Here is a 57,671-nt window from a genome sequence, read left to right as displayed (position 1 = left end):
AGACTGTTTGGGAAAAGCTCAATGATCCGGCGGTGCTGAAGGAATGCATCCCGGGCTGCCAGGCCCTCGAGAAAACCAGCGACACCTCGTTTTCGGCGACCGCGAAAATCAAGGTCGGCCCCGTCAGCGCCACCTTCAAAGGCAATGTGGAACTCACCGATCTCGACCCGCCGAACGGCTATAAGATCAGCGGCCAGGGCGAGGGCGGCGTCGCCGGTTTCGCCAAGGGTGGCGCGCGCGTGGCGCTGACCGACGCCCCCGGCGGCGGCACGATCCTGGGATATGACGTGGAGGCCAATGTGGGCGGCAAGCTCGCCCAACTCGGCGGGCGGCTGATCGACGGTGTCGCCAAGAAGAACGCCGATTCCTTTTTCGCCAAATTCGCCGAGGTCGTGGCCCGCGGCTAAATTCCCCGTCCCGTCAGTCCATTGGCCGTCTTGACCGCAGCGGGCTGGCGGAACAGAGTATTTGGAATTATTCGCAATATCAGGGGCGCACCGGGGGTGCGCCGGGGTTAGTCGCAATAATGAGGGCGCACCAGGGGTGTGCCCTGCCGGGCGTGCCGCCGGTTCGTGTTTTCAGGAGGAAAGAATGCCAAAGGTTTCCATGACGGTGAACGGCAAGGCCGTATCCGGCAACGTCGATTCCCGCACGCTGCTGGTGCAGTTCCTGCGCGAAACCCTGCGTCTCACGGGTACCCATGTCGGCTGCGACACCAGCCAGTGCGGCTGCTGCGTCGTCCACGTCAACGGATCGGCGATCAAGTCCTGCACCACGCTGGCGCTGTCGCATGAGGGTTCCACCGTGACGACGATCGAGGGCCTCGCCCAGGACGGCAAGCTGCACCCGATGCAGGAAGCTTTCCGCGAAAATCACGGCCTGCAATGTGGTTTCTGTACGCCGGGCATGATCATGACCGCCGTCGACATCGTCCATCGCAAGGGCAATAAGCTCGACGAACAGACCATCCGGCACGAGCTCGAAGGCAATATCTGCCGTTGCACCGGCTATCACAACATCGTCAAAGCGGTGGCCGCCGGCGCCGAAGCCATGGCGAAGTAAGAACGGCCGAAACGGCAGGGAGGGAGTACGGACCGGCGCTGTGCGCGCCGATCCGCGGAACGATCGACCGGGACAGGATATGCCGCCCCGGTCGGGCATCAGCACTTCGTTTCCGGGAGCCAGCCAATGAGTGCAACGGGTATCGGAGCCTCCGTCCGCCGCAAGGAGGACCTGCGTTTCATCACCGGTCGTGGTCAGTATACCGACGACGTCAACCGGCCGGGGCAGGGCTATGCGTTCTTCGTGCGCTCGCCGCACGCCCATGCGAACATCCGCAAGATCGACAGCAACGCGGCGGCGAAAATGCCGGGCGTGCTGGCCATCCTGACCGGTGACGATATCGCCGCCGACAAGGTCGGCGGGCTCATCTGCGGCTGGATGATCCACTCCAAGGACGGTTCGCCGATGAAGGCGGGCGCCCATCCCGCGCTCGCCCAGGGCAAGGTGCGCTATGTCGGCGACCATGTCGCCGTGGTCATCGCCGAGAGCCTGGCGGAAGCCCGCGACGCGGCCGAAAAGGTCGAGGTCGATTACGAGGTGCTGCCGGCGGTCGTCGATATGAATGCCGCCACCAAGAAGGGCGCGCCGGTCATTCATGACGTGGCCGATAACAATACCGTCTACAACTGGCATCTCGGCGACAAGGCGGCGACGGACGCCGCCTTCGCCAAGGCCAAACACGTCACCAAGCTCGACATCGTCAACAACCGGCTCGTGCCCAATCCGATGGAAACGCGCGCCGCCGTCGGCGACTACGAGCCGGGCACCGAATCCTTCACGCTCTATACGACGAGCCAGAATCCGCATGTGGCGCGGCTCGTCATTTCCGCTTTCATTGGCGTGGCGCCGGAGAACAAGCTGCGCGTCATCGCGCCTGACGTCGGCGGCGGTTTCGGCTCGAAGATTTTCATCTATGCGGAAGAAGTGGTCTGCGTCTGGGCGGCGAAGAAAGTCGGCCGGCCGGTGAAATGGACCGCCGATCGTACCGAGGCTTTCCTCTGCGATGCGCACGGCCGTGATCATCTGACCCATGCGGAACTCGCCATTGACGAGAGCGGCCGCATTACCGGCCTGCGCGTGCACACGCTCGCCAATCTCGGCGCTTATCTGTCGACCTTCTCGTCGTCGGTGCCGACCTATCTCTATGCGCCGCTGCTATCGGGCCAATACGACATTCCCGCCATCTATGCGGAGGTCGACGGCATCTACACCAATACGGCACCGGTCGATGCCTATCGCGGTGCCGGCCGTCCGGAAGCGACCTATGTGGTCGAGCGATTGGTTGAAGTCGCGGCGCGCGAAACCCACGTCGATCCGGCGAAATTCCGCCAGAAGAATTTCATCACCAAATTCCCGCATCAGACGCCGGTGATCATGGCCTATGACGCGGGCAATTATGACGCCTCGCTGCAGAAGGCGATGGAGATGGCCGATTACAAAAACATCGGCAAGCGCAAGGCCGAGTCCGAACGGCACGGCAAGCTGCGGGGCATCGGCATTTCCGCTTACATCGAAGCCTGCGGCATCGCGCCGTCGGCGGCTGTCGGTTCGCTCGGTGCCGGCGTTGGCCTTTGGGAATCCGCCGAAGTGCGCGTCAACCCGATCGGCACCGTGGAAATTCTCACCGGCTCGCACTCGCACGGCCAGGGCCACGAGACGACCTTCGCACAGTTGGTCTCCGATCGCTTGGGCATCCCGCTCGATGCGGTGTCGATCGTCCACGGCGATACCGACAAAGTGCAGATGGGCATGGGCACCTATGGCTCGCGCTCGGGCGCCGTCGGCATGAGCGCCATCGTCAAGGCGCTCGAGAAGATCGAGGCGAAGGCCAAGAAAGTCGCGGGCTTCTGCATGGAAGCTTCCGAGAAGGACATCGAGTTCAAGGACGGCAAGTTCACCGTGCGCGGCACCGACAAGTCGATGGACTTCGGCGCCGTCGCCTTGCAGGCCTATATCGCCCACAAGTTCAACGGTCAGGAATTGGAGCCGGGCCTGAAGGAAAGCGCCTTCTGGGATCCGACTAATTTCACCTTTCCGGCCGGCGTGCATATCTGCGAAGTCGAGATCGACCCCGAGACGGGCATCACCCATATCGAGCGTTGGAGCGCGGTCGACGACTTCGGCAATGTCATCAATCCGATGATCGTCGAGGGTCAGGTGCATGGCGGCATTGCCCAAGGCATCGGCCAGGCGATGTGCGAAAACGCCGTCTACGATGCCAAGGGCCAGCTCGTCACCGCGAGCTTCATGGACTATTGCATGCCGCGCGCCGACGATCTGCCCTCCTATCAGGTCGGCATGACGCAGACGCCATGCCCGTCCAACCCGCTGGGGATCAAGGGCTGCGGTGAGGCGGGTGCGATCGCCGCGCCGCCGGCGCTGATCAATGCCATCACCGATGCCCTGGGCACTGAAAACGTGCCCATGCCGGCGACGCCGCAGGCGGTCTGGCGGTTGGCGCAAAAATCGATTACCCGAAAGGCTGCGCAATAGGCGGCCCGAACTTGCCGCGCCGAAAGGCCGGCCCACCCTTCAAGGGAGACGAGTATGTACGCATTCAACTACAGCCGGGCTGAAACCGGACGCAAAGCGGTCAACCTGATCAGCAAGAACGAGGATGCCAAATTCCTCGCCGGCGGGCAGACCTTGCTGCCGACGATGAAGCAGCGGCTGGCTTCGCCTGGCGCGCTGATCGATCTGTCGGGTGCCGCCGACCTCAAGGGCATCGAGATGAAGGGCCGCAATCTGGTCATCGGCGCGATGACGCGGCATTTCGATGTGGCCACTTCGGAGCTGGTCAAGGAAAAGATCCCGGCGCTTGCCGATCTCGCCGGCATGATCGGCGATCCGGCGGTGCGCAATCGCGGCACGATGGGTGGCTCGGTCGCCAACAACGATCCGGCGGCGGATTATCCGTCCGCCTGTCTGGCGCTGAACGCGACCATCATCACCAACAAGCGCAAGATCCCGGCCGATGAATTCTTCACCGGTCTGTTCGAGACGGCGCTGGAAGAGGGCGAGCTGATCACCAAGATCTCGTTCCCGGTCCCCAACAAGGCGGCCTACGAGAAGTTCCGCAATCCGGCCTCGCGCTATGCCATCGTCGGCGTCTTCGTCGCCAAGAAAGGCAAGGATGTGCGCGTGGCGGTGACGGGTGCGGGCTCGAACGGCGTGTTCCGTCCGTCCAATTTCGAGGCGGCGCTGACGGCGAAGTTCCATGTGAAGTCGCTGGAAGGCGTCAGCGCCAAGGCCGAAGGGCTCAATTCCGACATTCATGCCGATGCGGCCTATCGCGCCCATTTGATCGGCGTGATGGCGCGTCGCGCCGTCGCCAAGGCGAACGCGAAATAAGGGATGGATCGGCCGCCCCCGGGGCGCTAAATTAAGACACGTGCGATGGCCGGGCCTGTCCCGGCCATCGGCATTTCCACAAGCCCGTTTCTCGCCGTGCCCCACGGCGCACTCGTTAAGACACCATCAGCAAGACGCCATGGCCAAATCAGCGAAAACCACCGCGCGTGACCCGCGCCAACTTCCCGCTTCGATCGATGACACGCTCGCGCTTCTCACCGGGGCCGATTATGTTTCCGACCGGTCCTTGGCGACGGTGCTGTTTCTGTCGCTGAAAATGGGCCGGCCCTTGTTCCTCGAAGGAGAGGCTGGCGTCGGCAAGACCGAGATCGCCAAAGTGCTGGCATCTTCACTCGGCCGCCGGCTGATCCGCCTGCAATGCTACGAGGGGCTCGATATCGCCTCGGCGGTCTATGAATGGAATTACGCGGCGCAGATGATGGCGATCCGCCTGGCGGAAGCTTCCGGCGAGACCGATCGGGCGCGGCTCGAGGGTGACGTGTTCTCCGAGCGCTATCTGGTCAAGCGGCCGCTGTTGCAGGCTTTGGAGCCGGCCGCCGAAGGCCCGCCCGTCTTGCTGATCGACGAACTCGATCGCACCGATGAGGCTTTCGAAGCGTTCCTGCTCGAAGTGCTGTCGGACTTTCAGATCACCATTCCCGAACTCGGCACGGTGAAGGCGGAAGCGCCTCCCATCGTCGTCATCACCTCGAACCGCACGCGCGAAATCCATGACGCGCTGAAGCGGCGCTGTCTCTATCACTGGGTCGGCTATCCCGATGCCGAACGCGAGTTGAAGATCGTGCGCGCGAAAGTGCCTGATGCACCGGCGAAACTGAGCAAGGAAATCGTCGGCTTCGTGCAGCACCTGCGCAAGCAGGATCTGTTCAAACAGCCAGGCGTTGCCGAAACCCTCGATTGGGCGAGCGCTCTGTCGGAACTCGATACGACGGCGCTTGACCCCCGCGTGGTCAACGACACCCTCGGCGTGCTGCTGAAATACCAGGACGATATCGAGAAAATGGGCGGCCAGACCGAGCAGCTTCTGGCCGACATGCGCACGGAAATGCGGGTTTAGCCGATCTCTTAAGGTTGAGTTTCCGGCTTTTTCGCCCTGTGCCGAAGCGCACACCGAGGCCGTCCCTGCCATGCGATGTCACGCCATCACATGGTTTTGGAGGGTTTCATGCGTTTCTCTCGCTCGATCATCGCTGCCGCTCTTGTCGTCGCTGGCTTCGCCGCTCCGGCTTTCGCCCAGGACGAGTCATCCGCTTCTTTTTTCCGCAATGACGCGCGGGTGCGTGTTGCCGCCCTTGGCGAACAACTGGCGCTCGGCCGCGAAACGCCGCGTACGACCCGCGAAGTCATGGCCGATCCCACGGGTGCGCGGCCGGGCACGATCACGGTCGATACGGAAAACCGCTATCTTTACCTGTCGCTCGCCGACGGCCGGGCCCTGCGCTACGGCATCGGCGTTGGCCGCCCGGGCTTCGAGTGGAAGGGCGCGGCCCATGTCGGCCGCAAGGCGGAATGGCCGTCATGGGTGCCGCCTGCAGCCATGCTCAAGCGTCGCCCCGACCTGCCGAAATTCATGGAAGGCGGCATCGACAATCCGCTCGGCGCCCGCGCCATGTATCTCTACAGCGGCAAGCGCGACCTGATGTACCGGATCCACGGCACCAATGAGCCCTCGACCATCGGTCAGGCGGTCTCCTCGGGCTGTATCCGGATGCTCAACGAGGACGTGACCGACCTCTACAGCCGCATTTCGGTGGGGGCCTCGGTGGTCGTGCTCTGACCCTGACTTTTCCGGTCAACTTGTGGACATGGCCCGGCCCGCGCCGGGCCTTTGCCGTTTTAACGCCATTTCCGCTTGCCAGGAGCGCTTCCCGCTTCTTAAAACCTCGGCGGAGAGCCAAATGACCGCAGCGCCAAACCAAGCCATCACCGCCGCCATCCTCGTCATCGGCGACGAAATCCTGTCCGGCCGGACCAAGGATGCCAATATCGGCTATATCGCCGATTACATGACCCTGATCGGGGTCGACCTCAAGGAAGTCCGGGTCGTGCCGGATGAAGAGGCCGAGATCGTCGCCGCGGTCAATGCGCTGCGCACGCGCTACACCTATCTCTTCACCACGGGCGGCATCGGTCCGACCCATGACGACATCACCGCCGACAGCGTCGCCAAGGCCTTTGGCGTGCCGATCGATGTCGATCAGCGCGCCGTCGATATGCTGCTGACGCGGCTCAAGCGCGAGGATTTGAACGAGGCGCGGCTGCGCATGTGCCGCATTCCGCAAGGCGCGGAACTGGTCGCCAATGCGGTGTCGGCGGCGCCGGGCTTTCGCATGGGCAATGTCTTCGTGATGGCTGGCGTGCCGCGCATCATGCAGGCGATGCTCGACGTCATCGGACCGACCTTGCAGACCGGCGCCAAAATGCTGTCGGAGACTTTGGAAGCGGGACTGCCCGAGGGCGCTTATGGCTCGGCGCTCGGCGAGATCCAGAAGCGCTTTCCGCAGACGTCCATCGGCTCCTATCCGCATTTCAACACGTCGGGTGGCGGCTTCAGCAACCAGATCGTCGTGCGCAGCAAGGATCCGGCCCTTCTGGCCGAGGCGGTTGCCGCCGTGCGGCTGATGATTGAAGAATTGAAAGCCGCGCGCGGCCTTTAGGATATCGACGATGAGCGAAGCACAAAAAGCCTTTCCTGTATCCTGGGATCAGTTTCATCGCGATGCGCGGGCGCTGGCTTGGCGGCTGAACGGTGCTGGCCCGTTCGATGCCATCGTCTGCGTCACCCGCGGCGGATTGGTGCCGGCGGCCGTGGTGGCGCGCGAGCTGAACATTCGCACCATCGAGACGGTCTGCATCTCAAGCTATTCGCACGAGAACAAGCAGGGCTCGTTGCAAGTCATCAAATCCATCGCCAAGGAAGTTGTTGGTGATGCGGAAGGTGCGCGCGTGCTTGTCATCGACGATCTGGTCGATACGGGCGCCACCGCGAAACTGGTGCGCGACATGCTGCCGAAAGCGCATTTCGCCACGGTTTATGCCAAGCCGCAGGGCCGGCCGATGGTCGACACCTTCATCACCGAAGTGTCGCAGGACACCTGGATTTTCTTCCCTTGGGATACGGGCCTCGCGTTCCAGCCGCCGATCAACAAGGTAGGGGCTTAAACGCTTCCATTATTGCAACGACGGCTTAGGCAGTCGCTTCATTCCAGCTTGATGTTCGCCGCCTTGACGATGGCGCCATATTTCTCGATTTCGCTGGCGAGAAAGCTTTTGAACGCCGCCGGTGTGTCGCCATTCACCGCCTGAACGCTGAGGTCGGCGAGGCGCGCGCGCATGGCCGGATCGGCGAGCAGGCTGTTGGTCTCGCGGTTGAGGCGTTCGACGATCGCGGGATCAGTGCGCGCCGGCGCGAACAGGCCGAACCAGGTCGAGACATCGACCTTCTTCAGATCGGGATGATCGGCCATTGGTTTCAATTCCGGCGTCAACGGCGATGCTTCCCTGCTGGTGATGCCGAAGGACTTGATTTGATCCGAACGCAGCGGCGGTAAAGCCGTCACCAATGTCAGGACGGCAAGATCGATATGGCCGGCGGCGAGATCGGTGATGACCTGGCTGCCGACGCGATAGGGCAGGTGCGTCATCGGCGCCTTGCCTTCGAGGCTGATCAATTCACCGGCGAGATGTAGCGACGAGCCGACGCCCGAGGTGGCGAAACTATATTTGCCGGGATTGGCGCGCAGCAGTTTCAGAAGTTCGTCGGTCGTCGACGCTGGAAAATCCTTGCGCGCCAGAACGGCGATGGGTGAGGTGCCGATGAGGGCGACCGGCTGGAAGTCGTTCAGCCCGTCATATTGCACGACATTCGGCTGGATCAGTTTGGCGATCGCCATCGTGCTTTCGACGCCGATGAGGATCGTATAGCCGTCAGGCTCGGCGCGCGCCGCGCGCTGGGTGCCGATGAGGCCGCCGGCGCCGGAGACATTCTCGATGAGGATGCTCTGGCCGAGTTTCTCGCTGAGTTTCTGGCCGATGAGCCGGCCAACCACATCGGCGCTGCCGCCGGCACCGAAGGGCACGATCATGGTGATCGGCCGTGCCGGCCAATTCTGCGCGGAAACAGGCTGGACGAAAGCGGCAGCGAGGCTGAGAGCGGCGAAAAGAGATTTGAACGGCACGGAGAATCCTTCGCAGTCCAAGCGCACCTGAGGTGCGCCGCGGCAGACATCCCGAAAGGCTAGCAGCGCGGTTGCGGTCAGACAACCATGCCGCTTTCCGCGGCATTTTGCCTGCTGTCGTGGCCTATCGCCTTGCCCTGACGGCGCATCGGCGATAAGCGTTGCGGCGCGCGGACGTGGCGAAACTGGTAGACGCAAGGGACTTAAAATCCCTCGGGTTTTCCCGTGCGGGTTCGATCCCCGCCGTCCGCACCATTTTTCCGATCAAAACCTGCCGTTGGACCGGTATCGAGGCTTGAGGGGGCGCCCAAGCCGCCGGTGCAATCTGCTAACAGACGCGGACATTCGGCAAACTCATCGGTGATGCGGGCCAGGCCGTTCTGAGTTAGCTAACATCCATAGCCAGCGGCGGACTGAGCGAACTGGATCGTAGGCCTAAGCACGTGAGCGGCAATTCAACGAGCGCAGGCTTACGATTCATTCGCAATCTCGATCTTGAATCCAGTGCGTCTTTAAGGTGGAGCCCTCGTCGTAAGGCGCTTCTCATCAGAGCACTGCTTCTGAACACTCTCTCTTTGAAGGATGCGGAGACACTCTACCATGTCAGCGCGGAAGAAATACGCGAATGGAGCGAGAGGTACGCCGAGAGCGGATTGGATGGCTTGAAAGCCTACTCCATCGCCTCGCCGGGAAAACGCCGCCGTCGTCAACCGAAGCGGCGACTCTGGCTGCCTAGGTTAAATGTCGATATCTAGTTCACCATGATGTTTATGCGTGCAGTTGCCAGTGAATGCGTCTGGCGTTGGAAAGGCCTTGCCAAGACCAATGCAAAGCCGGTTGGCGATACGCAAGGGGCAGCGCGGGGGCTCGTCGTCGCCGTTGCGATATCGCTGCTGTCCGCCTCATGCGCTCCCCACGATCCGCCAAAGAGCACTGTCGGTGACGGTCGATATGGCGACGAGCCGTTTGTCGTTCGTATTGTCGACCGCGCTCGATTTGAAGAGCGATACCGCCCGGCGGAAGTTGAAAACACCACGGGAGAAGGAGCGGGAACGGTCGTTGTGGACACGCAACAGAAGCAGCTCTTTCTGGTTGTCGATCGCAATCGCGCGCTTCGCTATGGGGTTGCCGTTGGGGCCGCCGGAAAATCTTGGCAGGGAACGGCAACTGTCGGCCGTAAAGCCAAATGGCCGCGTTGGTATCCGACCGACGAAATGAGACAGGGAGCGCCCGGCCTTCCTGCGACGATCGCCACTTCAGAAGATGTTTCCCAATCGCAGAATTTCGTTGTCAGCCGCGCAGCAGACGCTATCGGCTGTCCTCTCGCTTTCATGAATGGCAAAGTGAAGTGCCGCTTCCTTATTGACGAACAATCCTCCAATTAGACATTCGCTATCGCAAACGATCCAGTGTCCTTCCGCGTCGCGGCCGACCGTAAAGCGATCGCGTCGCGAGGGAGGGCGGGCTTCTTCTTGAGATTGGATTTCCATAACCTGTACCTTTCTTTGCTTTCTATTCGACGAATTCTTTTAACCAAGGATCGCGGCCATTCCCGTGATCGCCACGATCACGCCGCAGAGGCGCAGCAGAATGCCCAACTGACCAGGCGCGAAAATCGCATGGCCTAGTGAATGCAAGGGATGGAGCGTGCGGACGAGCCTGGCATTCGTCGGATGGGCATGAGCGAAGAGGTCTCTACTCGGATGCTTGAGCATGTTTGTTCACTCCACCAAGCGTGGTGTCGAGGCCGCCACACATTGCGATCGTCGATGAATGCGAGCGCTCACCATGACCGTTCATCATCTAGCGGCGAACGCATATTCTTTCGATGGGAAGCGGGGAGCGTAAAAATAGGATTGTCAGAAATGCGCTCCGAACGTTGCATAAGCGGGCGGCTATAAGCGTTTTTTTATTTGACTTGCGCCCGAAAGACTCGTTGCTGGCGAGATCAGGAGTGTGCGACATGCAAACCACTCATCTTGAAGACCTCGCTTTGGCTCTGTCTGCCAATCGCAGGATCGGACGCATTTCGGATTTGCCGTTGGACGATATCCAGTCGGAAGCAGAAGCCCAAGCGATTCAAGCCGCTGCCCTTGACGAATATGACGAGGACTTCGTCGGTTATACTTTGGTCGGCACCAGTCCGGTCTGTCAGCGGATGCTGGGCGTGCGGCGGCCCATCTATGCACCGCTTCCGAGCAAGGCTTACCATATCGACGGCAATCGCATGGTCCTGCCCCAGGGCATGATCGGTGCGCAATGCGAACTGGCCTTTGCCATCGGCGCGACGCTTCAGGGGGAAGGCGCCGCAATCAATCGAGACGCGATTTCAGCGGCTGTCGTGACCTGCTGGCCGACGATTGGCCTGCTCGGCCGCCGCACACGGCCCGCGTCAAATCCCGAACTTGCTACCATCGCCGATTTCGGGCTTCACGTCGCAACCATCTGTGGTCCCATGTCGATGGATTTCGACCGTGACGCTTTGGATCAGGTGCAAATGATCGCGCGTATCGACGGCAAGCGGATGATCTCCGCGAGGGGCGATGCCGTGCTCGGCCACCCGCTTGAGGCTGTCGCTTGGTTGGCGCGCGAACTCGCGCGGCAGGACAGGCGGATCAGTGCCGGCGACATCGTCGCCACAGGGTCCTTCGGTCCGATTCTGCAGGTGCTTCCGGGCCAACGGCTCACGGTAGAGTTTGCGGGAATTGGCGAGGTTTCGTGCCGGTTTGATTGAAGACGCCCGCCAGACCGAGCGGGCTGTCGGCATCGATGAGCTTGGACAGAGCGGCTTCTATGGCCAGAGCTGTATGAGCGGAGACGGGGATGAGCGGCAGGCGCGCCTGCGGACTCATGCCGCGCAGCAAATGCAAGGCGAATTTGATAGGCGCCGGGCTGGGCTCGAGATCAAGCGCGGCGATGAGAGGGCGGATCCGGCTTTCGATGGACTTGGCGCGTTCCATGTCGCCCACACGGCAGGCCGTTTGCATCTCGACAATCGTTTTGGGCGCGATATTGGCGATGGCGGAAATGGCGCCCCGACCGCCCAACAAGCTGAATCCCAGGGATGTCGCGTCATGACCGGACAATTGGATGAAGCGATCGCCGAGAAGGTGAGACACGGCAAAAGGCCGCGATAGATCGCCGGTCGTATCGGCTATGCCGATGACCGTCGGCAGGCTTGCGAGACGTTTCAGGGTTTCAAGCGACAGGTCGATGCCCGATCGCGAAGGTACGTTTTGGATGATGATCGGTATATCGACGGTTCGGGCGACGGCTTCGAAATGCCGAAAAAGCCCCTCCTGGTTCGGCCGATTGTAATAGGGCGTGGTCAGGAGAACAGCGTCGGCGCCCAGAGATTTCGCCGTTGCCGTTAGGTCGATTGTCGACTGGGTGTTGTTCGTGCCTGTGCCGGCGACAATAGGCCGACGGCCGGCGGAGATTTCTATGCATCGTCGAATGACGGCGATGTGTTCCTCGCACGACAGAGTGGGCACTTCACCGGCGGTCCCGCAGGGGACCAATCCCTGGATGCCTTCGCCGATCTGCCATTCGATCATCGCTTCCAGTACGGTGTGATCGATCATGCCATTCTTGAAAGGTGTAATGAGTTCGGTGAATACGCCGTTGATACGCGCCCGTTCATCGTTCTCGAACCTCATCTGGTGGTCCTCACTGCGAACAGAAGATTTCTTCATTTCTGATGCTGTCGATGTTGGAGGGTAAATCGCGCCGATTAAGCCATAAGGCCACTGGCCATTTTCAGCGCGAGAGCGGAAAGCGCGAGCCACAAGGCCTCATCCCAATAGTTGAAATGATGCGACAAAAATCTCTGGCCATCCTTGAGCGCATAAACGATGGCGAAAAATGAATAGAGCCCGACCCATACCGCCATCGATCTGGGATAGTTCTCGGCATGACCAATGAACGCGAGAAGCGCGGATATGCTGATCTTAAGGAAGAAGCGTCCAATGGTTGCCTTGGACAGATGATCCAGATCGGTCATCGTCGCTATGCCTTAATACTTTCGGCCGATGAGGTGTTCATCTCTACCGGACCGCCTTGATTGAACAAGGAGCGGGTTTGTCCCGCGTCAGGATCATGCGGACGAATGTCCCGGTCCATTTTGATTGACCGCAACAGGGGATGCCGCGCTGATTCAACAATTCGGCGATCTCCTTGGGATCGCTGGTGCGATGAGCGATGTAGTGCCGGATGACGGGAACGACCGCGCCGACAAAAGCATCGAAAATCTCGCGATTGATCCGATCGGCGTCGTGAGGAGATACATGCACAATCACCGTTTGAACTCTTGCTGTGCGGCTCTGGTTTGCTGCTGCTGCCATACGGCAATGCGATATATAAAATCGAGGTGATATGGCCGGTCGTTATATAAGGACCCGCCCAGTGATCCCGGTTTCTTGATGGCGCCGGGCACGTATCGCGGAAAAACATGCCTGCAAGACGCCGAACGGCTACATTTGCGCCTCTAAATTAAATATATAATATCAATATCTTAGACATAAGCGGCGAGCCGTCTTTATAAGATTCCTATAACGTCGTCGCGTCGATCATCTGGAAAACATATGGGCGAAGTGGCACCTCAGCCGCGCCTTTGATCAGAACTTTCCATCGCGAATGCGCGAGCCTGAGTGTCGCGATCCCTGGCTGAACGAGTGTTGCTAGGAGCATCTCATGTTGGACGCCGTCATGTTGATCCTCGGCCTGGGCTTCTTTGCCCTGGCAGTGGGCTATGCCTACGCGTGCGAATGGCTTTGATCGGAGAGTGATCATGATCATTGATTACGTACTCGCGGCAATCATCTCCATCGGACTCTTGGTCTATCTGACCTATGCGTTGCTGCGGCCCGAACGCTTTTAATGCGCGAAATCTGAGCGATCGATTTTTCGGGCGAAATCTCCCAATACCTGAAGGCGCACGACCATGACCGCGATTGGCTGGATTCAAATATTGTTGTACTGCGCGATCATCATCGCGTTGGTGAAGCCGCTTGGCGCCTATATGACGAAAGTCTTCAATGGCGAGCGCACCTTCCTTTCCCCAGTTCTACGACCTGTCGAGGTTGGATTGTATTGGATAAGTGGGGTCGATGAGAAACGTGAGCAGCATTGGCTGGTCTATGCGGTCTCCATGCTGCTGCTTCAGGTCGTCGGCTTTCTCGCGCTTTATGCATTGCTGCGCCTCCAGGCGGGCTTGCCGTTCAATCCAGCCGAACAATCGGCCGTCGCGCCGGATCTGGCGTTCAATACTGCCGTCAGCTTCGTCACCAATACCAATTGGCAGAGCTACGGCGGCGAGACGACGGTCTCCTATCTCACACAGATGCTGGGCCTGACTGTACAGAATTTTCTCTCCGCGGCGACGGGCGTTGCCATCGCCATGGCCCTCGTTCGTGGTTTCGCGCGTTCATCGGTGCGGACCGTCGGCAATTTCTGGGTCGATCTTACCCGCTGCACGCTCTATGTCCTGCTGCCGATCTGCGTGGTGGGCACCGTGGCGCTCGTCTGGCTGGGCGTGCCGCAAAATCTCTCCGCCTACACCGAAGCGACCACGCTCGAAGGTGCCAAGCAGGTCATCGCCCAGGGGCCGGTGGCCTCGCAGATGATGATCAAGCATCTGGGAACCAATGGCGGCGGTTTCTTCAACGCCAATGCCGCGCATCCGTTTGAGAATCCGACGGCCATCACCAATTTCATCCACATGATCTCGATCTTCGCGATCGGTGCGGCGTTGACTAATGTCTTTGGCCGGATGGTCGGCAACCAGCGCCAGGGCTGGGCGATCTTCGCTGTGATGGGCGTGCTGTTCCTGACTGGCGTCATCGTCACCTATTGGGCTGAGGCTTCCGGCACCACCGGCCTGCATGCGCTGGGCCTGACCGGCGGCAATATGGAAGGCAAGGAAGTCCGCTTCGGCATTGTCGCCTCGGCGTTGTTCGCCGTCATCACCACGGCCGCCTCCTGCGGTGCCGTCAACGCCATGCACGATTCGTTCACGGCGCTGGGTGGCATGATTCCGCTGATCAACATCCAGCTCGGTGAATTGATCATCGGTGGCGTCGGTGCGGGTCTTTACGGCATGCTGTTGTTCGTCGTCCTGTCCATCTTCGTCGCCGGCTTGATGGTCGGTCGCACGCCGGAATATGTCGGCAAGAAAATCGAAGCGCGCGAAGTTAAGATGGCGATGCTGGCCATTCTGATCCTGCCGTTGATGTATCTGGGCTGGACCGCCGTGGCTGTCGTCATGCCGTCTGCGGTGGCCTCGATGGCGAACGCCGGACCGCATGGGTTTTCGGAGGTCCTGTATGCGTTCACCTCGGCGACGGGCAACAATGGATCGGCGTTTGGCGGTCTTTCCGCGAATACGATGTTCTATAACCTGACGCTAGCCTGCTCGATGCTCGTTGGACGCTTCTTCATGATCGTGCCGGCCATGGCTCTTGCAGGGGCGTTGGCACAGAAGAAATCTATACCGCCGTCGGCCGGTACTCTGCCGACCACAGGCGGCCTGTTCGTCGGTCTTGTCGTAGGCGTCATCGTGATCGTCGGCGGCCTGACGTTTTTCCCGGCGCTGGCGCTTGGACCGATCGTCGAACATCTCGCAATGACCGCCAACACCTTGTTCTGATCGATCCCTTTCGGAGTATCCTCCATGGAAACGTTGAAACTACAAAAGAAGACGGGATCGGCCATGTTCGATCGGAAGATCGTCATTCCCGCGATCTGTTCGGCTTTCGTGAAACTCGATCCGAGAATCATGATCAAGAACCCGGTGATGTTCGTCGTCGAGGTGGTTGCCTTTCTTGCGACCGTCATCTTCGTGCGCATCCTGCTGATGGGGGGCGGCGACGTCGGCTTCACCTTCCAGATCATCCTGTGGCTCTGGTTCACGGTGCTGTTCGCCAATTTTGCCGAAGCCGTCGCCGAGGGGCGAGGCAAGGCGCAGGCCGAATCCCTGAAGAGAACCCGCACGGAAAGCCAGGCCAAACTGTTGACTGGAGCCGATGGCACCTACCGGCTGGTGCCCGGCACGAGCCTTAAGGTCGGTGACGTTGTGCTCGTCGAGGCGGGCGACAACATTCCCTCCGACGGTGAGGTCATCGAAGGCGTTGCTTCGGTCAATGAGGCAGCGATCACAGGTGAATCGGCCCCGGTGATCCGTGAATCCGGTGGCGATCGTTCCGCCGTGACTGGCGGCACGCAGGTGCTGTCGGATTGGATACGGGTGCGCATCACAGCAGCGCAAGGCTCGACCTTCATCGATCGGATGATCAAGCTCGTCGAGGGCGCGGAGCGCCAGAAGACGCCGAACGAGATCGCGTTGAATATTCTGCTCGCCGGCCTGACCATTATCTTCATCTTCGCGACGGTGACCATTCCGAGCTATGCCGCTTACGCTGGCGGCAATGTCTCGGTGATCGTTCTCGTCGCTCTGTTCGTGACCCTGATCCCGACGACGATCGGTGCTCTCTTGTCGGCCATCGGCATTGCCGGCATGGATCGGCTCGTCCGCTTCAACGTGCTGGCGATGTCGGGTCGCGCGGTCGAGGCCGCCGGCGACGTCGATACGCTGCTGCTCGACAAGACGGGCACGATCACGCTCGGCAATCGCCAGGCGACGACGTTTCGTCCGCTGCATGGGGTGACCGAATTGCAGCTCGCCGACGCCGCGCAATTGGCCTCGCTGGCCGACGAGACGCCGGAAGGCCGTTCCATCGTGGTTCTGGCCAAGGACAGCTACGGCATTCGCAGTCGCGATATGGCGGAACTGGGCGCCACTTTCATTCCCTTCACCGCGCAAACCCGCATGAGCGGCGTCGATGTCGGTGGTGGGTCCATCCGTAAGGGCGCTGTCGATGCCATCCTCAGCTATGTCAGCGGCGGGGCCGCGGCCGTGGCCTCGGGAAATACGGTGCGGGTCATTACGCCTGCGTCCAATTCCGAAGCGGCGCGGGAAATTCAGGCCATTGCCGATGACATTGCAAAATCCGGAGGTACGCCTCTCGCCGTGGCGCGGGACGGCAAGCTGCTGGGCGTCATTGAGTTGAAGGATATCGTCAAAGGCGGCATTCGCGAGCGTTTCGCCGAGCTGCGCCGCATGGGCATCCGCACGGTGATGATCACCGGCGACAATCCGATGACGGCCGCGGCCATCGCGGCGGAAGCCGGCGTCGACGATTTCCTTGCGCAGGCCACGCCGGAGGACAAGCTGAAACTCATTCGGGATGAGCAGGCCAAGGGCAAGCTCGTTGCGATGTGCGGCGACGGCACCAATGACGCTCCGGCCCTGGCGCAAGCCGACGTCGGTGTGGCGATGAACACGGGCACTCAGGCGGCGCGCGAAGCCGGCAACATGGTCGATCTGGACTCCAATCCGACCAAGCTGATTGAGGTCGTGGAGATCGGTAAGCAGCTTCTGATGACGCGCGGCGCCCTCACCACATTCTCGATCGCGAACGATGTGGCGAAGTATTTCGCGATCATTCCCGCCATCTTCCTGGCGTTCTATCCGCAGCTTCAGGCGCTCAATATCATGCAGCTTTCGAGCCCGCAGAGCGCGATCCTGTCCGCGATCATCTTCAATGCGCTCGTTATCATTGCGCTTATCCCGCTGGCCTTGAAAGGCGTGGCTTATCGGCCGATCGGCGCTGGCGCGCTGTTGAGCCGCAACCTGCTGATCTACGGCTTAGGCGGGATCATCATTCCGTTCATCGGCATTAAGGCCATCGATCTGGTCGTCACCGCCCTGCATCTGGCCTGAGGAGAACAGTCATGTTAAAGGAAATCCGTCCGGCGATTATGCTGATGATCGTCCTCTCCGTCATTACCGGCCTGGCCTATCCGCTCGCCATGACGGGCATTGCCGGCCTGTTCTTTCCGAACCAGGCTGGTGGAAGCCTGATCGAGAAGGATGGCAAGGTCATTGGCTCCTCCTTGATCGGCCAGGAATTCACAGGCGATCAATATTTCCATGGCCGGCCGTCGGCGACGAGCGCGCCCGATCCCAGCGATTCAACAAAGACGGTGTCCGCTCCCTACAACGCGGCGAATTCGTCCGGATCGAATCTGGGACCGACCAGCAAGGCTCTCAACGATCGGATCAAGGAGGACGTCGAGAAGCTGAAGGCGGAGAATCCCTCAGCGCCGGTCCCGATCGATCTGGTGACCGCGAGCGGTAGCGGCCTCGATCCGCATATCTCTCCGGAAGCGGCGCTGTTTCAGGTTCCGCGCGTTGCGAAGGCTCGTAAAATGTCGGAAGATAGCGTCCGCAAACTGGTCACCGACCGGATAGAAGGACGTCAGGCCGGAATATTCGGCGAGCCGCGCGTGAATGTTTTGGCTCTCAATATGGCGCTCGATCGGGCTTCGGCGAACTGAGGCAGTCGCCTTGCCGGCATGAGCGATAGAATGTCTGATGGCAGTCAATTCCCGCGATTCTGAGCACCGGCCATCGCCGGATGCTCTGCTGAAGGCAAGCCGGCTGGAGGATGGCAGCCGGGGCCGTCTCAAGATATTTCTTGGGGCGGCTCCGGGCGTTGGCAAGACCTACGAAATGCTGCAGAGCGCGCATGCCAAGCGGAAGGCTGGCGTCGACGTCGTGGTGGGCGTGGTCGAAACGCATGGTCGGCTGGAAACGCAGGCGCTGCTCCATGGCCTGGACGTGCTGCCGCGCAAGGCTCTTGCCTATAAGGGCCAGACGCTCGAGGAAATGGACCTCGACGGATTGCTGGCCCGGCGACCGAAACTCGCCATTGTCGACGAGCTCGCGCATACGAATGCGCCGGGCAGCCGCCATCCTAAACGCTATCTCGATGTCGAGGAGCTGCTGGAGAACGGCATCGACGTCTATACCGCCGTCAACATTCAGCATATCGAAAGCCTGAACGACGTCGTCGCCCAGATCACGCATGTCCGGGTGCGCGAAACCGTCCCCGATTCCATTATCGATCGGGCCGATGACATTGCACTCGTTGATCTGACGCCGGGCGATCTGATCCAGCGTTTGAAAGAAGGAAAGGTCTATGTTCCCGCGCAAGCCGCGCGCGCCCTGGAGCATTATTTTTCTCCCGGCAACCTCACGGCTTTGCGAGAGCTGGCGCTGCGCCGGACCGCTGAGCGCGTCGACGAGCAATTGCTCAATCATATGCAGGCCAACGCCATTCCGGGGCCGTGGGCAGCGGGCGAGCGGATTCTGGTTTGCGTCAGTGAGGACCCGCGTTCCGCCGGTCTTGTGCGCTTCACCAAGCGCCTCGCGGATCGATTGCACGCGCCATGGACAGCCATCTGCATCGAGACGAGACGAAGCCTGCAGCTCACAGATGCCGATCGCAGCCGGATTACCGAAACGATGCGATTGGCTGGCACGCTGGGTGCCGATACTTTGATGATTCCCTCCGTCGAGCGGCGGATCGCGGATGATATCCTTAACTTTGCGCGCATGAACAATGTCACGCAAATCGTCGTCGGGAAGTCGACCCGTTCGTGGTGGTTCGAGCTTCTGAACGGCTCGGTCGTTCACGATCTGGTTCGGCGCGGTGGCAAGATCAGTGTTCATGTCATAGCCGGCGATGACCTTGCGTCGGAAGCAACCCCCGACAAGGGGGTTCAAACGGCAACGTCATCGACGAAGTTTGATCCCATTCCCTTCGGTATGGCTTTACTGTTCGTCGGTGCCGCGCTGGGTGTCGGTAAAGTCATTCATCCCTTGTTCGGCATCGAGAATGTCGATCTTGTTTTCCTGACCGCCGTCGTCAGTGTCGCCGTTCGCTACGGCCTCCTACCGTCGCTGCTGGCCAGCGTAGTGGCGTCGCTTTGCTATAATTTCTTTTTTCTGCCGCCGACCTATACGTTCACCATCGCGGAACCGATTAACGTCGTTGCCTTTCTGTTTTTCATGCTGATTGCGGTCGTCGTTTCCAACGTTGCCGCGCGCGTTCGAACTCAAGCGCTGGTAACCGCGAGCCGCGCTCGAACGACAGAATATCTATACTCATTCAGTCGGAAACTGGCAGGAACGGCGTCGCTCGACGACGTGCTTTGGGTGACGGCCTATCAGACGGCGCTGATGTTGAAAGTGCGCGCAGTGATCCTCCTGCCGGAGCGCGATGGCATTGCGGTGAAAGGCGGGTATCCTCCCGAGGATGAACTCGATCAGGCCGATCTTGCCGCTGCCAATTGGGCATGGACCAACAATCGCCCCGCTGGGCGAGGTTCGGATACTTTGCCGGGTGCCAAGAGATTGTTTCTTCCGATGCGCACCGGGCGTGGTTTGATCGGCATTCTGGGCATTGACGACGATCGCCTCGGGCCGATCCTGGCGCCAGATCAAATGCCGCTTCTCGATGCCTTGATGGATCAGGGCGCGCTGGCCATCGAGCGCGTGCATCTTGTCGAGGCGGTCGATCAGGCCAAACGCACGGCGGAGACGGACAGATTGCGATCGGCACTGCTCACGTCGATTTCCCACGATCTGAAGACGCCTTTGGCTTCGGTGCTCGGCGCCGCAAGCACGTTGCGGGCCTTGTCATCGAAGCTCTCCGATGCGGAAAAAATGGATCTTCTTGGAACGGTCGTCGATGAATCCGAGCGTCTTAATCGCTTCATCGCCAACTTGCTCGATATGACGAAGCTAGAATCGGGCGCCGTCGTTCCCAATGCCGCCTTGCATGATCTCGGCGAAGTTGTCGGAAGTGCGCTGCAGCGCGCCAGCAAAATCCTGGACAATCATAAGATCGTACTGGAGCTTGCGCCGGATCTACCGATGCTTGAACTGGATGCTGTTCTTTTCGAGCAGGTGGTCTTCAATCTGCTCGATAACGCGGCCAAATATGCTCCGGCTGGAAGTACGGTCTCGATCCGCGGCTGGCGCGATCACAAGGTTGTACACCTGCAAATCCTCGATGAAGGCCCCGGCATCTGGCCCGAGGATCTGGAGAGGATATTCGACAAGTTCTATCGGGCGAAGAAAGGCGATCACGTTCGCGCGGGAACGGGGCTTGGACTTGCGATCGCGCGCGGCTTCGTGGAGGCCATGCACGGCTCAATCACCGCCGCCAACCGCTTGGATGGCGCAGGGGCCTCGCTCACGATAACTTTGCCGGTGCCAACGCGCGTGCAAAAATTGGATACGGCTGCATGAGTACGATTCCCATCAAGATCTTGATTGTTGACGACGAGCCGCCGATACGAAAGCTCCTGCGTATGGGGCTGAGCACGCAAGGATATGAGGCGCTTGAGGCCTCAAACGGCAAGATGGCGCTGGAACTTCTGTCTGAGGCGCCGGCGCTGATCATTCTCGATCTCGGTCTTCCCGACATTCAGGGCCATGACCTTCTGAGAATGATACGGGGCCGCAACGAGAGCGTGCCCATCATTGTTCTTTCGAGTCGCGGCGACGAGGCTGGTAAAGTGCAAGCGCTTGATTCCGGCGCGGATGACTATCTCACCAAGCCATTTGGCATGGATGAACTGTTGGCACGCATGCGAGCGGCTCTGCGCCATCAATTGCAGGTTCTCGGCGAGCGACCTGTCTTCGTGAGCGGCGATCTATCGGTCGATCTCGTGCGGCGCATCGTCAAAGTGAGTGGGAAGGAAGTCAAACTGTCGCCGAAGGAATATGAGCTGTTGCGAATTCTGGTTCAGCACGCTGGAAAGGTGTTGACCCATAGATTTTTGCTCGGGCAGCTCTGGGACGAGCTGACCGATGCCCAGTATCTTCGCGTATACGTTCGTCAACTCCGCCAGAAGATCGAAGTGGATCCGGAGCGCCCGCAACTTGTGCTGACCGAGACAGGGATAGGCTATAGATTGCGCGCGCCGGACGAAATAGGTAAATCCACCGGCCTACAGGCCGGTTAGGGAGCGCGGCGCATTCAACGCGGCGCCTTCTTGGAGTGATCATGAACATTTCTGATCTATTGTCGCAAGACAGCGTGCTGATTGACGTTCGATCGTCCAATAAGCGTTCGCTATTGCAGGATCTCGCCGCGAATGCGGCCACGCGGATCGGATTGAAGAGCGAGGACGTCGCGCACAGTCTTCTGAAGCGGGAAGAACTGGGATCGACCGGACTGGGCGGAGGGATTGCCGTTCCACACGCGCGACTGGATGCGCTGGAACGGCCCTGTGGCTTGCTCGCGAAGTTGAAGCAGCCGATTGAATTCGACGCCATAGACGGTCAAGGCGTGGACATCGTTTTCATCCTGCTCCTGCCGTCCAACGTCGAAAACAAACAACTGGGACCGCTTGCTCTGGTGGCGCGGACGCTGCGATCCGCGGATACCGTGAGCAAGATGCGCAAGTCCAAAACTCAGGCCGAACTGTTTGCCACGATTACCGCGCCAGTGCTCTGAGATGAAAAGCGAGTGGTTGTTGAGCGCTTCAGTTTGAAGCCTCGTCGATCGCTTCGTGTTTGCGTGACAACCGCAGCGCCGTTGCTGGGCAGTTGGAGCTCAAGCCGCTATTCGGGCCGTTTCCATAGCGATTTTGATCGCCTCTTCGGCGGGATTTTGCGTTTAGCAAAATCGCGTGCCTTCGGTGGCGTTGCGACACGATGCTCAGCGTTTTCGCAACGAGGCAAGTTTGGTCGTTTCCGCGACCGGGATGGCTAGAAAGTCACTCATCGCGTCGGCCGCCTCATCGGGATTATGGGCAGCGATGACGACTGGCACCCTCGTGGAATTTGGAACGTAAGATGGGAACTGCTCGTCGACGAGAGGGACGCATCGCGGCAAGATTCTTTCGCCGTCTCGCGTTCGCAAGCGATGTAAAAATCGCCATCGCGCAGCGATTAATTTCCATCGTGGAACTTTTGATTCAGGCAACAGTCCACAATGGCTTAATCCGAAAGGGCTACCTCATTTGCGTGGATGGCAATCCCTTTGCTCGCTTAGTTGCGTGATCTTGCAAGCGTAATCTCATTTCCATTCTGGGTTGAGTGGAGCGTGTTGTGTACCTGAACGCAGAGCTCTCCGCGAAGGAGCTGCAAGAAGCTGCACTGAGGATTAAAGCGCTTCGTCGCGCTGCTACGGAGCACGCCGTCGAAATCGGGCAAGAGCTTCTGCGTGTTAAGGAAAAGCTGCCGCATGGCGTTTTCGTCAAATGGGTAGAAAAGGCATGTGAGTTCAAAATCAGAACCGCGCAGGATCTGATGAAACTGGCGCGCGAGGTCGAGTCGGATGCGAAGCTTGTGGCGCTTATGGTGCCGTCGACGCTTCGGGTTTATCTTTCCAAAACGACTCCCCCCGCCGTTCGCAATACCATTTTGAAGCGGCTTGAGAGCGGCGAGCGTGTTTCGCGCAGCGAACTCTATTCGCAAATCTCGGATACAAAGCCGAAAGCCGAGGCGGGCGCGGATCGGCGGCCGGCGCGCAAGGAGCTTTCCTCGTCATTTTTGGCTGGGCCTGAAACTCCAAAGACGGCCGGAAAAAAATCCAACGATGCGGATGGAGACCGAGCTCGCTTGGTCGCCGAACTGATTCTCCAACGGCTCACTCCGAAGGACTATGAGTTCATCATGGAAGGGATGAATTGGGAGGTTTGGAACCGAGCCTTTGTTTGGATGCGGGCAACGCAAATCCTGGATGCTGAACGGCTGGACGTGACCATATCCAAAACTCCGCTAACAGATTCCTCGTGAAGCGTTGGATGTCGCAAAACTATTGAGAATAGAAAGCGCCTTTCAAAAATGCGCGTTCGAGAATTTGGCCGCATAGGATCGGAAATCCAATGTCGTTCCACATAGAAGAACTTCATTTGGAAGCAACTTACGGTCTGCCGAGCCTGAGCCGTCGGTGGAATGTCGTCGCTGCGTGCGTCGCGGCGTCGGTGCTTCTTGGAATGTTCGCCGTTCTGATGAAGCCGGTCAGCTATACGGCTTCGACGCAGCTTTTGATCTATCTCAGGGAAATTCAACCGGGGCCCGACCTTATCGTGTCACCGGGGCGTGCCGATCTCACGCAGGTCGAGAACGAAATCGAAATTATTCGCGCGCGCGGCACACTCTCCAAAGTCGTTCAATCGCTGAATCTGACCCAGGACCGCGAATTTGTGCCCGCGATGACGCTGCTCCAGCGGAGTGTGCAGTGGATCACCGGGTCGCTGCAGGCGTCACTCGATGAAAGTCGAAGGATGCAGGAGGTCGCGGTTGATTCCCTTGCAAGGCATATCACGGTCAAAAGGGTCGGGACGAGCCATACCATTCTGGTCAATGTCACCACCTCGGACCCGAAAAAATCGGAGCGTATTGCAAACGGTATCAGTCAGGTGATGCTTCAAGCGCGGGTCAGCGCGGAGCAGGACGGCAACAGGTCGCCGCTGCAGCGGGAACGACTGCAAGGGCTGGGCCCTAGTGCTTATGTGATGACGCCGGCTCTCGCGCCCGAGAAGCCGAATGGGCCGCGAAATATCCTCATCATCCTGGGCGCTGTGGTCGCGGGGCTTGGGATCGGATCGGTGCTGGCTGTGTTCTTGGATTTCACAGACAAGACCATCCGTTGCTCCGCGCAGGTTGAGCACTTTGGCGTGGACTGCATTGGGGCTATTCCTGTGCTCGACGACAAGCGAGCGGCATTAGCCGGCCGATTTCATTCGGGGAAGCCAGCTGGCCAAAAAGAGTTCTTGCCGGATGCGTTGCTGAACCAGACGCTTCTTCGAGCCGCTGTTGCAATTGAAAGCGCGCGGGCGCGTATCGTCGGCATTGCATCATCGATCGCGGGTGAGGGGGCCTCGACCGTGGCGAGCCATCTTGCGCGAATGGCCGCTTGTAGTCGGAAGAAAGTGTTGTTCGTCGAGACTGGTCCGGGCGGTACACCTCGTTTCTTCTCAGTATCGGGATCACCGACGACGGCTGGGCGCGTCGATATGCAAGAGCTATCGGCCGGTGCCATCGGTAATCTTGCACCACCCGCTGCCTATAACGGAGACCAAGCCCGGAATTGGACTGCGTATTGCGCTCCGGAATTCTTGGCCGATTACGATTTGATCGTGGTCAATCTTCCGCCGCTCGAACGGGGCGCTGAATTCCGGATGGCCACGCAGAATCTCGATGGCGTCCTCTTGGTCGTTAAGTGGGGAAGCACGCACATCGAGCAGATCGAGCGCGCCTTTACTGTATCGCGCGCCGTACCGTCGGATTTTATCGGGGCGGTCCTGAACATGGTCGATCGTCGGATGATTGGCCAATTTGGAGACAAGCTCTGGGAAGCGGAAGCCGCACTGGTTTACCGACGACGCTCATTCAGCCGTGGAAAGCCCATCGAAGCCTCATGACGCGGAAAGGTATTACGATGAACCTGAATCGTTCATGGACAAAGGCCGCCGGATCGATCGCCCTGGTTCTATGCCTGTTTCAGGGCGGAGCGGTTCGTGCGATGTCCGACTATGTCGTTCGTGCCGACGACAAACTCAAGATCAAAATCTTTCAATATCCCGAGTTGAGCGGGGAGCACACTGTCCGCGCCAACGGAACGATTTCCATCGCGCCGATCGGGGAGATTGCGGTCGACGGCCTCTCGACGGAAGAGATCGCGAACCGGATTTCCGAGCGCTTCGTGCGCGCGGGCATTTCAGATAAGCCCGGTACGTCGGTCGAAGTTCTTGAAACACGGCCGGTATATGTCCTGGGCGACGTGCAGAAGCCGGGCGAGTACCGTTTCCGTCCGGGGATGACTATTCTGCAGGTCGTCAGTCTGGCCGGTGGATGGCTGCGGTTCAACGATCCCGGCTTGATGCGGCTTGATCGCGACAGCATCAATATCACAGGCGAGATGCAGACTCTCGTCAGACGATATAATCAGTTGATGGCCCGCCGCGCTCGTCTCAACGCCGAACTGACGATGGCAAGCGACATCCAGTTTCCAGCCGATCTCGTCAGGCAGTCGCAGAACGACGGCGAACTGCAACAGCTGATCCTTGAAGAGCGTTCGCTGCTGAACATTCACGTGGAGGCATTGAAAACCCAGATCGACAGTTTGCAGCAGAATCGCGCGCTGTATGAGCGCGAGATCGAGGCGATCTCGCGTCAGATTCAGGCCAATAAAGCTCAATCGGCCAGTGTCGAAAGGGAACTCACCGAGGTTCGCGATCTGGTGAAGCGCGGTCTGTCGACCATACCTCGTCTGTCGGGCCTTGAACGAATGCTAGCGCAGCTTGAGATGAACGAGCAGGGATTCCAGACGCTCATTTTGCGGTCGCGCCAAAGCATTACGCAGGCCGATCAGAAAATATTCGATCTGAAGAGCGAGCGGAATGCCTCTTTGACCGCTGAGGTTCAGAAGGTTCGCATGGACCTCGATGACGTTGGCGTCAAATACGAGACCAATCGGCATCTTCTTTTCGAAGCCAAAGTTACGGTTCCCACGCTCGTTGGAAACACTGACGGCGCCATCGAAACACGCAGCCTGACGGTCGTGCGGGTTCAGGATGGAAAGGCCCGGACGTTCGATGCTGAAGAGCACACAGAAATTCTGCCGGGAGACGTCATCAGGGTCCAGAGAAGCATTCTTCCGTCAGCCCTGAATGTTCGCGCCTTCTCGGGCCTCAATCCTATTCTGCCGACTGGAATCCAAAAATAGTGAGGCCGATGCTTGGCCTGGGCATCAAAGCATTCCAACTCAAGTGAGGTTGTTACGTGCTGGGGGAGATCGGAGATGACTGTATGCGACAATGGCTCTGAAAAAGAGAAGATCGGCACCGTATCCATTCAACAGCAAATCTTGGGGTTTGAGCCGCAATTGCGTGCTTATGCGATGTCTCTCAGCCGAAGCGCGGACAAGTCCGATGATCTCGTGCAAGAAACCATGTTGCGCGCAATCAGCAAGATTGAGACTTTCCGACCGGGCACGAATCTTGGAGCCTGGCTGACGACAATCCTGCGAAATTGCTATCTTTCGGATCTTCGCCGTCGCCGCAATGAGGTGGAAGACGCGGATGGCTGCTATTCCGAATCGTTGCGCGCGGCACCGGAGCAAGAAGCCGTCCTTGAATACAAAGAATTCTGGACGGCTTTGCGGGAGATTCCGTTCGATCAACGCGAGGCGCTTCTGTTGGTGGGCGCGGCGGGGCTCTCCTATGAAGATACGGCCATGCTTTGTCGAACGACGACCGGAACGATCAAGAGCCGGATCAACAGAGCGCGCCAGCGGCTTGCTGCATTGCTTGCCATCGAGAATGCTGCCGAGATCGGGGTTGACAGTCGTATCCGGGCCGTCATGGCGGCCGACCAAAGCTTCGTTTCGGCGCGCCGTTTCTTTTGAGCATGGGCGGCGAAGCGGCTAGCGTTCACGCAAGCTATTATGGTGATAACGGGCAAGTGGCGAGAGCAGATAGCTAATGATCCGCCGCTTGCCGGTTTTGATCTCCGCCGTAACAGCCATGCCGGGTGAGAGATTGAGCTGCTTATCCTCGATATCCAGTTGCGTGCGATTGAGAGAAATGCGCGCGGAATAGAGAAGCTCCTGACCGCGAGGCTCGCTGCTGCCGCCATCTGCGCCGGAAGCCTTATCGTTCGTATCAAATGTCTTATTGCGCGCGATCGCATCCTGCGAAACGCTCAGAATGCTTCCTTGAAGCAGGCCGTAGCGCGTGAAATTGAACGTATCGATTTTGATCGCTGCCTCCTGGCCGGCATTTACGAAGCCGATGTCCTTGTTGGAGACCATTGCCTCGATCTCCAGTCGGCCTTCCGTCGGCACGATATACATGAGCGTCTGCGCCGGTGTGACGACGCCGCCAATCGTATGGATCGCGAGCTGCTGAACCATGCCATCGACGGGAGCCGTCAGCCTTTGCAGGTTTCTGCGCAGCTCGGTCTTGATGACATCCCTCTTGAGCCCGGCCATCTTCTGCTGAGCCTTGCTCAGTTCGTCGAACAAGGCCCGATCGTACTCAGCTACGGTTTTCGCGCGCGTCTCCTTCAATGCAGCCACCGCGGCGTTGGCTTCGACGCCGCGCCGCTCTTGAACGAGAATGTCCTGGCGCTGCCCGACGAGATCCTGCAGCTCGGACAAATAGGTGATCTTGGATCCGAGGCCTTTCTGGAAAAGCTGCTCGCGTATGTCGACCCGTTGCTGGAGAGGCACAATGGTCGATTTGAGCTTCTCGACAGAAGCCATAGTGGTGTCGTAAGCGGCGACACTTTGGGCCAATTGACTGTCGATGGCCGCGAGTTTGGCCTTTTGTTCGCTGCTTTGGCTGATGAGAAGGCCGCGGTAAACTTCGACCAGTTCGCTCGGTGCGCCGGCGGGCGGCGTAAACGCCGGAAGCGGGTTGTCCTTGTTGGAAATCGCCGCCTGCAGCCTTGCGATGTCGAGGCGCGCGGCCATCAAGTCGTTCTGCTGGTTTCTGAATTCGGCATCCGTTGCGGTCGTATCGAGTTCCACCAGGATATCGCCGGCCTTGACGCTTTGGCCGTCTCGGACCTGAATGGCACGTACGACGCCGGTCTCAAAAGGCTGGATCGTTTTGGTCCGATCGCTCGGAACGATTCTTCCAGGAGCGATGGCAACGATGTCTACCGTGCCGATACAGGCCCAGATCAACGCAATGGCGAAGATGGAAATGACGCTCCAGCCGATGGTGCGTCCCAAAGGCGAGGGAGGGGTTTCGACGATTTCGAGCGCTGCCGGCAGAAATGCCAGTTCCTGGGATCGCCGCCGCTTTTCATCGACGGCTCGTGCCAGAACCGCCCGTTGCAGGCCTTGCGAGCGAACGGCGAGGCTGGTGACGGTGGCGCGGGCATTTGTCCCCCATCGTGGAGCTATTTTGAGGGTGCGACGGAGCGGCCTTGCAATGGCATTGTCGAAACGTCCTATGAGCTTGGCGATTTTGGATGGTTCGGCCAGAAAAAGACGCCCGCTCCATTGAGTTTCGAATTCCGCCCGCGTCATCAGGATCGGCTGCTCGATGTTTGCGACTATAACAACCGCTTTTTCACGATTGGCCTTGCCGAGCAGGAGGAAGCTGCCGTCGCGCAATCCGGCAACGCAAGGGAGCGGCAGATCCGCCAGTTGATCCCAGTCGGCCGAAATAGAGCGGCCCCAGAAGCCATATAGGCGGGCAGCTTGTGCCATGGCGGTGAGATCGAACGCGTCGTCGTCGACCTGACGACGCAAATCTTTCGTCGTGATGGTTGCGCCGCGCAGTCGTAACAGCATCGCCAGAGCGACAAGCCCGGATTGGGCTTTAGTGGATGGGTTCATCGTCTTGGCCACGTCGCGGCTCTTGCTCTCCAAGGAGCCATCGCGCTGCAGGGCGTCCATTGCTAAGGAATGAGCGGTCATCTGATCGTGTCCCGATGAAGTTCGCGGCTGCGCATTCGGGATGCCGCCAGTGCCTGGTTTGCTGCGAGCGTCGCCAGCGGCGAGGGCTCCGGCGGTTCGGATGGATCAACCGTCTGGTCTGCCGCCGGCACGTCCTGGATGTCCGGCGATCCAAACTGCAATGCGTACAGCGAGGCATAGCGACCGCCGGTCCGGATCAGCTTCTCGTGCGTGCCGTCTTCGATCAGTCGACCGTCCTCGATCGTGACGAGGCGATCGGCCATCCGCAAGGTGGAAAGGCGATGCGCGATGATGAGCACAGTCCGAGAGCGGGCGATTTGTGCCATGTTCTGCTGAATGATGTGTTCGCTATCGTAGTCCAATGCGCTCGTTGCCTCATCGAAGATCAGGATGCGAGGATTGGTGGCCAGCGCGCGGGCGATGGCGATACGCTGCCGCTGCCCGCCCGATAGACTGCCGCCGCGCTCGCCGACAATCGTGTCGTAACCTTCAGGCAGTTTGAGAATGAAATCATGCGCGCCGGCAAGTGTCGCGGCCGCAATCACATCTTCAACAGGAAGTGCGGGATCGGCCAAGGCGATATTGTCGCGAATGGAGCGGTTGAACAGAACGGAATCTTGAAGGACAACACCGATCTGACGGCGCAGCCAAGATGGATCGATCTGGGCGACATCCACGCCGTCGACGAGAACCCGGCCGCTTTCCGGCACGTAGAGCCGTTGGACCAGCTTAGCCAGCGTACTTTTGCCGGATCCGGATGGTCCCACGATGCCAATCATTTGGCCGGCTGGAATATTCAGGCTGACGTCGTGAAGAATCTCCGGGCCGTCGACCCTGTAACGGAAAGTAACGTGCTCGAAGGCGATATCGCCGCGGATCTCGGGTAGGGACGTCCGGCTTGTGCTGTAAATCGGCTCGGGCGTGGTGTTGAGAATGTCGCCCAGGCGGGCGATCGATAGCCGGGTCTGATGGAAATCCTGCCAGATTTGCGCGAGCCGCAGCACAGGACCACTGACACGGCCGGCGAGCAGGTTGAAGGCTACGAGTTCGCCCACCGAAAGCTGGCCATCGATGACGAGTTTCGCGCCCACGTACAAGAGCGCGACCGTCACCAGCTTGCTGATGAGTTGAACGGTCTGGCTTGCGACATTGCCTAAATTCAGGACGCGGAAACTCGCCGCGACATAGGCGGCCAGTTGTTCTTCCCAACGCTGCTGCATCAGGGGTTCGACGGCCATGGCCTTGAGCGTTTCAGCCGCCGTTACGCTCTCGACCAGAAAGGCCTGATTTTCCGCGCCGCGGGCGAATTTTTCGTCAAGATATTTGCGGAACAGCGGTGTCGCGCAGGCGGATATGGCGACATAGAGAGGCAGCGACGCGAGGACGATCCAGGTCAAGAGCGGGGAATAGAAAAACAGCGCGATTATGAAGACGACCGTGAAAAACAGATCGATGACGAGCGTCAGTCCAGAACTGGTGAGAAAGTTGCGAATATTCTCGAGTTCTCGCACGCGCGCGACGGAATCACCGACGCGTCGTGCCTGGAAATAGCTGATCGGCAACGCCAACAAATGGCGAAAGAGGCGCGCGCCCAATTCCACGTCGATCCGATTCGTGGTGTGCGAGAACAGATAGGTTCGCAGTGCGCCGAGGATGACTTCAAACAAGGCAATGGCTATGAGCCCGACGGCCAGAACGTCCAATGTGCTCATGCTGTGATGCACGAGCACCTTGTCGATCACAACTTGGAAGAAGAGCGGCGAGGCGAGGCCAAAGAGCTGAAGAAAGAACGACGCGACGAGAACTTCGCCCAAGAGCCAGCGATATTTGTGGATAGCGCCCATAAACCAAGTGATGTCAAAACGGCGACTTAGATCGGTTAATGTCGCTCGTCTGGTCATCAGGACCAGCCGGCCGTCCCAGGCCGCTTCCAATTCCGCTCGTGACATCATGCTTGGTCGGGGAGCATGCGGCGATTGGACAAGGATTCTGTCTTCGCCGCAGCGCCCCAGCAGAAGAAAGCTGCCGTCGCGCATGGCGGCGATCACCGGCAAGGGGGTGCGGGCCAGCCGCTCCCAGTTCGTCGTAATCGTCCGCGCTTTGAGGCCGAGACTTTTAGCGCACCTGATCATTTCCACGACGCCGATGGATCGACCGGGAAATTGATGTTGGATTTGCTCTGGAGAAATGGCGACACCCTGACTGCGCAGGATGAACATGAGCGCGGTCAAGCCGGCGTCGGGTAATCGATTGTTGTTGTCGTCGTGTTCTTTCAAACGTCACGTCCCGGGTCGTCGATAGTAAGGTGCGTGCGCGCGGGAAGCTGGTCTCGCGCGCACGACATGGCGAGTATTTTAGGCCCGGCGTAAAGCCAGGCTGTTATACATTTACCTGCCCAATGATTTTGCCAGCGTCTGCGTCGTATCGCCGAACCACTGCTGCGCCGAAGCTCCGGCAAATGTTGCTGCCGTCGTGGCGAAGCTCGATGCCGCATATTGGCTCAAGAGAGCGAGCTGTGGCATCACCGATCCGGTGGTTTGCGGCGAGCTCGCTCCCGCGCCTTGAGAACCGGAATAGCCGAGCGTCATTTGGCCGCCGAGTGCGTCTATGGTGCTGCGCGTTTGGGCATTGAGATCAAAGCTCGGCGTTGTTGGTGTATTTGAGGGCACACTAGCGGTAGACGCATCTGCCTGGAGTGTCGCGGGCGCCGCGAGATCGGCTATAGATGAGTTGACCGTGGCCGTCCGTTGATTGGACGATCCCGTGCGGATCGCCAGCGTTCCGGCGGGCTGATGCGGCGCACCGGACAGATTGACGGCATTGCCGTCTCGATCCGTAACGCCGCTCAGATTGTATCCGGAAACTTCCAGATCGGACGCCCGATCACCAGCCGCCACTTTATAGTCGAACTGTAGCGTGTTGGTCCCTGAGCCACTGACGTATTTAGCGGTGCCATTGCTGTTCAGGGACAAGCTCGGCGTTCCGTTGACGGTTACGGCTTCATTGAAGTTGACCGACAGTCGAACGGTGCCGCCTGTGCCCACGACGCCAGTGCCATTGCGGATGCCCGATCCGGTGGCGGAAATCCATTGGATCTTCGGCGCATTCGGATCGACGAATGACTTGGTGTCGACAACCAGCGTGCCTGCGGGCTGCAGCGGAGCCCCCGCGATGTTGACCGCGTTGCCAGCCTGGTCTGCGATACCGGACAGATTGTATCCGCTAATCGCCAGATCGGCCGTGTTCTGACCGGCGGCGACCTTATAATCGAACTGCAGGACATCTGTGCCGGAGCCGCTGACATATTTGGCGATACCGTTGTCGTTCAGCGACAAAGTCGGCGTGCCGGTCACGTTCACCGCTTCGCTCATTTTAAGTGTCAGGCGAACAGTGTCGCCGACCCCAACAGTGCCATTGCCGTTCGTGACGCCGGGGCCATTGGCAGCCACCCACTGCACGATAGGAGCGGTCGTATCCGTGACGACCTTGGTATCGACAACCAGCGTGCCTGCCGGTTGCAACGGAGCCCCAGAAGTGTTGACCGCGTTGCCAGCTGTATCCGTGATACCGGATAGGTTGTATCCGCTAATCGCAAGATCGGCGGTGTTCTGACCGGCGGCGACCTTGTAGTCGAACTGGAGGACATCGGTGCCGGAGCCGCTGACGTATTTGGCGATACCGTTATCGTTCAGCGACAAAGTCGGCGTGCCGGTCACGTTCACCGCTTCGCTCATTTTGAGTGTCAGGCGAACAGTGTCGCCGACCCCAACGGTGCCGCTCCCATTCGTGATTCCAGGGCCGTTTGTCGCAACCCATTGCACGATTGGGGCGGTCGTATCCGTCGCCGACGGGTTGCCTGTCGAAGGTGCGGTGCCGCCGCCGGTGTCACCCGAGCTGCCCGAGCCTGACGAGCTCTGTCCGCTCACGCCGGCAAGCAAAGGCGTAATCTTCCCCATGTCGTGCCATAACGCGGTCATCGTCGCATCGTCGAAATCATTGGATTGCGCACGAATAGTCGTCGTACCGCCGGCGACGTCGACGACATAGGCGCCGTACTTCTGCATGGCTGTAAAAACTTCCTGACCGAGCGGTGAAAGCCCGGCCGGCATCGGCGTGCCCTTGGGAATCGCAAGCAGTTGTCCTTCCTTGACGATGCCGCTTGCGCTGCTGCCGTCGCTGGCGATGGCGCTGCCAACGGCTCCGGGAAGGACGAGCTTGGAATCAACGACAAGCTGCAGCGCGTGATCGATCGATCCATCGGCCGTTTCCGCTTTGACGAGAAGTCCACCAAGCTGGCTGGAGCCAGCGGCCGTGATGCCGGCACTCAGAAATGGCGATTTGCTGCCCCATCCATCGCCGGTGACGACATTCTCGGCTCCGAATGAAGCCGCCGTTCCTGTCGAAGTGCTTGTTCTTTTGAACTGCCAGAAATTATACGCGACATCGCCATCGATGACGATCAGTTCGCCATCGGTGCCTGCGGCACCGTTCGCCGCGGCTGGCATGTGAACGCTGATGGTGCCGCCGGGATAACCCCATCCCGGAGGATATGTGACCTGAACGAGGGGATCAGAGGGAGACGCGACATAGACCGCGGGTGAATAGCTGTCCCATGCGACGCTGTAGTTATAGCCGGTGGAAGCGGGCCAATTGAGTTTTGTAAATGTCGCGCTGTCCGAGACAGGTGTATTCCAACTAGAAGACGCAGAAAATGGCGGCGTTCCAAGTGAGACCATAATTATAAACCCCGTTTGGTTCTATGCGAGGGAATGCGGTGAGCGAGATTTGATCGGGATGAATCAAGTCGCAGACCTATGCAGAGATCGGCGAGTATCAACGCTTACTGCACGCTTTGAGAGCGAGGGACACAACGTCATGCGATCGATGTATCGACTCTGGTCACGACGGTGGAGGCACATCGTGATGAGAATGTGGCGCGAGCGCGAATTTGTTTGAAGCGAAGATAGAAGTGCACATGCGTCGCAACATACAATGATGTTTACGAAATTGCAGGCACGCTGAGGTTGTAGTTTCTATCGATGATCTTGATGCAAACGATTTACGTCAGAACAACTAGACGGCGAAATCTGATCGTTGCGCACGCGTTGAAGCGAAGGCGATACACGCGCTAGATCTCGTTGCAGTGCCGATATCGTTGGCTGGTCGTATGCATTCGCCTGAGCCCGCAGATGCGTCACGTTTTCAGCTATATCGACTACATAGGCGCCATATCTCTGGTATGCGCGAAAGACTTTCTGTCCTAGAGGCGACAGTCCTGTTGGCATCGTCTCTTGAGCGGGGATGGCAAGTCGCTGTCCTTCCTGGATCATGCCGTTCGAGTTTCGACCATCTCCATTGATCGCTTCGTCGCTGTGGCCCGGTTTCGCAAAACGTGCGTCAATCGAGATTTGCAACGCGTGCGCGATTTCTCCTCGATTCGTCTCGGCCTCAACCAACAAGCCGGCGAGCTGGCTTGAGCCGGTCGCCACAATGCCCGCGCCGACAAATGGCGATGGGCATCCCCAACCGCTGCCGGTGATGACATTCGTTGTGGCGTAGGATTGCGCCGTCGCGGTTTCCGCATCCAGTCGCCTGAACTGCCAGAAGTTGTGAACGGCATCGCCGTCTATCACCAGCAATTCGCCGTCGGTCCCTGGGGCTCCGTCGGCGTTGATGGGGATGCGGATCTTGAGAATATTGGCGGGCCGCCCCCAGCTCGTGGGATGTTCGACGGATACGATCGGATCTGAATCGGAGGCCACGTAAACAGCCGGAGAGTAGCTGCTCCAAGCCACGCCAAAGCGGGCCGTGGAAGGCCAATCGAGCGGTTCAAGGATTGCGTTCGGTGGGATCGGCGTGTTCCAGGACGAGCTGGGCGCGAACGGTCGCTCGCCGAGAACGAAAGTATCGTGGAGAGGATGCGAAGCATCGCTCGCCATAGCGGATGGTTGTCCCACGGACGTGGCAATCGCAAGCGCCAGGGCGGGCAGCGGCAGCGCGCGTGTCGTCCTCATCGTTCTGTCCGAACCCAGGCGACCTGCCGGTTGACAAGGAAGCGGATGTACGAGGGAATTCGGCGCAGACAATAGGCCGGGCCTGCCGCCAGCTCATGCAACGAAATGATCTCTTTCCCGAAGCGCCACCACGCTCCGGCGATCGCGCTCGTAAACAAGGCCAGCGCGCCTGCGGAAACCAGTAGCGGGCTCGTGATATCGGTTAGCACAAACCAGATCAGGCTCGCTCCGAAGGTCAAGATGAGCACCATGGCGAAAAGGGCGAGCGGCGGAACACAGAGGTCGAGCGCGAACGCGAGGCGTTGCAGGCTTCGCTTGGAAAGCGCGTGGCCGACAAGCGGAAGAAAGAACTCCCCGATGATCGCGAGGTGCCCATGCTCCCAGCGGGTTCGCTGCTCGCGCTTTCCTGTTTCGCCTTTTGGCAGCCGGCTGAGAATGCGCGCGTTCGGGCAGAAAAGCGGTGATTTGTCCGCGAGCGCCAGCTCGGCTCCGAGTTTCTGATCTTCCGCGAGATGGCCCGTGGCGAGATCAAACTGGCGGACTATGTCGAAAGGCAGGGCCATGCCGGAGCCCATCAACTGGCACGGCCATCCAAGATGCAGCGAGCCCAGCGGCCGCACGAAGGTTTTAACCGTCCATGCCAGCCGAGACATCTTGTCGGCGGGGCTCGGCGCTTCGGGCGCCTGCATCGCATAGTGTGCTTGGACCGGATGGCCCGTCGTGATGCAGTGCTGGACCAGAATCTCCAGTGCGCCGGGCATGACTTCGCAATCCGCATCGATGATGACGACGATCTGTGGTGGATTGGATTGGAGACTCCGTGCGCCGAACGCCAGCGCATAGCCCTTACCCACCTGGCTCATGTCCTGACGTATGACCACCGCCGCTCCAGCTTCCGATGCAACCCGCGCTGTGTCGTCGGAGCAATTGTCGGCGATCACGAGCAACTGGCCGGTCGGCGGCAATTGAGAGGTGATCGAGGCGATGACGCGCGCGATGATCGTCTCCTCGTTGTGAGCGGGCATGAGGATAGCGAAGCGCGGGCAGGATGCGGATGCGACCGACGCGGACCGCCTGATCGGGAGGAGAGCCGCGCCGATCTGCAGGGTGAGAAAGACCGCAGGAATCATGGTCAGAAAACCAAGGATCAGCAGCGTAAAAGTGATTGCGCCAATCATGGGCGTTCCGCCCCCGTTCAAGGTCGTGGGATTGGGCTTTGCAAATGAAAGGCCCGGGCAACGGCGTTTCGGGAGATCAATCCGAGAAACTGGGAGTTCGTGATCAGATAGCGTCTGAACAGCCGGCGCGGTTCTTGGGCGAGGCGATAAGCCCATTCAAGCCCCGCGCGTTGGATAAACGGGGGAGCGCGCTTTCGCCGTCCCGCAATCACGTCAAAGCTGCCGCCGACCCCGATGACGACCCGAGCACCAAAGTTCTTCCACTGCTCCTCGATAAAATATTCCTGTCGCGGCACACCCATCGCGACGAAGAGAAGATCGGCGCCGCTTTCCGCGATATCTTTCGCACGCGCTTCGGCCTGTTCAGGCCCGAAATACCCGTCGGCATAGCCGCAGACGCTCAGGCCGCGATGCCTGGCTTGAAGTACGTTGACAGCGACACGAACCGTATCGCGATCCGCGCCGAGAAAATAAACGCCGAAGCCCTCGGTTGCGGCGCGGGCGCAAAGTTGGTCGATGAGATCGATGCCGGCCACGCGCTCCGGCAGCGGCTGCCGCCAAAGGTGCGAGGCCCAGACCAGCGGTTGGCCATCGGCAACCGTCCATCGCGATGTATCGACGAAGCGTTGCAGCCGGGGATCCGACCGCATCATCATGAGGATCGCGACATTGACCGTGGACAGAATACCGCGCTCTCGCGCACGAATGGCGCGAACGAGCTCTTCCACGGTCTGATGAGCTGAGAGTCGATCGAACCGGCCATTCAGAATCTGGATGGATGGAGCGGCTTTGGTTGCGGCAGGAATGGCGATGTCTGATGGCATTGGAATCCCTCGACCGGTGATCTCCAAGCGAAACGAACGGTCGGCCACGCGCGAGCTGTCGGCGTGCGTGGCCGTCGTTCAAAGAGCTAATGGTCGAAGCGGCTGGTTTGTTCGCGCTGAGGCGACTGCTGCCGTGTGAGGGATGATCCGTTGATTGATTCCACGTCAGACAAAATGCGCAACCGGTTGCGCTTTTGAGCCGCGATGCCTCGCAGAAAGCGAAGAACCTGCGCCCATTGCTCGCATTAAACCTGTGCGGCGGTCGAGCCTCCACGCTATGGGAGCATTTGGCGAAGCAATGTCACTCAACGCGATGTTTCCCCGCGCTCAACCTCTTGCTGGAACGGCGCCGGCCCATAGGACGCAGGTCTTTTGGACTGCGGTTGTTGCCGGTCTCGAGGCCATCGTCATCGTCGCCTGCGCCTATGGTGCCTTTCTCGCATATTCGGCATCGGTCTATGGCGTCGTCTTCTTTCGAACCGACTATGCTTTGGCATCCATAGCTATGGGCGCCCTGTATGTTGGCCTATGCGTCGCCGATAATCAGTATGATCTCTTAGGCCAGGAATGGAATGAACATAGTCGTTCGCGGGGTGGTGCCACGATCGTTCTTTCGTTCGTCATTCTGCTGGCGATTGGATATGCGACTAACAGTCTCGACGGTTATTCGCGCGGCACGTTCTTCGCGCAACTGGTGGCTACATTGTTGGGTCAGATCGCCATCAGGGCGGTTCTCTGGCAGGTCATAGATCATGTTCGTCTGAATGCGCAGTGGCGTCGCGAAAGCATGGCCGTGCTGGTTATGCCGGGCGCACGGGACGTCGGAGATATTCGCGCGCGGCTGGCTATTCGGCAGGAACATGTCGTGCGTTGGATAGATTTTCCGTCGGTGTCCGACCGGATCAATGGGAGTGCCTCTTTGGAGGTACAACTTTCAGAGATCCGGTCCGAGTGCCGGGCTCTGCCTATTGATGCCGTGCTCGTTCTGTTTGGCGCGGACAATATGGATGTGGTGTCGCATACCGTGGAGGCGTTGTCGGAGCTGCCGGTGCGAATTCAGCTCTTGCCCGTCGAGCTGACAGATCTCATGCGACACAGCCGCGTGGGAAGCTACGGCCATCTCCGGGTGCTCGAATTGTTTTGCGGTCCTTGTTCGCTGCGCGACCGGTTCCTGAAACGCACCTTCGATATCGTCATTGCCACGTCGATGATCCTTGTTTTGTGGCCGCTGTTCGTCGTGGTTGCCATTCTGATCAAGCTCGACTCGAGAGGTCCGGTGCTGTTTCAGCAGGCGCGTCTTGGATTCAACAACGAGCCCATTCGGGTTCTGAAATTTCGCAGCATGACGACTTTCGATGATGCGCACGATGAATTTCGCCAAGCTGTGCGCAACGATCCGCGCGTGACCGGCATCGGGCGGGTGCTGCGCCAGACCAACATCGATGAATTGCCGCAGTTGCTGAATGTCCTGCGTGGCGAGATGTCGATCGTGGGGCCGCGGCCGCACGCGATCGCCCACAACCGTATGTTTGCCGATCATATCCGCAAGATGTTCCGGCGCCATAACGTCAAGCCGGGAATTACCGGCTGGGCTCAGGTCAATGGCCTGCGTGGCGAGACCGATACATTCGAGAAAATGCGGAAGCGGATCGAGCACGATCTCTACTATGTCGACAACTGGTCTTTCTTCTTCGATATCAAGATTTTGATCATGACGGTCATATCCAGGCGCGCGCATACAAACGCCTATTGAGGGAAAGCGCCGATGCGAGTTTGCTACTTCGTATCCGAATATCCGGCTAACTCCCATACCTTCATTCGGCGGGAGATCGCCGAGTTGGAACGGACCGGCGTATCGGTTCTGCGTGTTTCGCTGCGCAGCTGCGATCGCCAGCTCGCGGATCCCTATGACATGGGGGAAAAGGCACGCACCCGCTACATTCTTGAGGGTGGGATCGGCAAGTTTGTCGCCGCTCTTGCCAATGCGATGGTGCGAAACCCCGGTGCTTTGGTCAGAGCGATCATCTCGGCGATCACGTTGATGCGGCGTTCGAGCCGTCCGGCGCCACTCCATCTGGTTTATCTGGCGGAAGCGCTCGTCCTGGCGCGGTGGGTGAGGGAAGCGGGTGTCTGGCATATTCATGCGCATTTTGGAACGAATGGCGCGGAAGTCGCCATGCTATGCCATCTTCTGACGGGCATACCTTATAGCTTCACCGTGCATGGTCCAGACGAGTTCGATCGTCCCGAATATCTCGGCCTGCCAACCAAGGTGAAGCATGCGGCATTCGTTTGCGCCGTCAGCTCGTTCACGCGCAGCCAGCTTTGCCGCTGGATTCCGCCGGATCAGTGGACGAAGATCAAGGTGGTGCGTTGCGGGCTCGATGGCGAATTCCTGGACGCACCGCCTCCTCGCCATGTTCCGCGCTCCCAGCTCGTAACGGTCGGCCGGCTCAGCGAGCAGAAGGGGCAACTTGTTCTGCTCCGTGCTCTCGCCGTTCTGGCGTGCGAGGGTGTGCCTTTCAAATTGACTGTGATCGGTGATGGCCCGCTGCGGCACGAGTTGGAGCACAACATCCGCGTCCTGAGATTGGATCAGCACGTCGAGCTTGTCGGCTGGATGAGCAGCGCCCAGGTGCGCGCCGCGATATGTGAGGCGCGGGCACTGGTTCTGCCGAGTTTTGCTGAAGGATTGCCCGTTGTTTTGATGGAGGCTCTGGCGCTCGGCCGTCCGGTCATCACGACCTATATCGCAGGTATTCCCGAATTGGTCACCGATCAGGTCAGCGGTTGGCTCGTTCCAGCGGGAAGTGTCGATAAACTCGCTGACGCCATCAGGCAATGTCTGAATACGCCTGATGCCTTGATACAGATCATGGGCGTGTGGGGGCGCAAACGCGTTCTGGAGCAGCATGACATTGTCTGGGAATGCCGAAAGCTGGCTGCCTTGTTCAAAGCCGAATCGGTGACCCTCGATTGGCTCGAGCCGATCGGGAAGCATCGGTCTTACGAGGCCGGGGCATCCGGGGACCAAGAGGTGATGTCGGACCATGTCATTTCGCTGCGATCGAGAGACTTGGTCGGAGGCGGTGGATGATCGTTTCCGATGCGCAAAAAGCAAATCCGGAGAGCTGAGTGGTTGATGTCTCGGTCATCGTTCCTACTCACAACCGTCGGCGGATTTTGCCGCAGGCGGTCTTTTCAATCTTGGGCCAGCGGAACGTTTTGCTCGAACTCATCGTGGTCAACGATGGTTCGACCGATGAGACAGGTGCTTGGCTTGATCGGCTCGCCGTCACCGACCCCCGGGTCCGGGTCGTGCATCATGCCCAGCCCCGCTTTATCTCAGCCGCGCGGAATGCCGGCGTTGCCGTCGCCACCGGGCATTGGGTTGCCTTTTGCGACGATGACGATCTCTGGGCGCCCAACAAATTGGCTGTGCAGCTTGCCGCGTTACGTGCCGGTTCGGCGCGTTGGGGATGCACCGGCGTCGCGGTCGTGAATGAAGCCCTGGAGGTCGTCGGGCATCACCGTGTCAAAGGGGGAGATGTCCTGGAGGGGTTGCTGGAGAGCAACAGGATTCCCACCGGGTCGTCAGTGATTGCCGCGCTCGACCTCGTTCGGAAAGTGGAGGGCTTCGATCCGAAGCTGCGTGGTTCGGAGGATTGGGATCTGTGGATCAGGCTGGCCCAGCACTCGCCGCTGACCGCCGTGGACCGTCCGTTGATCGCGTACCGGCAGGGCAGGCAATCGTTGTCGATGCGGATCGATCCCATGCGGGCGGGCCGTCTGGCGATCGCCGAACGATATGCGACGCTGGCGACGGCTTATGGCGTCAAATCCGACGAAGCACAGCATGAGCGCTATCTCGCCAAGCAACTGCTGCGAGGGGGGCAGCGCTGGCCTGCCGCGTCCATTTTTGCCACGCTCGCGTTTAGGCATGGGCGTTGGCGGGAGCTGCCGCGGGCGGTTGGCGCGCTGATCGCACCGCATATGCTGGATCAAGTGGGCCAGGCGCGCGCAGCCGCAGCGGTGCCTGCGCCGTGGCGTCGCGAAGCCGAACTCTGGCTGCAGCCGATCCGAGACGCGGCCCAGCCTCGCGTCTCGCATTCTTGTCTAGAGGCCGGAATCACGGAGCAGGAAGCGTGACGCTCGGGTCTGGTTCAATCGGGATCGAACATCGCGCGACGCCTCGCGACAGCGCCGCGGAGGCTCGACAGACGGCGTCGGTTCGCGCCGTCAATTATAGGGCCATCTGGAGTTTGTTGCGCGCGGTTGTGTTCGGGATTCTTTTGGTCCGGGCATCATCCGATCCGATCTTCAATCTGCTGGGTGGAGAGTCCGCCGCGTCGATGGGGGTCGGCGCCATCTTCAATGTGCTGGCGATCGGGCTCGCAGTCCTATTCCTTGCGATGGAGCCCGTGCGGGCACCGTTTCCCGTCTTTGCTATTTGGGGGCCGTTCCTCTTGGTGGCTTTCGGTTCGACGCTCTATGCGCCGGATTTCATGGCCGCCGCGCGTCTCGCTTTCGTTCTGCTTTCCTATTGGGCGTTCTTTGCGATTCCATTCTTCATTCTGCGGTCTTCACTCGATGTCTCCCGATTTATCTTCGTGGTGATCGGATCGTCCATTCCGGTCACACTTTATGCGGTCGTGGATATTGCACGGGGATTGTCCGACCTGTCGGAGTTCCGGCTGCAAAGCACGTTCTCGCATCCCAACATCTATGCGTTCTATCTTGTTTTGCTGATGGGGCTCGGGCTCTATGTCTCGTCTTCGCGCATCGTTCGCGCGACACCGCGCCTTCGCATCCTCATTATGCTCTACATCCCGATTCTGGTGGTCCTATTGATGCTCACCAAGACGCGCAGCGCGTGGGGTGTGTGCGGGTTTATGTTTCTGGTCTATGCCTTCAAGATCGACCGCCGGTTCCTCGCCGGCTTTCTTCTGATTCCGGTTCTTTTGGTCGCCAATCCCAGCCTTATGGATAGATTGACCGATGTCACCACGGCAACGGAGGTCGACAGCTTCAGTCAACTCAATGAGAGCACGCGGCTCAACTCTTATGTGTGGCGGCAAGCCTTGTGGGAGTCCGCCATTCCGCAAGTGCTGGAGCGGCCGCTCTTGGGGCACGGCCTCGAGTCGTTCAAACCGTCGACACCGAGCTTTTTCCCATTAGTTGGCCTTCAAGGTATCGACGGTCATAATTTTTATCTGCAGACCAGTTTTGAGATGGGGCTTGCGGGCATTCTGGCGCTCGTCTGGTTGTTCGGCTGGGTGGCCTATCGCCTGATCAGAGGGTACCCGCGAGATCCGCCCGGCATCCTGGTTCTGCTGTGTATTTTGACGTCATATCTGCTCGAGTCCTATTCGGACAACATGCATTTCTATCTGTCCTTCAATTGGTACTTCTGGTTCATGATGGGCACGATCTATGCCTGGATACGCCAGGAGGAGATCCTACCGGACGCAACGACGAGCGCGGTGATGGATTAGCCGGTGGGCCGACATGTCTGCACCGATTTCGGGCGGTCCAGCAGGGGCAAGCGGACCCCGCTATTCACTGAATGAATTTCACGAGGGCGTTTGCTGCAGGAACGCGGGCGCAGCGCCCGACGTTTCTTCTGTAGATGCCACTGCAGCCGGGAAAAGATCGAGTGAAGGCGGGCTGGGCGCTCATGATTTGAGCTGACGGCGACGCAGTTTCGATGGCGGAGATATCTTTTGTCAACGAGCCTGCAAGCCAGATCCAGCGTTCGAAACGAATCCCAATCCTGATGGAAACCCATGCTGGACAAAAAGCTCCATCGACAGATCGTAGAGAGTCCGGATGGGTTCGATTATCGGATCAATGTGCGATCGCGGCCGTCGTTTGGGCTGGGAAGCCTGCGGAACCGCAAGTGGCTCCTCGCCGCCGGAATTCTGTTGGGGCTGGCGGGCGCGTCATTCTATGTCGGCTCCCGTTCTGCGACATACACCGCGTCCAGCCAGATTCTGGTCTTCATTAGGCAGATCCTGACAGGCCCTGATCTGGCGGTCCTGCCGGGCCGTGCCGATCTTCCGATGGTTCAGAACCAGATTGAGCTGATGCGATCGGGCAATGTGCTGGGGAAGGTAATCGAAGCTCTGCAATTGACCCATGATCCGGAATTCGTCGGCGCTCACCAATCGCTGGAACCGGCGAAAAGCGGCTCGCAGACCTCGTCCTCGTCAATCGAGGAGGACAGGTCCGCCTACGCAGCCACTTTGGACGCGATGACCCGTAAACTTGGCGTGCGCCAAGTTGGTACGAGCCATATGATCACTGTGAGCTTCAAGGCGTCCGATTCCGAAAAAGCGGCCCGCATTGTCAATAGCGTGATCCGCATCTATCTGCAGGAAAGCACGCGAGCCTCGGATGCGGCCTCGTCCAGGACGCCGACGTTACGCGAAATTTACCAGAACCTCGGCCCGAGCGCTCAAGTGGTTTCCCAGGCCGAGCCGCCGCTCAAAGCGGATGGCCCCCCGGCAGCATTGATTTTCGCGGTTGCCGCATTGCTCGGCTTGCTCGTCAGTGCGGCCGTCGCCCTCTTTCTCGATGCGGTCAATGACACAATTCGTAGTCGGCAACAGATGGAGCACGTCCTTGGATTGGAGTGCCTGGGCATCGTGCGCCGTTTCTCAAACATTGGCGTCCAGCGCGAAGATTTCACCGCGCGAAGACTGCTCGCGTTGAAGAGGCCGCCGCTGCAGCGAGCCGTTGCCATGTTGCAAGATGCCTCATCGCGTGGATTGCGAACGATCGGCCTGACGGCAACCCTGCCGGGTGAGGGGGCAACGACGCTCGCGATCGGCCTTGCGGAGATGGCAACGGTATCGGGAAGGCGCGTTCTGCTGATTGATGCCGTGCCGGAAAATCCTTCGGTGTCGCGCTGGATCGCGGACCTCCCGAGCCTGCCGCTGCTTCCGGGGAGCAAATCCGAGTACCCGGGGCTTGACCACATCGTCGAGGTTCAGGCCGGCCTGCATGTCTTGCCGCTTGCGGGGCGGTTCGGGGGCGGGAAGCCTCTCATCCCTCCCGACCTGCTGAACGGCATTCTGAATGCGATCGGAAACAACTACGACCTCGTGATCGTCGACATGCCTTCATTGGTGGAAAGCCCGCAGGTGCGTGCTGCGGCACAATCATTGGATGGATTTCTGCTCGTCGTGAAATGGGGGGCGACCAAATCCGAGCTGGTTCGGCAGGCCTTCAGGTCCGCCGGCCCGGCGCGCGCAAAATTTATCGGGGCGGTACTTAATGCAGCCGATGAAGAGGCGATGAAACGTTATGGATATGAGCTTTCTATCGAACCAAAAAGCGTAACTGCGTCCTGAGACTTATCGAATCCAGCATATGGTCTTGCGAAGGAGAGTGTCATGAAAGTCGTGCTGTTTTGCGGCGGTGCTGGAATGCGGCTGCGGGGCTATGTGGACGATGTTCCCAAGCCCATGGTGCAAATCGGCTCGCGCCCGATCCTCTGGCATTTGATGAAATATTACGCTCATTTCGGCCATAGGGACTTCATTCTCTGCCTTGGTCATAAAGGCTATGCCATCAAGGATTACTTTCTGAAATACGATGAATCGATCTCGAACGATTTCGTGTGGTCGCAGGGCGGCCGGAAGATCGATTTTGTCAATCGCGATAGTGACGACTGGACAATCACTTTCGTGGAAACCGGTTTGCATGCGACGATCGGCGAACGTCTGAAGGCCGTTGAGCCCTATCTCCGGGGCGAGGAATTCTTTCTTGCCAATTACGGCGACGGGCTCAGTGATCTTCATCTGCCGACAATGATCGAAGAGTTGCAGCAGAGCCATGCCGTTGGTTCTTTGCTTCTGGTGCAGCCGACGGCAAGTTTCGATATCGTCAAGACATCTCCCGCTGGCGAGATCATCGAGGTGGCCGCGCTAAGCCAATCCGACATCTGGATCAACGGTGGCTTCTTCGTCTTTCGAAATGAAATCTTCGATTATATAGACCATGGCGACGAACTGGTGCGGGAGCCGTTTGCGCGATTGATTCAACGTCGGGCCTTGTTGGCGCATAAGTGCTCCGGCTTCTGGCAATGCATGGACACGTTCAAAGACAAACAGCGCCTTGAAGAGCTTAACGACACCAATCCGCCCTGGAAAGTGTGGAAGAATTGCACTGCTGTTCCGCAGCGCGAGATGGTGAAGGTGGCGTGACCATGCTTCGCTTGAAACTGGATGGCGGCGGGAAGCATCCGTTGCAGATTCTATGCCTCGGCTGCCATTCCGATGACATCGAAATCGGGTGCGGCGGAACAGTTTTGCAACTGGCGACGGAATATCCAGAGGCGGTGTTTCACTGGGTTGTTTTCAGTGCCAGCGGCATTCGCGCCTCCGAAGCGACAAACGGGGCGAACCAATTCGTCGATCCTACGCGGATGAAGCGCATCATCGTGAAGGATTTTCAGGACGGCTACATGCCGTTTGTGGGCGCCGACATCAAGAATGTGTTCGAAGAGCTGAAGCGCGAAGTGTCGCCGGATATTATCTTCACACACAATCGCCTGGATTCCCATCAGGATCATCGGCTGATCGCCGAGTTGACGTGGAACACGTTTCGCAGCCACCTGATCCTGGAATATGAAATTCCCAAATATGACGGCGATCTCGGGCAACCCAGCGTTTTCAAGGCTCTTTCGGCGGATATCTGCGAGCGGAAAGTTGCTTTGATTGTTGATACCTTCAAATCGCAGGGTAACAAGCATTGGTTCGATCGCTCGACCTTCCTGGCGCTGATGCGATTGCGCGGCATGGAATGCAATGCGTCGAGCGGATACGCCGAGGCGTTCTACGCTCGCAAATTGGCTCTCTGAATCGAAAATTGAGATTGAGATGCAGGATCTGAAGAGTAGAGCCGTTCGCGCCGGCCTCATCAATGTTGGCTCACGCGGATTCAGTTTCGGCGTTCGAGTTGTGTCGCTCATGATCCTGGGGCGGCTGCTGACCCCGGAGGACTATGGTCTGGTCACCATGGTGACGGCATTTACCGGGGTCCTGAACATGTTTGGCTGCTTTGGCCTGTTTCAGGCCGCCATTCAACGTGATGTTTTGAGCGAAGCCGAGTCGTCATCGTTGTTCTGGCTGAATATGGCGTTCGGCCTCTTGCTGACGATAATCGCGATCGCAGCCTCTCCCTTGGTCGCCACATTCTATAATGAGCCGCGTCTGTTTGCGATCATGGACGTGATTGCCTTGACCTTCGTCATCACATCGGCGGGCATTCAACACGGCGTTCTGCTTCAACGCAGGCTGTCGTTCGGAACTTCGGCGAAAATCGAAATCAGTTCTTTGCTGATTGCGACGGCTGTATCGATCGCCATGGCTGTGCACGGCTATGGTTATTGGGCGATTGTCTCGATGACCATCACTCAGCCGCTGGCGACGACCATCGGCCTGTGGTTGTCGACGGGTTGGATTCCGGGGCGGCCACGGTTCGTCCCTGGACTTCGCTCCATGTTGCAGTTCGGCTGCGGGACGACGCTGACCGGCTTTCTGTCTTACATCACAGGTAATATCGACAAACTCCTGCTTGGCCGGGTCTGGGGAACGGAAGCAACGGGTCTCTACAGCCGCAGCTTCTATCTGGCCAACTTTCCGTGCGAAAATCTCAACTCGACGATCGGCGAGGTTGCCTTCGCCGCGCTGTCGCGGACCAGAGATGATCCAGATCGTTTCCGGCGCTTCTTCCTCAAGGGTTATTCACTGGTGGTGACCCTGACATTGCCGCTGGCGATGATATGCGGGCTCTTCGCCGACGATCTGATCGCGGTGGCGCTGGGTCCGCAATGGGGTGGCGCGGTTGGAATATTCAGGATTCTTGCACCAACGATCCTGGTGGTTGCCATTTCCAGCCCGCTGGGATGGCTGCTCAACGCGCTCGGTCTCGTCAGGCGGGGCGTCTATATTGGACTGTTCTCGGCGCCGCTGATGATTACCGGCGTGCTGATCGGGCTGCCTTATGGGCCGCGCGGCGTCGCGGTGGCGTATTCCACTGTGATGGTGCTCAAGGTGATTCCGGTTGTGCTTTGGGCGTTGCATGGCACAGGGCTTCGCGCCCGCGATATCGCCGGCGCGTTGGCCAGCCCGTTGGCTGCGAGCGTGATCGCTGCCGGTATCGCGTTCGGAATACATGCCCTGTATCCGTCGAGCCTGTCTCCGGTGCTGCGCCTGCTGCTGGATGTCGGCCTATTTGGCGGGGCCTATGTGATAGCCCTGCTTTTGATCGCGGGCGAGAAGGCGCTGTATCTCGATCTCTTCCGTGCAGCGAGAGCCGCTTCCTCCGCCTGAGGCGGTGCCGGTAAGCGTCGGATCCATCAACGAAAGCCACCACGCGAGACGGGCCGGGCGCTGGAACACGCTCTGTTGGCCGGCATTATTTACATACAAGGCGGAATTCTGGAGGGCATGGCATGCACTTCACTAAGACCGGGGTTCTGGGGGCTATGGTGATTGATCCTGCTCCGCATGCCGACACGCGAGGGCGCTTCATGCGCGCATGGTGCCTGCGGGAGTTCGCCGATCAAGGGATCGTCTTCAATCCGGTCCAGGCGAATATGGGATTCAGCACGAAGCGCGGCACGCTCAGGGGCATGCATTTTCAGGCGTCTCCGGCTAGCGAGGCAAAGCTTGTCCGCTGCACGCGCGGAACGATGTTCGAAGTCGTTCTGGATCTACGACCCGATTCACCGACTTATCGCGCGTGGCATGGCGTGGAGTTGAGCGGCGACAACGGGCGCATGCTCTATTTTCCCGAAGGCTGCGCGCATGGATACCAGACGCTCGAGGCGGATACCGAGATGCTCTACATGACCTCGGCTTTCTATGCTCCAGCGGCGGTCAGGGGCGCGCGCTTCGACGATCCGGCCTTTGGCATCGCATGGCCTTTGGCCGTGAGCGATATCTCCGAACAGGATCGAAACTGGCCACTCACAGGGCAGTGTCTCGATCCCATCGCGGCAAAGCAACCTTTGATGGCGTGAATGCCTCTGAAGGCGTGTTCGAGAAGAGGAACGCGAAATGGCGATCGACATGGTGCTGCGGAAGTATGAGGCGGAAGGCCGGCCGATCCGCGTCGGCATGGTGGGGGCCGGCGCCACCGGCCGTGCCATTGCTCTCCAGCTTGGCACGCCGGCGCCAGGCATACGGCTTGTCGGCATTGCCAACCGGACGCCCAGGAATGCGGAGCGGGCGTTTCGTGAGGCGAATATCCACGGCTGGGGCCGCGTCTCCTCGGCACGAGACGCTGAGCGGGCGATCGCCCGTGGCATGCCGGTCTTGACGGACGATCCTTCGGTTCTCACCAGTTGCGAGGCGGTTGACATCATCGTCGAAGTCACCGGCGAGGTTGAGGCCGGCGCGACGGTGGTTCTCGAGGCGATCGCTCATCGCAAACATGTGGTGATGGTCAATGCCGAACTCGATTCTTTGATCGGTCCGATCCTGAACGATTACGCGCGCCGGGCGGGCGTGGTGCTGACCAACACCGATGGTGACGAGCCCGGCGTTGCCATGACGCTCCTGCGTTATCTGCAGACGCTGGGGCTGCGGCCGGTCGCCGCCGGCAACATCAAGGGAATGGTCGATTATTATCGAAATCCGGATACCCAACGCGCTTTCGCTGAAAAGAACGACCAGGATGCCCGGAAGGTCACGTCGTTTGCGGATGCCACGAAGCTGTCGATGGAAACGACGGTGCTGGCCAATGCCACGGGCTTTCGTGCGGGGCGACGCGGCATGTACGGGCCGGCTTGCAAGGACGTGCGGGAAATCGCGGAGCGCCTGCCGGCTGCCGCCATGCTCGAAACGGGACTGGTGGATTATGCGTTGGGCGCGGCGCCCCATACCGGCGCTTTCGTCATCGTCCATGAAGAGGCGCCGCTGAAGAAGGCGCAGTTTGCCTATTACAAGCTCGGCGATGGCCCTTTCTACGTGTTTTATACGCCGTTCCACCTGCCTCATCTTCAGATCGCGTCGACCATCGGGCGCGCAGTTATCTATCACGATGCGACGGTGGCGCCGCTGGCCGGTCCGGTTTGCGAGGTCGTCACGGTGGCAAAACGCGATCTCAAGGCGGGCGAACGTCTCGACGGCATTGGTGGCTTCTGTGCCTATGGGCTGATCGAGAACACCGCGGAGGCACGTGCTGCCAATGCGTTGCCAATCGGCTTGTCCGAGAATTGCGTTCTGCGGTGCGACAAGAATAAGGACGATGTCATTTCATTCGATGACGTCACGCTGAAAACCGAAGGCCGGGCGCTTGCGTTCTGGCGGGAGCAGAAAATGCTGTGGCCGCTCAGTGGCGCGCAGGATCCACCGCGGCGCGTCATCGCCGAAACGATATTGTGACAAAGGGACCTGCTTCTTCCGGCACGGGACGAGATGAGCCATGCTGAATCCTTCCTTCTGGAAAAATCGCAAGGTATTCGTGACCGGCCACACCGGCTTCAAGGGCAGTTGGCTCTCGCTATGGCTGGAGGCTCTGGGAGCGGATGTAACAGGTTATGCCCTCGACCCGCCGTCCGAGCCGAGCCTCTTCGAGCAGGCGAGGGTGGGCGAATACGTGCGTTCGATTCGTGGTGACATTCGGGATTTCGCCCGTCTGAAGTCCGCGCTGGACGAATCCAATGCCGATGTCGTCATTCATATGGCGGCCCAGTCGGTAGTTCGTCATGGCTACGAGGAGCCAGTCAATACCTATGCGACGAATGTGATGGGGACCGCCCATCTGCTGGAGGCGGTGCGCCAGCTCGGCCGCCCCTGCGTCGTGCTCAATGTGACGAGTGACAAATGCTACGAAAATCGCGAATGGGTCTGGGGCTATCGCGAGAATGACCCGATGGGTGGTCACGATCCCTATTCGAACTCCAAGGGATGTGCGGAGCTGGTGACGGGTGCCTATCGTGATTCCTACTTTCCGCCAGATATGTTGTCTCGGCATGGTGTCGCTCTGGCGAGTGCGCGCGCGGGAAATGCCATCGGTGGCGGTGACTGGACGGCCAATCAACTGATCCCGGATGTGATCCGCGCCTTTCTGGGCGATCGCCCCTGCCGCATTCGTTCTCCCTCGGCGATAAGGCCGTGGCAGTTCGTTCTGATGCCGCTCCACGGCTACCTTCTGCTCTGTGAGAGGTTGGCGGAGGACGGCGCCCGTTTCGCGACGGGTTGGAATTTCGGCCCGATGGAGGAGGATGCGCGGCCGGTCTCGTGGATCGCCGATAAGCTCGTGACCTTGTGGGGCGAGGGCGCTTCATGGATGCACGATCGCGGAGCGCATCCCGCCGAAGCGCATGTACTCCGCCTCGATACATCCAAAGCGAAATCCGATCTCGATTGGCATCCGGTTCTGCAACTGGAGCAAAGCCTGGTCTGGATCGTCGAATGGTATCACGCGTTCCAAGCGCGAGGCGATCTTCAATCCATCACGCGCCGGCAGATCGAGCGCTATGAATATCTTCTGCAAGATCATTGCGGGAGAAATGCTGCGGGGTCACCCAGGAAAACAGCTGCAAAGGTACAACTGCTGCCGATGATCGATGGCTAGCTCCGCACTCGTGGCGAACAGCGCAAGGAATATGTGCTCATGTCGAACATCGTCATTATCGGTACGGGAATGGCCGGTTTCGGTGCAGCTTACCGACTTCGGAAGGAAGGCATCACGCCGACCATGTATGACAAGAATTCATACTACGGCGGCCATACCACGTCGTTTCGGCACGACTCCGGTTTTGTCTTTGACGTCGGCCCGCATATTTCCTTCACGAAGGACGAACGTATTCAGGAACTGTTCGCCGATTGCGTGGATCAACTCTACGAAACCGTGAACATCAATTTGAACAATTACTGGCGGGGGTATTGGCCTCAGCATCCCGTTCAGCTTCATCTGCACGGGTTGCCGGAAGACGTGGTTGTGAAGGTGATTGCCGATTTTGTGGAGGAGCGGCAAAAGCCCGAACAGCCCATCAGAAATTATGACGACTGGCTGGTGTCCAGTTTCGGTTCGACCTTTGCCGATCTCTTCCCCAAGCAATATACGCGCAAGTATCATCTCACGACGGCCGATAACATGAGCATCGACTGGCTGGGGCCGCGCATCTATCGTCCGAGTTTGGAAGAAGTGCTTCGGGGCGCAATTTCGAAAGCATCGCCCAATATTCATTACATTACGCATTTTCGCTATCCAAAGCAGGGCGGGTTCGTTTCCTATTTGCGGAAATTCCTATCTTTCGGAAACATCAAACTCAATCACCATGTGGTGTCCATCGATCCGAAAACCCGTCAGATCGAATTCTCGAACGGCATGCGCGCGAATTACGATGGGCTGATATCGTCGGTACCTCTGCCGGATCTTATTTCCGCGATCAAGAATGCGCCGCGCGATGTCGTGGAAGCTGCGCGGCTGCTTGCCTGCTCGTCTTGCGTTCTCGTCAATATCGGTCTGGATCGCGACACTCTTTCCGATGCGCATATGTCGTATTTCTACGATGAGGACATTTGCTTCACGCGGTTGAGCTTTCCGCACATGCTCTCCAGGAACAACGTTCCGAACGGCATGGGCAGTATTCAAGCAGAGGTCTATTTCTCCGACAAATACAAGCCTTTCACGGGGAAACCGGACGACCTGATTGGGCCGGTCATCGCCGATCTTCGCCGATGCGGTCTGCTGCGGGAGAACGACCGGATCGTATTCAGCTCGGCCATGTACCTGCCCTACGCCAATATCATCTTCGACCTGGATCGGGCGGCCGCGCTTGAGACGGTTCACGGCTATCTCGACGATATCGGGATCTTCTACTGCGGGCGCTATGGCGACTGGGGATATATGTGGACCGACGAAAGCTTCAAAAGCGGCGAGGCGGCAGCGGAAGCGGCGCTGTCGTGCTTGAGGACTTCTCTTGTTCATCAGCGAGCGCGTTTTGCATGAACGACCAAGTCAACATCGATGCCTTCTCTGCCGTGCCCGTCGATCGCTCGTGGTTTGGGCGCCAGAAAAGCTGTGCAACGCCCGTGGACATTGCGCAGCCTAAGCCGAACCGGATCGCCCTTCTGGCCCATTGCGGCACGGGCAATCTGGGCGACGAAGCCTCAATCGCTGCGGTGCTCGATAATATTACACAGAGATCGCCCGGCGTATCTATTATGGGTCTGTCGATGGATCCGGTGGATACGACACGCAGGCTTGGAATCCCTTGCTTCGCGATGCGCCAGAGGATTTTCCCATTTCAGCGCGAGTGGTCGTCGGCTCCGCGATTTCCCGATCGAGCAGGGTTTGCCGGCCGGTTGAAGGCGATCGTCAAGAAAACGGGGCCGTTGTTTCGTATCGCCAAAGTGCTGAGACAAGCGCTCATCGTGCGGCCGGTCCAAGTCGTCCGTGAAGTCGGCTTCCTCGCGCGAGCCCTGCTTTTGGTCTGTGAGCTCGATATGCTCATCATCTGCGGAGGCGGACAGCTTCTCGATTGGGGAGGGCCATGGGCATTTCCCTATACGCTATTCAAATGGATCGTTCTGGCGAAATGCGCGCACGTTAAATGCGTTTTCCTCAACAGCGGCGCCGGCCCATTGGATTCATCGCTGAGCCGCTGGTTCGTTAAGCGCATGCTCAACATGGCCGATTACGTGTCGCTGCGGGACGCGGCATCCGGCGAATTGCTTCGCAGGATCGGATTTCGCGGCAAAATGAAGGTCGTTGCCGACGCCGTTTGGGGATTTCACGTGCCGGATCGGCTGGTGAACAAGCCGACGGAGCGGCGGACGGAGCTGGTGGTCGGCGTTGCGCCGATGGCATACGGCGATTCCTCGCGACACTGGATTAGCGACGATCGGGCTTACAGGCATTTGATCGCCAGCATGGCAGAATTCTGCTGCTGGATGCTGACACGTGGATATCGGATCAAGCTTTTCAGCAGCGATATCTGGTTCGATTCTCAAGCGATCTTGGATCTCGATGCAGCTATTCGGCAGAATTGCCCCCTGTTGGCATCTGATCGCGTCATGCGTGAAGCGATTACAAATACCAGCGATATGTTCGCGGCTCTATCTGGCCTGGATTTCTACGTGACGTGTCGTTTCCATGGCGTGGTCTTTGCGTCGTTGCTGGGAGTGCCAACTCTCGCTTTAGCACCGCATCCCAAGGTTACGACTCTGATGAACGATTTGGGGTTGTCGGATTATTGTGTCGATATCTCTCGGTGCGATGCGGATGACTTAAAATTCAAAGCCGACCAATTGATTGCCAACATGGATGAAATCAAGGCGCGTATCTGCATGAACGCCGCGAAATTCCAATCGCAGCTCAATCTGCAGTTCGATGCCTTGTTCCTGCCCGACGCCGACACTCATAGCGGGCGAGCGACATATTCTCGGGAGGGCACGTGAAATGATTAAACCCAACGAACCTTTGGTTAGTGTTCTGACACCCGTATATAATGGCGGGGAATTCCTGCGCGAATGTGTCGAGAGCGTTTTATCGCAGAGCTATCAGAACTGGGAATATATTATCGTCAACAATGCCAGTACTGACGGGACGCTTGACATAGCTGAAGAATACAGTTTGCGCGACAGCCGTATCCGCATTGTCAGCAATGATTCAGTGCTGCCCATCATCGCCAATCACAATAGAGCTTTTGGTCTTATTTCCTCAGACAGTGCGTATTGCAAAGTGGTTTCGGCCGACGATTGGATCTACCCCGAATGTTTGGAGAAGATGGTTGGCCTTGCCCAATTCAATCCGTCTGTCGGTATGGTTGGTGCCTATCAGCTCAGCGGAGGCCGGGACGTATGGTACGTTCGAAACGTTGGCCTATCCTATTCGCAGGCCATTGTTCCGGGGCGTGATATCTGCCGCGCCCATCTGCTGGGGATGTCGCGCGTATTGGGAAATCCGACATCGCTTCTCTATCGCTCCGATCTGGTGCGCGCCACCAAGGACTTCTTTCCAAACTCAACCCATGAAGCAGATATCAGCGCATGCTTGAAGCATCTGCGGTATGCGGACTTTGGCTTCGTGCATCAGATTCTGTCGCACGAACGCATTCACCATCAAAGGGCAACGACGGTCTCCCTTGAAATCAATGCTTATGTTGCGGCGGAGATCGGTGACTGCCAGGCGTATGGCGATTGGTATCTGACCAAGCGGGAGCGCGAAGAGCGTCTCGGCGAGCTGTTGGATCAGTATTATGCGTACCTCTCCGCCAGCGCCTTCAAGTTCAAGGACAGACAGTTCTGGACTTATCATGCGGAGCGGTTGCGCGATCTGGGATATCAGTTTGATGGATGGAAGCTCTCCAGAGGCATTGCGGCGAAGGCGCTCGACCTGAGCCTAAATCCGAAGGAAACGGTGCAGATGCTCAATCGGCGTGTTCGATTGTACTACCTGCTCAAAGGCGGACGGACACCGCCGCGCGGGCGCTACTGCTGAGCTCGCTTGTTGGACTGCTCCTTGCATGCAGATTGAGGCTAAGAGCCGTATTAGACGAATTGAGGAGCAGCGTTGTCTTGGCGTTCTTATGGGAGCAGCGTGGCTATGAAGCGGGCAGTCGATGCAAATGATCAGTGCAAAGCATCGCCTAAATGGTTTCTTTGAAATGGAACCGCGCTGTTTGATCCGCGATGACAGATCACAAAAAAGGGAACTTAGTTTATTGAAGTGATCTCTAATTGTCTTGATGCAAGAAGGAGTTTTTGCTATATTATTAGTAAATTACGTGGATAACTCTGCTTCATTACGACATTTCTGTGATGATGATCTGCAGGTCCGGGAGAAAGGAATGGACCAAGTTTACTGTCGCTAAAAGTCTGTATCGATCACGTATATCTGCGGAATGATTGCTTTATGGAGGGATGAAGCAATCATCTCAAAAAGCAGCTTTGCATAAGCATCCGTCGTTGTTCGCCTTAAGACGAACGCAAGTCCTGGCATACCAAGCGTCTTAAAGAAGGACGTACCCGTATGGCGTAGGAGGGGAAGATGCGTGAGCACAAATCTATTGGAGTTATACTTATTGGGAAATGTTCTCTGATGAGAGAGGGGATTTCCCGAATTTTGCAGGCGCAGAATTTTCGGATTCTTGTCTCGGCCTCTTACGCCACGCAATTGGTTGAGAGGGTTCGAAATCAGGAATTGCTCTTTCTCATCGTCAATGCCGATGATGATTTCGATCTCGTTATCGCCGAAATCAAGCTTGTAAAGGATCGGCATCCGCAGGCTCGTGTCGCGGTTGTGGCTGATCATCTATGGGCGAACGAGCCAGCTTTAGCTTTTGAAGCCGGGGCCTCCGGTTATTTTGTGAACACCATTTCATGCGATGTCTTCATCAAGTCCATCGAGCTTGTGATACTCGGGGAGACTGTCTTTCCGCCGGTGTTCTTGGCGATGGCCGCACCCGCTGGAAAAGGCCGCGTGCCTAAAGAGAATTCCGCCGCTAACGAGAACGGGCAGGCAGTCTCACACATTCCGCAAGAGGACATGGGTACACCTTTGCTGTCGCCGCGGGAAATCGCGATCCTGCGTTGTTTGGTTGAGGGGGACTCGAACAAGTCTGTCGCTCGAAAGATCGGTATTGCCGAGGCCACCGTAAAGGTCCACGTGAAAGCTATTCTGCGCAAAATTCGAGTTCAGAATCGAACGCAGGCCGCGATCTGGGGCATGAACCATGAGTCCCTATTGCAACCGGCCAACAACAACTTTCTGCTTTTGCCGCAGAGTAAAGGGGCGTTGAAGCCAGCGGCAGACCTGCAGCAAGTGTGAGCAAAATTCATCGTTGCGCGAGCTTATGCGATCTGGAAGCGGCAATTCTTTCCGTTTTGCACGTATATGCATGACGATGGGCAGCTCCTCACCGGATGGTGACGGATGCCAGGACGCCGACATGAGGCAGCCCAGCGCGTTCCAGAATGCGCCGACAATCCCTAAAACGAGGTGTGAGAGGGCGGCGGCCTACCAGGCGATGTCTGCTCCTGACGCTGCGGTTTTCCCGTCTGGGTTCGATCTCGACCGTCGGGACCAGTGTTTGGTGCGGTTCTAGCCGTCTGTGAGATAGGGAATGCCAGCGGCGTTGAACTCGGCCGGTGACGGCACGCCCCAAAGATTGCGCACAAGGCTGGTTTGCAGGTCCCAGACGCGGGGCTCATAGAGTTCGTCGTTCTCGATCCGCGCCAGGCCGACAGAGGTTTCGACGGCGCAGCCGTTGGGATCGCGATAGTACGAGAAGATATTGTCGCCGGCGCCATGCCGGCCGAGCCCCCAGAGCAGGGTGCGCCCCTTGACTGTCAAGTTATCGGCGATGCCGGACAGGTCTTCGAGCGAATGGGCGTCAAACGCATAGTGATGCAGGTTGCCGCCGCGTCCGGCCGCGATGGTGTGATGAAATCCGTCCCAGGCGCGAAACCAGATCAATTCATCGTTACCGGTACGGTCCGAAATCTTCATGCCGAGCGCCTCGGTCAGGAAATCGCGGAAGCCTGGCATATCGGCCACGCGCACATTGACATGTTCAAGCCGCCTCGGGCGATTGGCGGTGCCGATATAGCGCGCTGCCTTATTGCGTGGCACCGGCGTATGAATTTCGAAGACCGGACCAAACGGCGTGACGAAGCGGAAGGCGCGGGCAATGCCGGGCAGCGACGAGCGATCGTCGAGAATGCGGAAGCCCGCCGCTTGCACGCGCCGCTGCGCTTCATCGACCGCAGCGGCATCCATGGCTTCAAGGCCGATCGCCATCACGCCCGGCTTGTCGCCGCGGCGATAGACGACTTCATATTGGCGTTCGTTGGAGGATAGATAGATCGCATCGGCATCGCGATGGGTGACGCGCAGGCCGACAATGTCCGAGAGATCGGTGGCGGAGTCTTGCAATTGGGTCGTGGCCATCAGGATGTGGCCCATTTGGCGGATCAGGTGCGCCATAGGATCTTGCTCTCCTCAATCGTACGCGACAGGAACGGCTATCCCTGCAGAATTTTCGGCAACCACAGGGCAATCGCCGGGAATAAGGTCAGCAGCAGAAGCAGAAGAAGATCGGCCGCGATGAAGGGCGCCACGCTGCGATAAATGGTCGAAAGCGAAATCTGCGGCGCCATGCCGTGCAGAATGAAGACAATGATACCGATCGGCGGAATGATCATGCCGAGCTCGATCACCACCACGTTGATTACGCCCCACCAGATGACGTCGTAGCCGAGCTTGTCGATGATCGGCACAACGAAGGGCAGGGTGATGAGCATGGCCGCGATTTCATCGAAGACGGAACCGAGGATGAGATAGGCGACCAGTAAGGCGAGGATGATGACGATGCCGGGCATCTGCCAGGTATTGATCAGCTCGATGAGCGCTTCGGGCACGCGCGCCAACGAGATGAAATAGGAGAAGATCGAGGCGCCGATGATGATCGTGTAAATCATCGCCGTGGCGCTGGCGCATTCGCGCATGCCGTGCCAGATCGAGTGGAAGCTCAGGCGATTGCGCAGAACCGCGAAGGCGAAGGAGAGGACGGCGGCAACGGAAGCCGCCTCGTTGACGGTGAAGATGCCGCTGTACAGTCCGCAGAAGATGACCAGCATCAGGCCGCCGACGGGTGCGGCCCGGCGGATCAGCGGCCAGCGTTCCGACCAGGGCATTTTGGCGGAGACCGGCGCGATCTTCGGTTGCAGGCGCACGAGCAAAGTGATCGTGGCGATGTTCAGGGCAATGGCGAGCAAGG

General features: G+C 58.8%; 50 protein-coding genes and 1 tRNA gene (2 of these 51 cut by a window edge). 38 read left to right on the top strand and 13 right to left on the bottom strand.

Features of this window, described 5'->3' with window-relative positions:
* The 8 genes from OIM99_RS23655 to gpt all read left to right on the top strand — a co-directional run.
* A protein-coding gene (locus OIM99_RS23655) for a CoxG family protein (protein WP_311852940.1) crosses the window boundary here: on the top strand, positions 1-407 show its 3' portion. Its footprint begins 46 nt before the window's first position; 407 of the gene's 453 nt are visible here — the last part of the coding sequence; its start codon lies beyond the left edge, outside the window; it ends in the stop codon at positions 405-407.
* Between the two features lie 184 nt (positions 408-591).
* Positions 592-1,062 (top strand): (2Fe-2S)-binding protein, encoded by a 471-nt coding sequence (locus OIM99_RS23650; RefSeq protein ID WP_311852939.1) that lies wholly within the window; start codon positions 592-594, stop codon positions 1,060-1,062.
* A 126-nt stretch (positions 1,063-1,188) separates the two neighbouring features.
* On the top strand, positions 1,189-3,555 hold the full coding sequence (locus tag OIM99_RS23645; protein WP_311852938.1) for a xanthine dehydrogenase family protein molybdopterin-binding subunit: 2,367 nt from the start codon (positions 1,189-1,191) through the stop codon (positions 3,553-3,555).
* 54 nt (positions 3,556-3,609) lie between these two features.
* The gene (locus OIM99_RS23640) at positions 3,610-4,413 is read left to right on the top strand and encodes a xanthine dehydrogenase family protein subunit M (protein ID WP_311852937.1); all 804 of its coding nucleotides are present in this window, start codon (positions 3,610-3,612) and stop codon (positions 4,411-4,413) included.
* A 139-nt stretch (positions 4,414-4,552) separates the two neighbouring features.
* Positions 4,553-5,491, top strand: coding sequence for a MoxR family ATPase (locus OIM99_RS23635; RefSeq protein ID WP_311852936.1), 939 nt, complete (start codon positions 4,553-4,555; stop codon positions 5,489-5,491).
* 108 nt (positions 5,492-5,599) lie between these two features.
* Complete coding sequence (locus OIM99_RS23630; protein ID WP_311852935.1) at positions 5,600-6,211, top strand: L,D-transpeptidase; 612 nt, start codon at positions 5,600-5,602, stop codon at positions 6,209-6,211.
* A 121-nt stretch (positions 6,212-6,332) separates the two neighbouring features.
* On the top strand, positions 6,333-7,091 hold the full coding sequence (locus tag OIM99_RS23625; protein WP_311852934.1) for a molybdopterin-binding protein: 759 nt from the start codon (positions 6,333-6,335) through the stop codon (positions 7,089-7,091).
* Between the two features lie 10 nt (positions 7,092-7,101).
* Positions 7,102-7,596 (top strand): xanthine phosphoribosyltransferase, encoded by a 495-nt coding sequence (gpt, locus tag OIM99_RS23620; RefSeq protein WP_311852933.1) that lies wholly within the window; start codon positions 7,102-7,104, stop codon positions 7,594-7,596.
* Between the two features lie 38 nt (positions 7,597-7,634).
* On the opposite strand, the gene OIM99_RS23615 is transcribed toward gpt, so the two are convergent.
* A complete protein-coding gene (locus OIM99_RS23615; RefSeq protein ID WP_311852932.1) occupies positions 7,635-8,612 on the bottom strand; it encodes a tripartite tricarboxylate transporter substrate binding protein in 978 nt (325 codons plus the stop codon).
* Between the two features lie 170 nt (positions 8,613-8,782).
* Between OIM99_RS23615 and OIM99_RS23610 the strand changes: the two genes are divergently transcribed.
* From OIM99_RS23610 to OIM99_RS23605, 3 genes are all read left to right on the top strand, one after another.
* Positions 8,783-8,867 (top strand) — tRNA-Leu (locus tag OIM99_RS23610).
* A 188-nt stretch (positions 8,868-9,055) separates the two neighbouring features.
* The gene (locus OIM99_RS27900) at positions 9,056-9,367 is read left to right on the top strand and encodes a DUF1153 domain-containing protein (protein ID WP_409371555.1); all 312 of its coding nucleotides are present in this window, start codon (positions 9,056-9,058) and stop codon (positions 9,365-9,367) included.
* Positions 9,368-9,382: 15 nt separating this feature from the next.
* Positions 9,383-9,997 carry a L,D-transpeptidase family protein gene (locus tag OIM99_RS23605; RefSeq protein WP_311853161.1) on the top strand — a complete coding sequence of 205 codons (615 nt, stop codon included), beginning with the start codon at positions 9,383-9,385 and terminating at the stop codon, positions 9,995-9,997.
* Between the two features lie 144 nt (positions 9,998-10,141).
* On the opposite strand, the gene OIM99_RS23600 is transcribed toward OIM99_RS23605, so the two are convergent.
* Positions 10,142-10,327, bottom strand: a complete 186-nt coding sequence (locus OIM99_RS23600) for a hypothetical protein (RefSeq protein WP_311852931.1) — start codon at positions 10,325-10,327, stop codon at positions 10,142-10,144.
* Positions 10,328-10,653: 326 nt separating this feature from the next.
* On the opposite strand from OIM99_RS23600, the gene OIM99_RS23595 reads away from it, so the two are divergent.
* Positions 10,654-11,346 (top strand): fumarylacetoacetate hydrolase family protein, encoded by a 693-nt coding sequence (locus OIM99_RS23595; protein WP_311852930.1) that lies wholly within the window; start codon positions 10,654-10,656, stop codon positions 11,344-11,346.
* Here OIM99_RS23595 and dapA read toward each other — a convergent pair.
* The 3 genes from dapA to OIM99_RS23580 all read right to left on the bottom strand — a co-directional run bounded on the left by dapA (position 11,297) and on the right by OIM99_RS23580 (position 12,955).
* Positions 11,297-12,271, bottom strand: a complete 975-nt coding sequence (gene dapA / locus OIM99_RS23590; protein WP_311852929.1) for a 4-hydroxy-tetrahydrodipicolinate synthase — start codon at positions 12,269-12,271, stop codon at positions 11,297-11,299. The two genes, OIM99_RS23595 and dapA, sit on opposite strands and share 50 nt — an antisense overlap.
* A gap of 74 nt (positions 12,272-12,345) precedes the next feature.
* A complete protein-coding gene (locus OIM99_RS23585; RefSeq protein ID WP_311852928.1) occupies positions 12,346-12,615 on the bottom strand; it encodes a hypothetical protein in 270 nt (89 codons plus the stop codon).
* 43 nt (positions 12,616-12,658) lie between these two features.
* Complete coding sequence (locus tag OIM99_RS23580; protein ID WP_311852927.1) at positions 12,659-12,955, bottom strand: hypothetical protein; 297 nt, start codon at positions 12,953-12,955, stop codon at positions 12,659-12,661.
* A 446-nt stretch (positions 12,956-13,401) separates the two neighbouring features.
* Here OIM99_RS23580 and OIM99_RS23575 point away from each other — a divergent pair, with 446 nt between their 5' ends.
* From OIM99_RS23575 to OIM99_RS23525, 11 genes are all read left to right on the top strand, one after another.
* A complete protein-coding gene (locus OIM99_RS23575) occupies positions 13,402-13,491 on the top strand; it encodes a K(+)-transporting ATPase subunit F (protein ID WP_311852926.1) in 90 nt (29 codons plus the stop codon).
* Between the two features lie 63 nt (positions 13,492-13,554).
* A complete protein-coding gene (gene kdpA / locus OIM99_RS23570) occupies positions 13,555-15,258 on the top strand; it encodes a potassium-transporting ATPase subunit KdpA (protein WP_311852925.1) in 1,704 nt (567 codons plus the stop codon).
* A gap of 24 nt (positions 15,259-15,282) precedes the next feature.
* On the top strand, positions 15,283-17,391 hold the full coding sequence (gene kdpB / locus OIM99_RS23565) for a potassium-transporting ATPase subunit KdpB (protein WP_311852924.1): 2,109 nt from the start codon (positions 15,283-15,285) through the stop codon (positions 17,389-17,391).
* An 11-nt stretch (positions 17,392-17,402) separates the two neighbouring features.
* Complete coding sequence (locus tag OIM99_RS23560) at positions 17,403-18,008, top strand: K(+)-transporting ATPase subunit C (protein WP_311852923.1); 606 nt, start codon at positions 17,403-17,405, stop codon at positions 18,006-18,008.
* 37 nt (positions 18,009-18,045) lie between these two features.
* Complete coding sequence (locus tag OIM99_RS23555; RefSeq protein ID WP_311852922.1) at positions 18,046-20,769, top strand: sensor histidine kinase KdpD; 2,724 nt, start codon at positions 18,046-18,048, stop codon at positions 20,767-20,769.
* Complete coding sequence (locus OIM99_RS23550) at positions 20,766-21,488, top strand: response regulator transcription factor (protein ID WP_311852921.1); 723 nt, start codon at positions 20,766-20,768, stop codon at positions 21,486-21,488. The genes OIM99_RS23555 and OIM99_RS23550 overlap by 4 nt, the downstream gene beginning before the upstream one ends.
* Positions 21,489-21,529: 41 nt before the next feature.
* Positions 21,530-21,982, top strand: coding sequence for a PTS sugar transporter subunit IIA (locus OIM99_RS23545; protein ID WP_311852920.1), 453 nt, complete (start codon positions 21,530-21,532; stop codon positions 21,980-21,982).
* Between the two features lie 596 nt (positions 21,983-22,578).
* Positions 22,579-23,268, top strand: coding sequence for a DUF3102 domain-containing protein (locus OIM99_RS23540; protein WP_311852919.1), 690 nt, complete (start codon positions 22,579-22,581; stop codon positions 23,266-23,268).
* Positions 23,269-23,357: 89 nt separating this feature from the next.
* The gene (locus OIM99_RS23535; protein ID WP_311852918.1) at positions 23,358-24,899 is read left to right on the top strand and encodes a Wzz/FepE/Etk N-terminal domain-containing protein; all 1,542 of its coding nucleotides are present in this window, start codon (positions 23,358-23,360) and stop codon (positions 24,897-24,899) included.
* A 17-nt stretch (positions 24,900-24,916) separates the two neighbouring features.
* A complete protein-coding gene (locus OIM99_RS23530) occupies positions 24,917-26,203 on the top strand; it encodes a polysaccharide biosynthesis/export family protein (protein ID WP_311852917.1) in 1,287 nt (428 codons plus the stop codon).
* Positions 26,204-26,278: 75 nt separating this feature from the next.
* Positions 26,279-26,884, top strand: a complete 606-nt coding sequence (locus OIM99_RS23525) for a sigma-70 family RNA polymerase sigma factor (RefSeq protein WP_311852916.1) — start codon at positions 26,279-26,281, stop codon at positions 26,882-26,884.
* A gap of 18 nt (positions 26,885-26,902) precedes the next feature.
* On the opposite strand, the gene OIM99_RS23520 is transcribed toward OIM99_RS23525, so the two are convergent.
* From OIM99_RS23520 to OIM99_RS23495, 6 genes are all read right to left on the bottom strand, one after another.
* Positions 26,903-28,909 carry an HlyD family type I secretion periplasmic adaptor subunit gene (locus OIM99_RS23520; protein ID WP_311852915.1) on the bottom strand — a complete coding sequence of 669 codons (2,007 nt, stop codon included), beginning with the start codon at positions 28,907-28,909 and terminating at the stop codon, positions 26,903-26,905.
* Positions 28,906-31,185 carry a type I secretion system permease/ATPase gene (locus OIM99_RS23515; protein WP_311852914.1) on the bottom strand — a complete coding sequence of 760 codons (2,280 nt, stop codon included), beginning with the start codon at positions 31,183-31,185 and terminating at the stop codon, positions 28,906-28,908. Before OIM99_RS23515 ends, OIM99_RS23520 begins: the two co-directional genes overlap by 4 nt.
* Before the next feature lie 111 nt (positions 31,186-31,296).
* Positions 31,297-33,414 (bottom strand): hypothetical protein, encoded by a 2,118-nt coding sequence (locus OIM99_RS23510; protein ID WP_311852913.1) that lies wholly within the window; start codon positions 33,412-33,414, stop codon positions 31,297-31,299.
* Positions 33,415-33,942: 528 nt separating this feature from the next.
* Positions 33,943-34,923: a hypothetical protein gene (locus tag OIM99_RS23505; RefSeq protein WP_311852912.1), complete on the bottom strand. Its 981-nt coding sequence runs from the start codon at positions 34,921-34,923 to the stop codon at positions 33,943-33,945.
* Positions 34,920-36,101, bottom strand: coding sequence for a glycosyltransferase family 2 protein (locus tag OIM99_RS23500; protein ID WP_311852911.1), 1,182 nt, complete (start codon positions 36,099-36,101; stop codon positions 34,920-34,922). Before OIM99_RS23500 ends, OIM99_RS23505 begins: the two co-directional genes overlap by 4 nt.
* Before the next feature lie 17 nt (positions 36,102-36,118).
* On the bottom strand, positions 36,119-36,925 hold the full coding sequence (locus tag OIM99_RS23495) for a WecB/TagA/CpsF family glycosyltransferase (protein WP_311852910.1): 807 nt from the start codon (positions 36,923-36,925) through the stop codon (positions 36,119-36,121).
* 298 nt (positions 36,926-37,223) lie between these two features.
* Between OIM99_RS23495 and OIM99_RS23490 the strand changes: the two genes are divergently transcribed.
* The 15 genes from OIM99_RS23490 to OIM99_RS23420 all read left to right on the top strand — a co-directional run bounded on the left by OIM99_RS23490 (position 37,224) and on the right by OIM99_RS23420 (position 55,720).
* Positions 37,224-38,678, top strand: a complete 1,455-nt coding sequence (locus tag OIM99_RS23490; RefSeq protein ID WP_311852909.1) for an exopolysaccharide biosynthesis polyprenyl glycosylphosphotransferase — start codon at positions 37,224-37,226, stop codon at positions 38,676-38,678.
* 12 nt (positions 38,679-38,690) lie between these two features.
* Positions 38,691-40,022 (top strand): glycosyltransferase, encoded by a 1,332-nt coding sequence (locus tag OIM99_RS23485; protein WP_311852908.1) that lies wholly within the window; start codon positions 38,691-38,693, stop codon positions 40,020-40,022.
* A 38-nt stretch (positions 40,023-40,060) separates the two neighbouring features.
* Entirely contained in the window at positions 40,061-41,074 is a 1,014-nt protein-coding gene (locus tag OIM99_RS23480; protein WP_311852907.1) for a glycosyltransferase, read from the top strand.
* A complete protein-coding gene (locus OIM99_RS23475; RefSeq protein WP_311852906.1) occupies positions 41,071-42,420 on the top strand; it encodes an O-antigen ligase family protein in 1,350 nt (449 codons plus the stop codon). The genes OIM99_RS23480 and OIM99_RS23475 overlap by 4 nt, the downstream gene beginning before the upstream one ends.
* Positions 42,421-42,711: 291 nt before the next feature.
* On the top strand, positions 42,712-44,280 hold the full coding sequence (locus OIM99_RS23470; protein ID WP_311852905.1) for a Wzz/FepE/Etk N-terminal domain-containing protein: 1,569 nt from the start codon (positions 42,712-42,714) through the stop codon (positions 44,278-44,280).
* 42 nt (positions 44,281-44,322) lie between these two features.
* Positions 44,323-45,135 carry a glucose-1-phosphate cytidylyltransferase gene (locus OIM99_RS23465; protein ID WP_311852904.1) on the top strand — a complete coding sequence of 271 codons (813 nt, stop codon included), beginning with the start codon at positions 44,323-44,325 and terminating at the stop codon, positions 45,133-45,135.
* Between the two features lie 2 nt (positions 45,136-45,137).
* Positions 45,138-45,791 carry a PIG-L deacetylase family protein gene (locus tag OIM99_RS23460; RefSeq protein ID WP_311853160.1) on the top strand — a complete coding sequence of 218 codons (654 nt, stop codon included), beginning with the start codon at positions 45,138-45,140 and terminating at the stop codon, positions 45,789-45,791.
* A gap of 19 nt (positions 45,792-45,810) precedes the next feature.
* Entirely contained in the window at positions 45,811-47,265 is a 1,455-nt protein-coding gene (locus OIM99_RS23455; RefSeq protein ID WP_311852903.1) for a lipopolysaccharide biosynthesis protein, read from the top strand.
* Positions 47,266-47,387: 122 nt separating this feature from the next.
* Positions 47,388-47,957, top strand: a complete 570-nt coding sequence (locus OIM99_RS23450; protein ID WP_311852902.1) for a dTDP-4-dehydrorhamnose 3,5-epimerase family protein — start codon at positions 47,388-47,390, stop codon at positions 47,955-47,957.
* Positions 47,958-47,994: 37 nt separating this feature from the next.
* Positions 47,995-49,323: an NAD(P)-dependent oxidoreductase gene (locus OIM99_RS23445; RefSeq protein WP_311852901.1), complete on the top strand. Its 1,329-nt coding sequence runs from the start codon at positions 47,995-47,997 to the stop codon at positions 49,321-49,323.
* 40 nt (positions 49,324-49,363) lie between these two features.
* On the top strand, positions 49,364-50,518 hold the full coding sequence (gene rfbG, locus OIM99_RS23440) for a CDP-glucose 4,6-dehydratase (protein WP_311852900.1): 1,155 nt from the start codon (positions 49,364-49,366) through the stop codon (positions 50,516-50,518).
* 39 nt (positions 50,519-50,557) lie between these two features.
* Positions 50,558-51,898 carry an NAD(P)-binding protein gene (locus OIM99_RS23435; RefSeq protein ID WP_311852899.1) on the top strand — a complete coding sequence of 447 codons (1,341 nt, stop codon included), beginning with the start codon at positions 50,558-50,560 and terminating at the stop codon, positions 51,896-51,898.
* Positions 51,895-53,349, top strand: coding sequence for a polysaccharide pyruvyl transferase family protein (locus OIM99_RS23430; RefSeq protein ID WP_311852898.1), 1,455 nt, complete (start codon positions 51,895-51,897; stop codon positions 53,347-53,349). The genes OIM99_RS23435 and OIM99_RS23430 overlap by 4 nt, the downstream gene beginning before the upstream one ends.
* Before the next feature lies 1 nt (position 53,350).
* Entirely contained in the window at positions 53,351-54,391 is a 1,041-nt protein-coding gene (locus OIM99_RS23425; protein WP_311852897.1) for a glycosyltransferase family A protein, read from the top strand.
* A 549-nt stretch (positions 54,392-54,940) separates the two neighbouring features.
* Positions 54,941-55,720 carry a response regulator transcription factor gene (locus OIM99_RS23420; RefSeq protein ID WP_311852896.1) on the top strand — a complete coding sequence of 260 codons (780 nt, stop codon included), beginning with the start codon at positions 54,941-54,943 and terminating at the stop codon, positions 55,718-55,720.
* Between the two features lie 273 nt (positions 55,721-55,993).
* Here the strand turns inward: OIM99_RS23420 and OIM99_RS23415 are convergent, their stop codons facing one another.
* Complete coding sequence (locus tag OIM99_RS23415) at positions 55,994-56,878, bottom strand: VOC family protein (protein WP_311852895.1); 885 nt, start codon at positions 56,876-56,878, stop codon at positions 55,994-55,996.
* Between the two features lie 38 nt (positions 56,879-56,916).
* On the bottom strand, positions 56,917-57,671 hold the 3' portion of the coding sequence (locus OIM99_RS23410) for a TRAP transporter large permease (RefSeq protein WP_311852894.1). The gene runs 550 nt beyond the window's last position; the window shows 755 of its 1,305 coding nt (coding positions 551-1,305); its start codon lies off the right edge, out of view — the gene reads right to left on this strand; its stop codon occupies positions 56,917-56,919.

Source organism: Methylocella sp. CPCC 101449 (assembly GCF_031921685.1).
In the GTDB taxonomy this organism is placed as follows: domain Bacteria; phylum Pseudomonadota; class Alphaproteobacteria; order Rhizobiales; family Beijerinckiaceae; genus Terripilifer.
This window is presented reverse-complemented; position numbering and strand designations above follow the sequence as displayed.

Bases quoted from the DNA above. Each gene is read 5' to 3' on its own strand.
- OIM99_RS23465 (WP_311852904.1), top strand. From the start codon at position 44,323: ATGAAAGTCGTGCTGTTTTGCGGCGGTGCTGGAATGCGGCTGCGGGGC.
- OIM99_RS23470 (WP_311852905.1), top strand. From the start codon at position 42,712: ATGCTGGACAAAAAGCTCCATCGACAGATCGTAGAGAGTCCGGATGGG.
- kdpB (WP_311852924.1), top strand. From the start codon at position 15,283: ATGGAAACGTTGAAACTACAAAAGAAGACGGGATCGGCCATGTTCGAT.
- OIM99_RS23460 (WP_311853160.1), top strand. From the start codon at position 45,138: ATGCTTCGCTTGAAACTGGATGGCGGCGGGAAGCATCCGTTGCAGATT.
- OIM99_RS23635 (WP_311852936.1), top strand. From the start codon at position 4,553: ATGGCCAAATCAGCGAAAACCACCGCGCGTGACCCGCGCCAACTTCCC.
- OIM99_RS23575 (WP_311852926.1), top strand. From the start codon at position 13,402: ATGATCATTGATTACGTACTCGCGGCAATCATCTCCATCGGACTCTTG.
- kdpA (WP_311852925.1), top strand. From the start codon at position 13,555: ATGACCGCGATTGGCTGGATTCAAATATTGTTGTACTGCGCGATCATC.
- OIM99_RS23415 (WP_311852895.1), bottom strand. From the start codon at position 56,878: ATGGCGCACCTGATCCGCCAAATGGGCCACATCCTGATGGCCACGACC.
- OIM99_RS23630 (WP_311852935.1), top strand. From the start codon at position 5,600: ATGCGTTTCTCTCGCTCGATCATCGCTGCCGCTCTTGTCGTCGCTGGC.
- OIM99_RS23605 (WP_311853161.1), top strand. From the start codon at position 9,383: ATGCGTGCAGTTGCCAGTGAATGCGTCTGGCGTTGGAAAGGCCTTGCC.
- OIM99_RS23535 (WP_311852918.1), top strand. From the start codon at position 23,358: ATGTCGTTCCACATAGAAGAACTTCATTTGGAAGCAACTTACGGTCTG.
- OIM99_RS23510 (WP_311852913.1), bottom strand. From the start codon at position 33,414: ATGCCAGCCGCGGCGAACGGTGCCGCAGGCACCGATGGCGAACTGATC.
- OIM99_RS23495 (WP_311852910.1), bottom strand. From the start codon at position 36,925: ATGCCATCAGACATCGCCATTCCTGCCGCAACCAAAGCCGCTCCATCC.
- OIM99_RS23525 (WP_311852916.1), top strand. From the start codon at position 26,279: ATGACTGTATGCGACAATGGCTCTGAAAAAGAGAAGATCGGCACCGTA.
- OIM99_RS23585 (WP_311852928.1), bottom strand. From the start codon at position 12,615: ATGACCGATCTGGATCATCTGTCCAAGGCAACCATTGGACGCTTCTTC.
- OIM99_RS23580 (WP_311852927.1), bottom strand. From the start codon at position 12,955: ATGGCAGCAGCAGCAAACCAGAGCCGCACAGCAAGAGTTCAAACGGTG.
- OIM99_RS23420 (WP_311852896.1), top strand. From the start codon at position 54,941: ATGCGTGAGCACAAATCTATTGGAGTTATACTTATTGGGAAATGTTCT.
- OIM99_RS23550 (WP_311852921.1), top strand. From the start codon at position 20,766: ATGAGTACGATTCCCATCAAGATCTTGATTGTTGACGACGAGCCGCCG.
- OIM99_RS23490 (WP_311852909.1), top strand. From the start codon at position 37,224: ATGTCACTCAACGCGATGTTTCCCCGCGCTCAACCTCTTGCTGGAACG.
- OIM99_RS23530 (WP_311852917.1), top strand. From the start codon at position 24,917: ATGAACCTGAATCGTTCATGGACAAAGGCCGCCGGATCGATCGCCCTG.
- OIM99_RS23600 (WP_311852931.1), bottom strand. From the start codon at position 10,327: ATGCTCAAGCATCCGAGTAGAGACCTCTTCGCTCATGCCCATCCGACG.
- OIM99_RS23650 (WP_311852939.1), top strand. From the start codon at position 592: ATGCCAAAGGTTTCCATGACGGTGAACGGCAAGGCCGTATCCGGCAAC.
- OIM99_RS23450 (WP_311852902.1), top strand. From the start codon at position 47,388: ATGCACTTCACTAAGACCGGGGTTCTGGGGGCTATGGTGATTGATCCT.
- OIM99_RS23430 (WP_311852898.1), top strand. From the start codon at position 51,895: ATGAACGACCAAGTCAACATCGATGCCTTCTCTGCCGTGCCCGTCGAT.
- OIM99_RS23435 (WP_311852899.1), top strand. From the start codon at position 50,558: ATGTCGAACATCGTCATTATCGGTACGGGAATGGCCGGTTTCGGTGCA.
- OIM99_RS23445 (WP_311852901.1), top strand. From the start codon at position 47,995: ATGGCGATCGACATGGTGCTGCGGAAGTATGAGGCGGAAGGCCGGCCG.
- dapA (WP_311852929.1), bottom strand. From the start codon at position 12,271: ATGAGGTTCGAGAACGATGAACGGGCGCGTATCAACGGCGTATTCACC.
- OIM99_RS23625 (WP_311852934.1), top strand. From the start codon at position 6,333: ATGACCGCAGCGCCAAACCAAGCCATCACCGCCGCCATCCTCGTCATC.
- OIM99_RS23520 (WP_311852915.1), bottom strand. From the start codon at position 28,909: ATGACCGCTCATTCCTTAGCAATGGACGCCCTGCAGCGCGATGGCTCC.
- OIM99_RS23425 (WP_311852897.1), top strand. From the start codon at position 53,351: ATGATTAAACCCAACGAACCTTTGGTTAGTGTTCTGACACCCGTATAT.
- OIM99_RS23500 (WP_311852911.1), bottom strand. From the start codon at position 36,101: ATGATTGGCGCAATCACTTTTACGCTGCTGATCCTTGGTTTTCTGACC.
- OIM99_RS23640 (WP_311852937.1), top strand. From the start codon at position 3,610: ATGTACGCATTCAACTACAGCCGGGCTGAAACCGGACGCAAAGCGGTC.
- OIM99_RS23645 (WP_311852938.1), top strand. From the start codon at position 1,189: ATGAGTGCAACGGGTATCGGAGCCTCCGTCCGCCGCAAGGAGGACCTG.
- OIM99_RS23485 (WP_311852908.1), top strand. From the start codon at position 38,691: ATGCGAGTTTGCTACTTCGTATCCGAATATCCGGCTAACTCCCATACC.
- rfbG (WP_311852900.1), top strand. From the start codon at position 49,364: ATGCTGAATCCTTCCTTCTGGAAAAATCGCAAGGTATTCGTGACCGGC.
- gpt (WP_311852933.1), top strand. From the start codon at position 7,102: ATGAGCGAAGCACAAAAAGCCTTTCCTGTATCCTGGGATCAGTTTCAT.
- OIM99_RS23455 (WP_311852903.1), top strand. From the start codon at position 45,811: ATGCAGGATCTGAAGAGTAGAGCCGTTCGCGCCGGCCTCATCAATGTT.
- OIM99_RS23555 (WP_311852922.1), top strand. From the start codon at position 18,046: ATGGCAGTCAATTCCCGCGATTCTGAGCACCGGCCATCGCCGGATGCT.
- OIM99_RS23505 (WP_311852912.1), bottom strand. From the start codon at position 34,923: ATGAGGACGACACGCGCGCTGCCGCTGCCCGCCCTGGCGCTTGCGATT.
- OIM99_RS23545 (WP_311852920.1), top strand. From the start codon at position 21,530: ATGAACATTTCTGATCTATTGTCGCAAGACAGCGTGCTGATTGACGTT.
- OIM99_RS23560 (WP_311852923.1), top strand. From the start codon at position 17,403: ATGTTAAAGGAAATCCGTCCGGCGATTATGCTGATGATCGTCCTCTCC.